We start from the raw sequence: 57,671 nt of genomic DNA on the forward strand, positions 1-57,671 counted from the left end.
ATATAGGCCGAGCGGCAGATTCTGGAAAGTGAGCTGACCAGCTACGTTAGTGGTGCCGGAATGCTGGTACAGCTTGTTTTTCGCCGCGTGCGTAGCGAGCTTCTTGGCAGCATCGTGATATTCACTTGATGTCAGGCGTTCCCAATCGGCAGTGAGCCCGGAAAAATCGCCGACGGTTTTATATGAGGAGACGCTACCATCATTGTTCGTTGTGACGGTGGCGACGCGCACGATGGAATAGGTATCGCCGACAAGCAATTTAGGCGAAGCCGTGTCTCGGTCCCATACGGCATTGATGGTGAGAGCGCCGAAAGAATTAGCTTGCGCATACGGCACCATAGAGCCGAAGGCTGCAAGAACAGTGAGGACGATAGTAACGGCGGCGGCAATCATGTCAGCAATGCGCGCCGCACCATATTCGCTTCCGCTATGCAGGTCTAACATGTCTGCCCGGTCCTTTCCGCCGTGATGAATGTGATTGGTTATTTGTACTGTCTGGCTGAGGAGGCAAGTCACCGTCCGGCTCGATATCCGCAGAGTCAGAATCACCAGATGCGACCTTGGCGCTCCCACTCTGCCGGCGTCGCCGCTCATGACGCTGCCATAAATGCCATGCGATGAGCAAGGCAATCAGTGCAAGAGACGGCAACAAGTACTGCAGCGGAACGTCCACGTGGAACGTGGATTTGGCGTCATCCTGCTGCTGCGGCGCGTATGGGATGCGATGGCCGCGCACCAGCAGCCGATGCGTATTGACCGCATACGGCGTACAAGTGATGAGCGTGACCAAATCCTTGCCGGGCTCAATTGCCAGTTGTTTGGTATTGGTCGGCAGAACGGTAGTGATCTTATCGACCTGATACGCATACGTGTCTTTAAGTATTGTGATGTAGAACTTGTCGCCTTTTTTCATAAGGTTCAAGTCCGTGAACAGTTTTGCCGTGGGCAAGCCCCGGTGGCCAGACAGCGCCGCATGCGTGGACGCGCCACCAACTGGCAGTGAGGTCTGTTTGAGATGTCCGATGCCGGATTGCAACACTTTCTCGGAAGTGCCGTGATAAATCGGCAAGGTCTCCTCGAGCTTAGGCACAGTGATGTATCCCATCATGCCGTCACCGTCAATATTGAGCAGACTGTTGTATTCCTCGTCCGTGGATGCGGAATTGACGGCACTGGCAAGAGCGTCGGTCTCTCCTGCATCGTTCTGGGCGAGCTTTTCGTTATAGGCGTGCGCAGCATCCAGCACCTTCTGGTACTGTTCCTGGCTCAATGCTTCAACGCTGGCGTCGTAGTTATTTACGGCGCGGCTGGCGTTGCGCATAATGAGGAAGTTGCTGATCGTCGGATAGAACAGAATGAGCATTCCACCGAGAATGACTAGTAAGGGTAGGATGTTGCGCAGTCGTTTCATCGAGCGTTCTTTTCGCGAGGAAACCGTGTTGTGGGCGTAGCGGGTGTGTGCCCTTCACGCCCAAAACACGGCCATGCTCGTCAGGCGTTCTTGCGCTTGAGAGTCCAGGCAACGCCGAGCGCGATGACCAGCACACCAATCACCGTGAAGGCGATGGTACCCATGCCACCAGTGCCAGGCAGGATAGCACCGGACTTGTTCTGGACCGGGATGACACCGTTCGATGCGGTCTGGTCGTAGTTGCTGCCATTGTTGTTGTTGTAGGTGATGGTGACGGTGGCATTCGTGGTGTCAGTGCCGTTGTTCTGGCCATTAACCTTCACGCCGATGGCGCTGGCGAGCTTGTTGTAGCCGGCCGGTGCTTTGGTCTCGGTGAGCGTGTACTCGCCGTTCTTCAGTCCCTGGAAGACAACCTTACCGCTTGCAGGAGTGATGATAGTCGTCGTCGCACCTTCCTCACCAGTCTTAGCTACACGGTATACAGCGTTCGTGGTACCGTCACCGGCACTGACTTGCACGAAGCTAATAGCGGTGCTGTCGGTGTCGTTCTTAGGTGCGAGTGTGAACTCAGCACCAGCAAGTCGGCGGGCTTTATCAGTATATTCGTCACCAGTGTACTTATCGACGGTGAAGCCATAAGTGAAGACGCGAACCTTGCTGGGTTCAGACTCACCGGTTTCATTGGTGCTCGGGTTGTTGGAGTACTGAATCTTTGCGGAGTTGGTGTTACCAGCACCGCCCACAACAGCATTCTCGTTCAGCGTGGCCGTGTAGGTGACGGTGATCTTCTTGCCGGCATTGGCCTGCTGCTTGGCCTTGAAGTCCTTCATGGCGACAGTAAGCGTATTGTCGGAGACCGTAGGAGTGGTGACGGTGTAGTCAGTGTTCACGGTCAGTGGATTAGTCACACCTTCGACCGTAACGGAAGTGACTTGTCCAAAGGTGAGGCCCTGAGACAACGTATCCTTGAAGTTGAAGGTGTAGGTGTCATAGGCGGACATGTCTGGAATGGTGGAGGTCAGGGTGAAGGTCAGGGTATCACCGATCTTCGCGTCAGTGGCGTCCTTACCAGTGCCGTCTACCTGTACCTTCTTGTCGACGGTAGGCAGGTCGCCCTTAATGTCGGTATTCACATTGGTGCTATCAACGGAAACTAGCGTGGCGTATTGACCACTGGCGTTGGCCAAGGTCGCACCCGGCACAGCGACCACGTAGTAGCCGTAGTCGAGATCAGTGAACGTCGCAGTGTAACTACCGTTCGTGGCATCGGCAGATACCATAGCGGTCGCGTCAGCCGTGATGCTGTTGGTCTTGGTCTGCGCCCAGTTCGATGCCTTGGTAGCGAAAGCAACCAAGTCTTCATCCTTCAGCTTGGATACGTAGTCGTTTGCTTTATCGTTGACGTTCTCGTCGGTAGCACCAGTTAGTCCGGAAGCAGTGGAGTTCTTGAAGAACGGCTTCCACTCGTCAGTCAACGTGTAGGAGACAGCCTTGCTGCCACCGTCACCGCTCACGGTGGCGGAGAACATCTTGTAGGCGTTCACGGTCTTACCGGCGAACTTCGCGTCAGTAGTGCTGACCGTCAGCGTGGCATTATCCGCTGCGTTGGCCGTGGCGACTGTCGTCGCAGCCAATCCAAATACGGTGGCAATCGCCGCGGCGGCAGCGAAAACCTTTTTCATCAGTGATTTCATTACTGTTCCTTTCTCTAAATGGAAATCTTTTCTGTTTGGCAGGTACGGTTTGTCTATGTGATCGTCATGCGGCATGGGCACCTCGCTTTCGTATACGGCTGGAGCCCGAGCGGACTGTGCCGGATTGAACGCGTTGATTACGCACGTACCAGACCACGCCAGCTCCCATAAGCAGCAAGCCGAACATCAGGAACCACATCGTGCCCGCGCCTCCCGTATCCGGAAGCAACGCCGCATTGGTAACAATGGCCACGCGTTCCTTGGTGTTGTAGGAGACCGATACTTGGTATCCGGCCTCCGCGGGCTTGATGGTCTTGGTGGTATCGCCGTCCTTATAGGTCACGGCGGTTTCTTCCACGGTGTACGTGTAGTAACGCACGATGTCCTTGCCGTTGGCATCCTGTCCATCCACGAATGCGACCGGCAGTCCTTGAATCACCTTGCGCCAGGTGTTGCTCCAGGAAGAGGCATCGGAGGAGTCCAACGTCACCGTCCATGGATTCTTCTGCGTCACGGTTGTGCAATCCGCGCCGAAGCATTGAATCGTCTGCGGCGTCACCGTATTGCCACTGCCATCGGTATAGTGCTCGGCGATCTTCAGCTCGACCGACTGCGGCCGTTCGAGGTTGCCGTCCTTCCATACCTTCTGGACAGTCAGGTCAATGGTTCGGCAACCGTCCTTGCCGCATGGGTCCTGGCCGTCGTCCGGTTCGGGGGTGAGTCCGCCGTTGTTGTCGGATACAGGCACGTCAAGCATGAGCACGGCCTTGGCCGGGGACTGGTAGGCATCGAGCTTCGTCTTAGTGCTGCCGTCCGTGGAGTCGACCACGGCGTCCTTAATGCCGACCCAAGTGGTGCCGGCGTCGCCGGATGCGGAGCTGTGCACAGCGCTGCTGTCGTATGTGTTGACCACGTCGAACAGCTTCACTTCCCAACGATCGAGTCCGGTGTTCAGCGCATCGTCTGCCGTGTTCTTCTGCGAGAAGATCTTGTTGCCGTCCTGTGCGGAGGTGCGGGCCTCACCGGCGTTCGCGACCGCCTTGCGGTAGATGCGATAGGTGTTGTATGCCTTGCCGCCGTTGCCGTCATCGACCGGTCCGAGGATGTCGCTCATGGTGTTGAAGTCCCATACGGACTTGAGTTTGGTGTTCGAGAACGGGTCGACCAGTCCGCTGGTGCCGCGGATCGTGTCGGCGTAGACCATGTGGTCGTCCGCCAGCACGCCCTCGTCGTTCAGTCCGGCGAAACCGCCCGCGTAGCCGGTGGTGAGATCCTTCACGCCGTCGGTGTCCTGAGTCGCCCCACCACCGAACACGTCATAGCCGCTGGCGATGCCCGTCACGGTGGACTGTTCCACGCGGGTGCGGTTGCCCTTGATGAGTTGGACGGTCAGGTTGCTGCCCGACCCATCCATATCAATGCCGTCTTTGCTGCAAGGCAGTTTGATGACGCTGTCGCCGATGGTGACAATCGCCACGTCGGTCTGCTGCTGGTTTTCATCATCAGCCTTGGACAGGGCGACGCTCACCTTCAGTCCGAACAGGTTCACGTACAGCACGTTGCCTTCCGAAAGCACCTTGAGATCGAATACCTTGCCGAAGATGGCCGGGAACCACTTGCCTAAATCGATGACGCCGACCTGTTCCGCCTTGTCGAGGTACAGGAGCTTGACCAGCGCGTTCACCACTTGCAGCAGCAGTTCCACAAGTACAGAGTTGACCTTCGCGTCAACCAAATAGGCACGGCTGGTTTCACCGACGAATCCGCCGGCAATCTCACCGCTAGTGACCTTCTTGAGATTGTCAGACGTGCAGCCCTTCACCCTGGCCAAATCCACGTATCCAACAAAACCGCCTGCGACCTCACGTCCGGTAGCCTTGTCGGTGGCTTTGCCGTAATTGTCGCCATGGTGTGTGGCGGTGACGGTATAACCGTCCGGGATGCCGGTGACGCGCGAATCACCGACATGCGAGCCCCAGATGTCAAGTACGCCGGCCGTGGCACCAAGCAGGTTGAGCGCACTCGTGCCGAGTTGTGCGTTGTCGGCGGCGACCGTGCCGGATTTGCCGAGGTGCCCGATGAAGCCGCCCACGTAGTTCACGCCGGTCACACTATTGAGGTTGGTGACCGCAGACTGCTTGACGGAGCCATTGATCAGTCCACCGCCGAAGCCACCGGCCGCACCGGTGTAACGCTTCGAGTCGAGCATGCCCTTCGTGGTGGAATCATGGGCGACGACTTGGATGCCGTCGTTCACGCCGTTGACCTGACCGTCGTAGATGAAGGTGCGGAACGCTTCGAGCACGCCCACGTTGCCGACCTTGAGCAGTTTGAGCAGCAGGTTGGTATCCTGCTTATCGCCGGCCTCGCCGCCGCCGACGGAAGCGACGCTGGACACATCAGCAAGACCAAAGAAGCCACCGGCGTATTGCCCGCCTTCAACAGCGCGCAGCCCGTTAACAGTAAGAGAAGCCGGGTCATTGTTCGGATCCGCTTCACTGCCGGTGCCTTTGGCGGAATCCTTGTCACCGAGGATCGCGGCCTGCAACGAACCAGCGAAACCGCCGGCGTTCAGGGCATACTTGGTTGTGGTGTTACCCTTATCGTCCTTGGTCTCATATGCGCCGTCGACCGTGTATCCCCATGCCGGGTCATCCGAGCTCACATGCGCACCGCGAATCGTCGTAACCGTGGCCTGCAATACGCTGACCAGACTTGCCGGGGTCGAGACCAGCGAGTCGAGGATTCCTTGCAGGAATCCCTCGGATGCGTTGGTGTCCACATCCGCGGCCGCGCCGGCAGTGGCCACGCCGATGAATCCGCCGACATTGTTGCGCCCTTCCACCTTGCGCAGGTTAGAAACGTTGGCACCGGCAGCGGTGACACCCTCGACAAGCTTCTGGCCGTTCTGGTCGAGATCGCCCCAGATCTGGCCACCGACCGCGAGACCGGCATAGCCTCCGGCATTACCGGTACCGTGCGTGATGTCTTCACCGGTGGCCACGACCTTCATACCCTTGCGGTAGCCGGCCACGCTCGAAGATTTGGCGACGGGCACAAATACCTGTGCCACGTCGAGCATCTGTCCCAAATCAAGTTTGATGCCTTTGTCGCCGAATAGTTGGATAGAGCCGAACGAGGATGCCGAGCCGGATTCCATCGTGCCCGCATAACCGCCTGCCGCACGCATGGCAGAGACGTTCTTGACATCCATCGACTGGCCATCGGTGATCGTGCCGGTGCGCATCAGGCCGACGTGTCCGCCGGCTACGCCGGAATCATGCAGGTTCGCGCCGGTCCGATACTCCGCACGTCCTGCGACGACGTTGAATCCGAAGATGTAGGATTCGAGGAACTTGTCCAGGGAATCCTGGTCGGTAACAGAGCCCGCACCATCAGCCGTGGTCACATCGGTGAATTCCTTGCCATACGCACCGTACTTGCCGATGTTGTCGACCCACGTCTTCCACTGGTCGTAGCTCATATTGCGCAGCGGACCGGTGACCTTCGTGTGCTCCTCGGTCGGGTAGACCACGGACAGCACGCCGGCGAGGTTGCCGGCCTTGATGAGACCGCCGAGCAAGGAGAGCGAACCGCCTTCAGCGGTATCGGCCGCTTCCATGAAGCCGGTGTAGCCGCCGGCGATTTCGGCACCGTATACGCTGCGGATGCGCGCGGCATAGGCTACGCGTTGCGGCCCGTTGTATTTGCCGTCGGTGTTCTCCTGCTTCCATGCTGCGGTGTTGTTGCCCCAGATATGGCCGCCGCGGTTACGTCCCGCATAGCCGCCGGCCATGCCGCGGCGTGTGGTCGTATCCGATGCCGCCTGTGCGCGCACCGCGCCGCCGCACACTGTGGCATCGGTCGAGCTGTTGCGAATCGTCGGCACGAAGTCCTGCACGAGCGAGAGCAGGTTGTCGAGGTTGACGAGCTTCTTGAGCACGCTGCCGTCGCCGAGTACGTTTGCCACGGCTCCCGGCTGCATGGTGCCCACGTAGCCGCCGGCCGAAACCTGGCCGATGATATATACGAACTCATGCGAGCTCGAGTCCTGAATATGGCCGCCTTCGATGTCTCCAGCGAAGCCGCCGGCCATACCCAGTGGATCGGGCTTGTTGTTGGCGTTCCTACGGTCTGCCGTGCCGGCCAGCACGGAGTATCCGCCGATGCCGCCGGTCACATCGGAATGTTCAATCGTCGAGACGACGACATCCAGCACACTGAGTACATCGTTGAGATTGACGTTCTGGCCGAGCAGGCTCAAGCCGCCGCCCACGGCCGCCGCCGAGCCGATGTCCATTTTGCCGATGTAGCCGCCGGCATACCGAGCGGCGGTGACTGCATACGAGCTGTCTTTGCTCAGATAGGTGTCGTCGATGGATCCGGTGGTTTCCAGATTCTTCGGTGCCTTGACGTCGGTGTGGCGCAGTTGGGTCACGCTGGAATGGGATACCTGCACGCCGGAACCGTAGCCGATGTAGCCGCCGGCGGAACCGGATTGCGTATCGGATTGGTCAAGTCGGGTGGCGGAGACGGTGAAGCCGGGATCGTCCGGGTCGGAAATCTTGTTGCCGCTGGTGGTCTCCACGGTGGTGGCATCGGAATGCACGCCCGCGTAGGAGATGAACGGCACATAGCCCTGCACCACCTGCAGCAGGTTGGCGAGATCCACCGTACCGAATTTGCCGAGCAGGCTCAGGCCGCCGTTGCCAGCCGAAGCGAGTGCGCCGGAAACGACCTTGCCGCCGAAACCGCCTGCGTATGCGCCGCCGGTCACATGGTCGAGGTTGACAACGGCCACGGGGTTGGCTTGAACGCGGGACTGCACGTCTGCCAGCGTTGAGTCGTTCTCGAGATCGGTTTCGGAGAACTGATTGACTTTGCCGCTTTGGAAGTTTCCCGCATAGCCTCCCGCGATATCACCTTCGACGTAACCGCCGTTGACGTACGTCACGGTGGTATACGTATAGCTTGGAATCAGATACGGCATGGCACCGAGCAGGTCGTTCACGGACAGCAGTCCGCCCTTGATGAGGTTGTCCAACACGCTGGAATCATCGGCGTTGCTAAGTGCGTCAGCGAGGCCACCGGTGGTGGAGAAGCCCACGAAGCCACCCGCGATGCCATCGGATGTGCTGGTATCGGCCGTGACCGACTTGAGGTTCGTCACATGGCTTTCGCGGGTCTTGGTGCTGTTGGCCTGGCCGTAGAAGCCGCCCGCAGCGTAATCGGTGGTCTCGTTGTTCTCGTTCTTGCCGGTCGCCTTGACCGTGAATCCGTTGGCGATGCCGTTCACATTCGATGCAGTGACTGCAACCGAAGAATATTGGGCAACCGATAGCAGACCGGATAGCTTGATAAGCCCAAGCACATTAAGGCCGCCGGCGCCAACGGCGTCGCCCGGTCCGGAGAAGCCGATGAAACCGCCGGCTTCTCCCTTGGCCGTAACCGTGGCCAGATTAGTGAGGTTGGTGTTGGTCACGTCACCACCGGTGGCGCATCCGATGGCACCGCCCGCATAGTATGAGCCAGCCGTCACTGTCAAGCCGGATGCCGGGGCAGCAACAGTCACGTTCTCCACGGTGAACGGGGCAAACTGGTCGAACTTCTTGAGCGTGGCGATATCGCCAATTTTCACCACACTGTTGAGCAACCCAGCCACTGTGGTCGGTTGCAGATTGCCGGCGATGCCGCCCGCGTAGGAGCCCGTGGCCGTGACCGATTCAAGGCCTTCTATGGTGGTGGAACGCTGCTGTGGGAAGTCACGATGATTGTTGTACTTCCAGAATGTGAGTTTTTGAAGGCGGTTCTGCGAGGAATCACCGATCACCGTACCCGAACCTTCGCCCACAAGGCCGCCCGCGTAATCACCGCCGGCAGCAACTGTGAGGGAACCCTTCATCTGTGTACCGAGAATCGCAGAAGGATTCACACCGACGATGGATAGCAGTTCTCCCGCACCACTACCGCTGCCGCTCAGCAGCTTGGCCACAGCCTTGGTGAGTTGTTTCAGCAGCGATGCGTTCGTGGCATCATCCGTGCCGAGTTCTAGGCCCCATCCCACGGAGGCAAATCCGGTGAATCCTCCGGCGTGGGATTTGTCAGTAGACACGGCAGCCGTGGCTGAAATCGTATTATTGACCGCGTAGGCATTGGCCATCGCGCCGCTAAATCCACCGGCATAGTCCGTGGCAGATACAGTGACCTTGCCATCGCCGTCGACGGTCAGGTTGCTGTTCTCGATGAGGCTCTGCGGACGCAGTGCAGACAGCAAATCAATACCAAGCGAGTTGAGCAGACCACCTACATTACCATTGCGGCTTATTCCGGCGAAGCCACCGGCGTATTGCGTTGCCCGCACGGTGAAACCGTTCGTGCTCGTCACCGAGGAGTTCTCGATGATTGCGCCAATCTGTGCACCGACGAAGCCGCCGGCTTGCGGATTATTCTTGTTGCCGATCACCACGTTCTTTTTGAACCCGTTCACCGAACTGTTCGAGATGACCGGGTTGTAGTAGCCGACCGGAATCAAGGCATTCAGTCCGAGCGTGCCGGACAGCAACCAGTTCACCAAATCGCCCAGCCCGAGGAATGGGATGACACCCAAGATCTTCGAGAGTACATTGGTGAGCGTTCCCACGATGCCGGAGACCGCATCGTATCGGGTTGCGCCCTCAACATATCCCACGAAACCACCGGTCATACGGCTTACGCTGGATACCGAAACATCCGCCACTTCACAATCCGTGACCTTGGCATCGCCGTAAATACGGCCGGCGAACGCACCCGTGGCGAGATTGGAAGGATTGTCTTTGTGCAGGGTGAGCAGACCTTGAAGATTGAGGTCAAGATTTACTTGTCCGAATGTCAGCAGTTTCAACGCCTTAAGCAGAAGATCCAAAAGTCCACCCACTGCCGAAGTGAGTGTGCCGAGCAGTGTCGGCGGAATATATGACTTGCTTGCCTGATTCGTCACAGACACGTCCTGCAGCTTGAGGTTCGACACCACGGCCGTACCGGCGCTGCCCAGACTGGTGTTGTTCATCACGGTCTTGTTCGTGATCGAGGCGAAGAAGCCGATGCCCTGCTGCTTGCGGACGTCCAGCTGCTTGCCCTGTTGATTGACGACCACATGGCTGATGACCGGCCGAGCTGCTGTGGTATGCTCCACGCTTGCGCCATCCGCGCCGACAGCCTTCCACAGGCTAGCCACAGCGTCTGCGCTGTTGGAGACCGCGCCGAGCATGGTGCCGGAGAACATGAGCGGAGTCCACTCAGTACTGGCGGTATCCGCCGCGTTCTTGGACAAATCGATGTCACGGAAGATCAGATAATTCGCATCGGCCGAATATGTCAGACCAGTGTTGGCGGCAGAGTAGTCCGCTTGCGTACCATCAGCACCCACGCCGTAATACCTGATGCGGATCTTATCAGCGTCCACTTTCGTACGACATATCGCCAGCGAATTGTCATAGTCGGAGGCATCAGCATTGCGCAAGGTATCCGAATCGGCAAGATCGGCGTCACCGGCGTATTCAGTGGACGACGCGCCATCTACCCAGTGGTAGCCAGAGAGTCCTTGCCCGGTGCAGGTCTGCGTGACCTTGTTGATACGGCCAATAACCTTCTTGCCGGAACCAATCGCACGCAGCTGCTGCTCGTTGCCAATCAGAATGTAGGTCTTGCCGTTGATTTCCTTGGTGACCTGGCCTTCAAAGTCACGGCCGCCAAGCGCCGTCGCGGCGACCTGCACATTGGCCTTCGCCGGCGATTGATCCGCCTCAGTCGAAGAATCGTTCTTGGCATTTTGAGAAGGTGCCTTAGACGTATCAGTCGGAGCCTGCGTTTGGGCTCCGTCATTAGCGGGATTGCCGACAGTAGCCCCTGCTGCGGCATCCGCCTTGTTGCCTGCCTCACCATTTGAGGATTCGGAAGAACCACCAGTAGTAGAAGATGAAGAAGATGAATCTTGCTGCGCGCCCTGATTCGTTTCAGAAGGTGCTGGCGCACCGTTTGATGTATTGCCCTCTTCTGACGTCTTATCGTCAACATTGACATTGCGAGCAGAAGGAGCAGCTACGACAGTATTACCCCCCCCTCAGAAATTACGGCATTAGGAGAGCTACTCACATCGTCTATATTCTGAGCATATGCTGCAGGCACCATGCACACGATGGACAAGGAAACAGCAATAACCGAAGCAAGGCAACGCTTCAAGGCATGGCTCTGCCGTCCAGATTCCTGTTCTGTTCCTCCGTTAAACCCGCAACGGACGAACTTCAATTTCGAGCTCACTGTTTCCCCTCATAGATTCGCAATCCCCTTTTCGGGAGGTTACTGCATATAATCGTACCATCTTTCTAGGAAGAAGTTGACAAAAGAACAAAAAACGTTCATTTGCGGGGCCGGTTAGCGTATGTCTTTCTAGGCAAAAAAGAAAAGCCCCGCAACTATGCAAGGCTTTTCCAACGAGGTCATAAGATAGGAAGAGAACGACCCCCGTTTAATGGTTGACGAAGCTTTAGGACCTCGCCAAATCACTCATCATTCCACACTTTCGAGTTTACGCCAATCTTGTTTTCGATTTTACGCCGGCAACACTGCTGACGATTACATTTCGATATTGAGAAATCACAAGAAACTGCAGGAAAGCAGCAAAAGGGCATAAGAAAGCCCGCCCGGGAAAAGGGGGAAGACCGGGCGGGTTGAGGAAGGGAAGAAAAGGAAGTCAGCTATGAAGGGTTACTTGGTGGCCTTCTTGGAGCCCTTGCTCTTCGGCATAACCCAGAACTTGAGCAGCGGATAACTCACGATCACGGCGAGCAGGGTGTTGACCACGGAAGCGATGGTGCCGGCGATGCCAGCGCCCATGCCCCAACCCTGACACAGACCGGTCACATAGCCTGGCAGCACGAGGTTCACAACCACGATGATCACGGCGAGAATCACATACTTCCAAGCGGCGTCCTTGAAGCTGGAGTCAGACTTGAACACCCACTTCATCTGCACGAAGAAATTCACCACCTGAGCGAGCACCTCGGCAAGCAGGAAGGTGAGAAAGCCGCCCAGACCGTTTCCCTGGGTGTCGTAGTTGAAAATCAGGAAGTGGAACGGCTGAGTCAGGCCCATGCCGCTGATGAAGATGGCAGTGCCGATCCACGTCACCACAAAACGGGTGATGGTGGAGATGTTCGACAGCAGGTTGAACAGGATGAATTCCCAGATATTCGGGTGATCCTTGATCCACTGGCGGATCGGACCGACCTTCCTGGTCGGCTGCGTTGCATTGTTATCAGTCATTGTTCAGCTCCCTTGCAGTGCGCCTGTTTGCGGATTGGTTGCGGAAGAAGCCGGCGATAACGCCGCCCAATCCGCGGAAGGTGTGGCCGTTGGCGATTTTGACGATGGCGTCGACCATCGCGGAATCGACCATGCCTTGGGTCATCTTGCTCATAGCTCGCGGAGGCATGTTCAAGATGAACAGGGTATTAAGGTCCGGAGCACCGGTCTTCTGACGGATCTTGGCTTCCTGCTTGGTGAGCATCTTGGCGACGGTACGCGCCACGAAGCCCTTTGAATCCACCCAAGACATAATCGGATCGTTCACATCGAACGTCACCGGCTTGCCCGGAGCCACAACCTCATGACCAAACAGAGTGGCCATTTCAGCATCGGTCACTTCCTTGACGTGACCGATGAGGTAATGTCCGAGCGCAACATCTGCGGCAACGGGCTCGATATCACCGGCAACAGTGAGTGGAATCGAAAGCGGCAGATGCTCGGCGTTGTCGCCCACCATCAGCGTCCACTCGCCGGATTCCGTCTTCCATTCGTTGCAAGCAACGTCGAAGTGACGGAAGGTGTAACGGTCGAAATCAATGTGCACGCTCTTGCTTTCATGTGCGGCAAGCGAAACCTTGGCGAAGCCCTTGAGTTCGCGATCGGGGCGCAGTACGCCACCCTGCGGACCGCGCACATACAGCTGCACAACGGCCGAACCGGCAACGTCGGAATCGTTGCCGACCATCACATCAACGCCCTTTTCACCGGCAGTTGCGGCGCTGTAGGTGAACTTGGAATAGCTCAGGCCATAGCCGAACGGGAAGCGCACCGGCACACCGGCGGTTTCGTAATAGCGGTAGCCAACGAATGGACCTTCGCGGTAGATCGCATCGCGGCCGATTGCCGGATACCAACCAGAGCTCGGGCAATCTTCGTAACGCACCGGCCAGGTTTCAGCCAAGTGGCCGGACGGATTGACTTCGCCGGTCAGTGCACGTACGGTTGCGGAAGCACCGGCCTGACCGGACAGGCCCACGTAAAGTACTGCGGCAACATCATCGATCCACGGCAGTTCCACCGGAGAACCGGCAACAAGCACGATCACGATCGGCTTGCCAATACCCTTCAGCGCCTCAACCAGATCGTTCTGCACCTGCGGAATCGCCATGCTGGAACGGTCAAGACCTTCGGATTCGCTACGCTCATCAAGACCGACGACCGCAAGCACCACATCCACATCATCCTTACCGGCCAGTGCGACGGCGTCTTCCACAAGCACGCGATCAGCCTTGCCTTGACGGTCGTAGCCTTGCTCGTAACCGGCAAGCACCAGGCCTTCAGCGTTCTTGACTTCCTCAAGAATGTTCTCTTCCCTGGTGGCGTTCACCTTGGAGGAGCCGGATCCCTGGTAACGTGCGGTTGCCGCCATATCGCCAACCACGGCCACGCGAGTACCAGCCTTGAACGGCAAAGTTGCGTCATCGTTCTTCAACAGCACACTGGAGCCTTCAGCCACCTTGCGCGCCACCTCATGATGAGCCGCTGCGACTTCGTCCTTGAGCAGGTCGTTGCGTCCGACGCCGACCAGCTTGGTCGCTGCGGCGATCTTTGCGACTTCTGCGGCACGAGCGTTGATGTCGGCTTCAGACAAAGTCCCAGCCTTGACCGCACCTTCCAGCTCACGTACGGAAGTAAAGCCCGGAGACGGCATTTCCAGAGAACCGCCGGCCTTGACTGCTGCGACCGCGGAGTTGGATCCGCCCCAATCGGAGACGACCATGCCGTCAAAGCCCCATTCGTCGCGCAGAATCTCCTGCAGCAAATGCTTGTTTTCGTGCGCGTAGACGCCGTTGATCTCGTTGTAGGAGGTCATGATGGTCAGCGGCTTGGCTTCGCGCACTGCGATTTCGAAACCGGTCAAATACAGTTCGCGCATGGTGCGTTCGTCGACCACGGAGTTGCTCGCCTGACGGCGCAGCTCCTGGCTGTTGACTGCGAAATGCTTCGGGCATGCGGAGATGCCGTTGCTCTGAATGCCGCGAATCAGGCCCGCTGCCATACGCCCGGCGACAATCGGATCTTCGGAGTAGTACTCGAAGTTACGTCCGCACAGCGGGTTGCGCTTGATGTTCAAGCCCGGGCCGAGCAGCACGTTCACGTCAAGATCGTGCGCTTCGTTGCCAAGGGCCTCGCCCATTTCTTCGGCGAGCGCCGGATCCCAAGAATTAGCCACGGTTCCTGCGGTCGGGAAGCAGGTGGCCGGCTTGGATGCGCCAATGCCGAGATGGTCACCTTCGCCGAGCTGGCGGCGCACACCGTGAGGGCCGTCACTCATCACGAAGCTGGGGATGTCTGCGCGGTCGTTGCCCCGCGAATCCCATTCGGATCCACCGGAAAGCATTGCGGCCTTTTCAACGACCGAAAGTTCTTCGAGTTCCATTGGTTCTCCCTTGCACTAAGCACGTCGCAAACCCGCTTCGCCAAGTCTGTATTGCTTGGCTCCACTGTGGTTTTTCTTGCGATTTTCCCGCTGCCGCACCGCGCCGCATCGTGCCGTACCGCATGCAGGTTTTCGCCGCTAGTTTGATTGAACCAGCTTTCGCCACACCACCACCGCGGTATTACACAACCTGTCGTTTTGCCCGCACAATCGGATATTTCTAAACTGATTTCGGAATCAAAGGAACTCACATGGCAGATACGTTTTTACCGCTCCCCCGCGCTTTCGTATGCGTTCCATACACACCATACGGCGTAGGAAATGAACGGACAGATGGTGGCGGAAATAATCACGTCGGTCGGATAGTGTAAGCCGAGCAGCAATCGCGAACAGGCGACCGCCACGACAAGCGCGACAGCACCGATGATCGTCCTGCGGAGAAACACCCGTCTTCTGTTTGCACGCCCGTCATCTTCTCCGTCGGGGAAGCATTTGCGCGCGAAATTACGCACGGTAAGAATCATCATGACCGATACGATCACCGCGGCTGCCGTGTGACCACTCGGAAAACTTGGATCGCCCGGCAACAGACCATTGCCGACAGACGTGATCGGACGGGGGCGTTCGACCAGCCATTTGACGCCGGTCACGTACAGTATCGGCGCCGCCGACACGACGACATCGCGGATGACGACGCGCCTGCTGCCGGTAATACGCAAATCGACAGCGGCGAGCGCGGCGACGATTGCGATGCAGCCTACCGTTGAAAACAAGTACGCAAGTATCGTGGAGCAGTCGCGCAACCCTTCTGGCAGCGCCGCTAAAGCCTGCAAAATATTGGTTTCACGCATTGTTGCGATTGCAGAATCGCGCAGCGCGACGCCAATCATAGGCACAATGCCGCACAATATGGCGGTTGCGATTACCACAGCCGCCGTCCTCGCGATACTTCCGTTCTTCATATGCATAATTCCAGTTAAGCACAGTTCACTGTGCCGTCGCCATGTGTTCACATCCGGGATATCCCCGAAAATCGGCGGATTATCCTTCAGGATGCTTCCACGGCTTCCCTGACACGCGCGCTGCAAACGGCCGTGCAACGCAAATATGGCATACCCGCACAGAAAATACCGTGAACGATGCGAGAATCGGAGTTGACGTTCAAGAAAAAAGAAGGAAATATGACCGAACCGATAGCAATGACCATACGCCATATGAAAATCGAGGATTATCCGCTGGTATACGAACTGTGGATACGATGCACAGGTTTCACTATGAGAGATATAGACGATTGCAAGGATGCGATAAAGACATTTCTCGAACGCAATCCCAACACCTGTTTCGTAGCCGAGGACGATGGCGGAAAGATCATTGGCGCGATTCTTGCCGGCCACGACGGAAGACGGTCGCGCATCTACCACACGGCAGTCGACCCCGACGCGCGCGGTAGAGGCATTGGCTCGATTTTGGTGGGCCGCGTGGTTGAAACGCTTCGTGCGATCGGCCTGCCGAAAGTCGCTGTCGGAGTGCCCGCAGACAACGATGCCGGCAACGATTTCTGGGAACGTCAAGGCTTTGCAGTCCGTGATGATTTGGTTTATCGAGAACTGCCGTTGTAATAACGAACCATCCACGATGCCGCGGCCCAACGCGTTCATTGCGTGGCGCAACAGCCACGCGTCAAGAGGGCCGCCGCGATGGAAGTCCGAGAGGCCATCGATGGTGAATGCTATTCGGACGGAAGACACGGTCTATGCGAGCGAGCTATGCCTTGGCTAGCTTCTTATGTCTGAGAGTGTAAACGGCATCGGCGGAATCGGCGACGCGCTTGGAATGCGTCACCACAATGACACATTTACCGAGTTGATGAGCGGCCTGCCGCAAAAGATCAATCACCTCATCAGTCATTTCTGGATCCAGGCTGCCAGTCGGCTCATCCGCCAGAATCGCACGGCCGGGCGCCACTAGGGCGCGGCCGACCGCCACCCGCTGGCGTTGGCCGCCCGACAAGTGCATGATGTTGCGCTTCGATTCCTCACGGCTCAGCCCCAGATCCTCGAGGATCTTCATATCGGCCTTGGGATTGACCAAGCGAAGATTCTCTTCGGGGGTGAGATAGTCGATCAGATTATGGTCCTGGAACACCAAGGACACGTGCTCGCGACGGTGCTTTGAGTAACCCGTCGTAGCTATATCCTTGCCCTCAAAACGAACCACTCCATCAGAGGGGGCATCCAGACCGGCCAACAGAGACAACAAAGTGCTCTTCCCCGCTCCCGATGGGCCGGTTATCGCATACATCTTTCCGGATTCGAAATCTGCGTTCACGTCCGAAAGAACGCGAATCTTCGCCGCGCCGTATGAGTAATTGACATGGTCCAATTGCAGACAGATAGTCATGATTAATATCTCCTAACGCATAGAGGAAAGAATGGATTTCGGGGATTTGGCCAGCACTGCGGCGCACGACACGGCAAGCGCGATTGCGATGACCGCGCATCCGAGCAGCAGAATGAGTAGCGTCTGTTCTGGCGGCAGAGTCTCCACCTGCAATGATTCAAGAGGCGCGACTCCCGAATCGTGCAGTAGGAGTGAGGACACGTATCCAGACAATAGAGAGCCTGTGCCCAGCGAGCACAGGGCGGCAACCACAGCCATGAGACCGGTTTCGATTGCGAACTGGGCGATAATCTGCATCTTACCAATGCCGAGAGCCAGAAGGGTGCCTATTTCATGGATACGTGAGCGGATCCAGAAGACAAGCGCCATGCCCAGTACCAACACATCAGCCAGGCAAACGGACAACAGCACCATGCGGACCAGATCGCGCACCGTTTCCACTGACTGCAGCACGCCGGAAAGCCGCGCCGAGTCATCGGTGACGCCATACTTGCTTCCAGCGATTTTTTTCGCTTGGGCCATTGCGGCGGAAAGAGTCTGCGGATTATCTGAAAGGCACCGGATCGTGCCGACCCGTTCCTCTCCAGTCAGCGCGGAAACCACTTGAACGCCCGAATAGATAAGATTCTCCGACGCGTCCGATGGCATAGGGCTCTGTGCCTGCACATTGCCAGAGAAGATTCCGGCCACGCGAACGGTGGAATCGCGGTCTTCCTGACTGAGCTGGAATGTTGATCCCACCGATAATCCATTCTCACGTGCAAAATCCCGGTGAATCAGTACGTTCCGGCCATTACCTGAAATGTGGTGTCCTTGTTCCAACCGGTACAGACCGCTTTGGAACTCTTCGGACAACGAGGAGTCAGTGGTGCCCAGCACGCTGACCTGCGTGGATAGACCGGAATCCAGTCGAGGACCATGTTCGGGGACAACCGGATGCGCGCCATCCACCCCTGCCAGGGTCTTACGCTCGTAAACGGTTTTTCTTACGCCGGGGATGCGCGAGAACCGGCTCGCTTCCTTTAGACTTGCAGGATTCTCGCCTGTGTCGACGGTAAAACCTATTCCCATGCTTCTGCCGATATCGTCGGACATTCCCTGAAGCGCCGTTGACACTCCGACCTGAGCCACAAGACTGGTGAAAACCATCAGCATCAACAGTCCGATGATTCCGCTGCGTACCGGTTTACGTACGATTGCCAGCGTGGCACGCTTCCACACGTTCATGCCCATCATCGGAGCTCCGACAGGCTTCGTGGCGACTTGCGCAGCATCGGTATGCACGATATGGCAACGCATACCAGCATCACCGCCAGCAGGCCGAGCGATACATACAGTACGGCGGTTGTGTCGATTGATACCGTGAGCGAATCCAAGGTGCGAACCGACATATTGGACTCAAGATCGCCGCCGACCTGTCCCATGCTGCTCAGCTCCTTCGCCGCGGAGGCGTTCACGGAACGGAGGGCCGAAGTGCCAAGCCATTGGGCCATTCCTCGTGCGCACAACCATCCGAAGACCAGGGACGGCAGGCCGATCAGAATCATCTCGGTTAGATATTGGGCGATCAGGGATGGCTTGCCGATGCCGAGGGACACCAATACGCCCATCTCCTGACGTCGGTCGTTCATCCACAGTAAGAGCATGAGACTGAGAACTATCACGGCCGAAATAGTCACGCCGATCAAAGCGCTGCGCATCATGGAACGCACACCTCGGGCGGCATTCAGCATGCTCGACGTATATTGGTCATTGCGCGTGATCTGGTAGTTATTCCAATCCACTGGAAGCTTCTTCGCCTCTTCCATGGTTTTCTCCACGTCGACGCCCTTGTCCAGAACGAAAGTGGCATCCTGGTATATTTCCTTACCGGCCTTGTACTGGTACAGAGTACTTGTAGTGTCCAAATCGGTGTACACAGTGTTAGAGGTGAGTTCCGCGCGGCTGGATACCTTTCTGTCGCTGTCTCCTTTGAATATTCCAACGATGGTGGTTTTGACAGTTGCCGTCGAATGCGACTCATTGTCGGCATCATATGGATTGGCCTTGAGCGTGAGGGTATCGCCGACTTTAAGCCCATTGGTTTTGGCGAGATCCTCATGGACCATCGACATATGCTTATCGGATGCCTTGAGATGACGTCCTTCGACCATGCCGAGCGTGTGAGACGTGAACACATTGAGTTTTGCCGAATCGTTTGTGCCTATGACGTTGGCCGTATTGCCGAACTGCTGTTCTTTCTCCGCATCGTAATCATCGCCGCCGGGGACCTTCACCACGCTGGCTCCCACGAGATCGGCGGTGGCGTTCTGCCTGACCATGTACGAGTCAACCCCGGACATCTTCGAGATTCGTTGCACATCAGCGGGACGAACCATTCCGCCTCCGCGAGGTGTCAGCATGCTGCCTTGCAGGTTACTGGCCAGCACGAATCCGCCAACCGCCTGTTTCTCAATCTGTCCAGCCTCATGTTGAGCTGCCTGAGAAACTGCGGTCGCGGACAGCATACTCGCCGTTATGATGGTCAGGACAATGAACAGCACCGCGGTGCGCACTCGTTTTCTGAGCACATAGCGCGCCGCCCGTGAGATGAATGTCATTAATACCCCCTGTAAAGCTGGGACCTTCTCATCCGAAACAATGAAATCTAATTCGATTCTTCGATTGGCCATTCACGAAAATACATGGTGCACCTCAGAACATGGCAAGATATGCCTTGAGCGAAAAAGCGAAACAACATTGGTTGCATTATGCTCCGGGGCATCTGTCGTTTTGTTCATTTGACAAACTTTGAGCGGTTATAAAACAGTGCATATACCAATGGAGGCCCCAACCGAAATTGGGGCCTCCATCAGAGAGAAAGGAAGGAGTGGCAAGTATTGGTTATTACTCAGTCAGAGTCTTAGCCTTCTCGTTGACGGCTTCAACCGTCTCGACCGTCTTGGCTTCCTCATCGGAGACCTCACCGGCCGTGAGCTTGGCTTCGAGCTGCTCGACGATTTCGGCGTGCATCTTCTCGCTGATCTTCACCTTGAAGGTGAACACCAGCAGGCTGAGCACAATCAGAACGAGCGGCACATAGAAGGCGCAGACTTCGAAGGTGTGGATGTTCGCAGGGGTCATATCGGCTGCAGTGGCGCTGCCGGTCATACCTGCCGCGACGGCGATGAAGCCGGTGATGCCGTTCGACAGAGCGCCACCGATCTTGTCGAGCATCGGGCGGACGGACAGAGTGACGGCCTCGTTACGCTTACCGTTCTTCAGCTGGCCGTATTCGATGGAGTCGGTCAGGGAGAGGATGGCGGTCATCTGGATGAGCGTGCCCGGCACGTAGAAGAGCACCAGTGCGATGAACACCACGACGATGTTGGTGGAGAAAAGACCCAGCAGAACGTAAGCGACAATCATGGAGATCATGCCACTGATGTACAGGTAGCGGCGTGGGATGCGCTTGTTCAGAATCGGGTACAGCGGAGCCATGATGAGGCCGGCCACCAGTGCGATGACGCCGGTCGCAGAGAAGGCAGCCTGGTTGTCGAGCACGAACTTGAACAGGAAGAGGAGCACGCCGGTGGTGGCCACGTTGGCGATGGCGTACAGCAGGTAGGACAGGGCGACCCACAGCAGCTGGTCGTTCTGGAACAGTGCCTTGAACGCCTCGAGCGGGTTGCCGTTCTTCTGGGCCTTGGCGCGCAGGGCGCTGGTGCTTTCCTTGGTGCCGAAGGCAACGGTCCAAGCAGTGAGGATGCCGAGCAGCATAACGATGATGCCGAATGCGGTCCAGCCGCTCTGGCTTTCGGCATGCTTGCCGGTGAACATGTAGCTGAAGTAGGTGACAATCGGGATAACGACGATAGTGATGCCGTTGTAGCCGATGGAACCGGTGAAAGATCCCAGAGAGGTGTAGGCGGAACGCTCATGAGAGTCGGAGGACAGCGCCGGAATCATGCCCCAGTAGGAGATGTCACGCAGGGAGTAGAACACGTCGAGCACGACGAAGGTGATGACGAACAGCACGATGAACAGCGTGGTGTTGACATTCACCAGACCGAACATGCCGCTGAAGACGATGGCGAGCAGCACGGCCGAGACAGCACCGCCGATGAACTGCCAGGGACGGAAGCGTCCCCACTTGGTGGTGGTGTTGTCGACGATGTTGCCCAGCAATGGGTCGATGAAGATCTCTGCAATACGGATAATCACCACAAGGCTGGTGATGACGCCGATGAGCTTGGCCGCCAGCGCCTTGTCGACGCCAGAGAACAGGCAGCTGGTCACGTACACAACGAAGTACGTACTCATAGCGTTGTAGAAGGCAGACTGACCCAAGTTACCGCATGCGTAGGCGATGCGCTGGCCGAGCTTCCCCTTGCGGGCTCCACCGTCCGCGGCTGTTGCGTTGCTCATTTTTCTTCTCCTCTAAGATAGTTGGAGCTTAGATCACCCATTGATCTTGTATTGCAACTATACGCCGTTTTATAAACGGAAGTAAAAAACATTAGTAATCAAGGCTTTTACCGGCGTGTTGCAGCAGTTTTCATAACGCAAAACCTATCCGTCACCGGCTTAAACATATTTGTGAGAGTGCTTGAAAAACAGAGGAAACCGTGGCGGTAAATACGATTTGCTTTTTCAGTAAAAAACATTTATCATTACCAGTAAAGGAAGTTTAGCTTCCACATCATTCACAACGAAGTAATGAAAGAAAGCAGGAAACATGGCAAACAGCAATCGTGTTGAGCACGCATCCGAGACGTGGCTGACCGACGCGACTGTGTTCGAAGTCAACCGCACTCCGGCACATTCCAACCACAAGTGCTTCACGCATGATCCGCAGAGTGACGAGCACTCCGATCTCACGCAAAGCCTTGACGGAGAATGGCGCGTCGAAATCGTACAGGCTTCCGACATCGACTTCAACGAAGAGCCATTCGTTGCTGAGAACTTCGATGATTCCTCTTTCTGCCGCACCCAGGTTCCGGGCCATCTGCAGATGGCAGGCCTGCTGAAGAACAAGTACGTGAATATCCAGTATCCGTGGGACGGCCACGAGAATCCGCTGGAGCCGAATGTTCCGGAAAACAATCACGTGGCGCTCTACCGCAGGAAGTTCGTTGTGTCCAAGCGTCTTGCGGACACCAAGGAGTCCGGAGGAAGCGTCTCCATCGTCTTCCATGGAATGGCAACCGCAATCTACGTATGGGTCAACGGCCTGTTCGCAGGTTACGGCGAAGACGGATTCACTCCCAACGAGTTTGATATCACCGACCTGCTGCATGACGGAGAGAACGTCGTAGCGGTCGCCTGCTACGAGTATTCCAGCGCCTCCTGGCTTGAAGACCAGGACTTCTGGCGTCTGCACGGTCTGTTCCGCTCCGTCGAACTGACGGCGCAGCCCCACGTCCATGTCGAGAACATGCAACTCGAAGCCGATTGGGACGCCGAGTCCGGCACCGCCTCTCTTGATGCCGCATTGTCCGTGCGCAACGCCTCCGATGCCGCTACCATCTCGGCCACGTTGAAGGATTCCGAAGGCAACGTGGTATGGGAGGCCTCGACCAACGCCGACGCCAATACCACGTTCGCAAGCGGTTCCTTGCAGGGCCTCGAGCCGTGGAGCGCCGAAAACCCATCTCTGTACGAACTTGAAGTCAACGTCATCGACCAGGCCGGCAACATCGTCGAAACCGCCGTTCAGAAGGTCGGCTTCCGTCGCTTCCGCATCGAAAACGGCATCATGACCCTTAACGGCAAGCGCATCGTGTTCAAGGGCGCGGACCGTCACGAGTTCGACGCCAAGCGCGGCCGTTCCATCACCGAGCAGGACATGATCGATGATGTGATTTTCTGCAAGCGTCACAACATCAACGCCATCCGCACCTCGCACTATCCGAACCAGGAACGTTGGTACGATCTGTGCGACGAGTACGGCATCTACCTGATCGATGAGACCAATCTCGAAACCCATGGCAGCTGGTGCCTGCCCGGCGACGTGGTCACCGCCGAAACCGCGGTTCCAGGAAGCAAGGCACATTGGGAAGGCGCCTGCGTCGACCGTGTCAACAGCATGGTGCGCCGCGACTACAACCACCCGAGCGTGGTCATTTGGTCTCTCGGCAACGAGTCCTACACCGGCGATGTGTTCCGTGCCATGTACAAGCACGTGCACGACATCGATCCGAACCGCCCCGTGCACTACGAGGGCGTGACGAAGAACCGCGACTACGACGACGTTACCGACATCGAAACCCGCATGTACGAGCATGCCGATGTGGTTGAGGAATATCTCAAGAACGATCCGCAGAAGCCGTACATCTCCTGCGAGTACATGCACGCAATGGGCAACTCGGTCGGCAATCTGGACGAATACACGGCACTGGAGCGCTACCCGCACTATCAGGGCGGCTTCATCTGGGACTTCATCGACCAGGCAATCTATGCCACCCAGCCGGACGGCTCCACCCGTCTGTGCTATGGCGGAGACTTCGGCGACCGTCCGAGCGATTACGAGTTCTCCGGCAACGGACTGGTCTTCGCCGACCGCACTCCCACGCCGAAGGCCCAGGAGGTCAAGCAGCTGTACTCCAACGTCCATATCGACGTGACCGATCGCTCGGTGTCCATCAAGAACGACAATCTGTTCATCTCGACCGGCGGATACCAGTTCGTGCTGCGCATCCTCGCTGACGGAGAGCCGGTGTGGCAGTCCGAGCGCCGCTTCGACGTGCCCGCCGATTCAGCATGCACGTTCGATGTCGAATGGCCGGTGGATCTCTACCGCGCCAATGCCGATGAGCTGGTGCTTGAAGTGTCCCAGCGCCTCGCCGAGGCGACCGATTGGGCTCCTGCCGGGTACGAACTCGCCTTCGGCCAGACTATTGTGGCCGGAACGAAGGCAGCCGAAGACGCGGCCCTGCCTGCGGACGGCATCGTCACTGTTGGCCGTTGGAATGCGGGTGTTCAGGGTTCCGGACGAGAGATTCTTCTTTCTCGCACCCAGGGCGGCTTGGTCTCCTACACGTTCGACGGTCACGAATTCGTGCTGCGTCGCCCGGCGATCACCACATTCCGCGCGCTGACGGACAACGATCGTGGCGCCGGCCATGGATTCGAGCGAGCCCAGTGGATGGTGGCCGGCCGTTACGCCCGTTGCGTGGACAATGTCATCGAACAGGTCGATGAAGACACGCTCAAGGCCGTATACACGTATGAGCTTGCCACGCCGCAGTGCACCAAGGTCACCGTCGGATACACCGCCGATACCACTGGCCGTCTGAACCTGCATGTGAAATATCCGGGCGAGTCCGGCGAACTGCCCACCATTCCTGCGTTTGGCATCGAATGGACTCTGCCGGTCCAGTATTCGAACCTGAGGTTCTTCGGCGCTGGTCCCGAGGAAACGTACCAGGATCGCAAGCACGCCAAGCTGGGCGTGTGGAGCACCGATGCGTTCAAGGATCATGCTCCGTATCTCATGCCGCAGGAGACAGGCAACCACGAGGAGGTCCGTTGGGCGGAGATCACCGATGAAAATGGACACGGTCTGCGAGTCAGCCGCGCGAACGGTGCCGCACCGTTCGCTGTGAGCCTGCAGCCGTATTCCAGCTTCATGATCGAAGAAGCCCAGCACCAAGACGAGTTGCCGGCTCCGAAGCACATATTCCTCCGTGTGCTCGCCGCGCAGATGGGTGTCGGAGGCGACGATTCCTGGATGTCGCCGGTCCACTCCCAGTATCACATCCCCGCCGATCAGCCGATCAGCCTCGATGTCAATCTCGAACTGATCTGACGATCGGATAGCGTGTCCCTCCTCTACTCCTTCCTGTGGAGGAGGGACGACATTGTCTTGCAAGTTCTTGTCCGGAACAGCATTGTCCAACAAGGCGATGTCCTGAGGAATGATGACACGCTGGTATCGCGGCACATTCTCATATCCCAATTCAAAACTGGCGTTCAGAACTTTTTGACGGGTAGCCTCCTCGACCGACAGCGAGGGATCGTCATTGAGCGATACGGTTGCAAGGGAGAATCCAGCCATCGTGGCTTTGGACAAGCATCTTCTACAGGGCCGCCGGAAATCCAAGGTTCCCGCGAACTGGTCGTCAGCGAAATGACCAACAACGGATCCATGGAGATGGTCAAGGAGACAACTTCATACGCCAGAGAGTTTGGCATCGGCATCACCGTAAGCTGCGCCGGACCGGATTCCGAAGAATACTCAACAAGAAACGAGGCCAGCAGCTGTCTCCGTAACGTCATCGAACGCAACCCACTAGGCGGCATGCGATCTCTTGGAAATGAGGGAGCAGGACCGACCGACCGCCATCTTCGCGTTCAACGATCTCGGCGCGATCAACGTCTATCGCGCCGCCCGACAGCACAGCATCAGCCTGCCCGAACAGTTATCGATCATCGGTTTCGACGATGTCTATCCTGCGGCAAGCATGTGTCCATCCCTGACGACCATCAGGCAGCCATTCGATCTCATCGCCAGACAATGCATCGATCTGATTCTCGAAGCGTGGGAAGGAAAGGTGGACCAGAATTACTTCATTCTTCCCACACAGCTTGTCGAACGCGACAGCTGCGCATCGCCATCACTGCTGTAACAGGCAACGGCACTCAGAATCAGCTTCCACGAAGCACCCATGCATATGCAATCCGCCTCTGTCACAAGCATTTACTTCTGTTTACCAGATGAAAATACAAAAGAAGCGACGAAACCGGCGAGACCCCGCACCAGAGGAATGCTTACAATGAAGCCACAACAGAACAAACGGCTCCACACGAAGCATGAACCAACAAACGAAACGACGAGCCGCGTGAAAGGAAGAAAAAATGCAGAGCAACACCTTCGACCAGATCGCCAACGCCAACACCGTTTCCATGGATGCCGGTCTCAGCCAGTTTGCCTTCGCCAAGGCCTCCTCCACCTTGTTTAAGAAGGCTTTCAGCAAGTAAGATTCCATAAAAGTCTTTATCAAACGCCTCGGCTGCTGTGATGAACCGGTCCAGCAGCCGAGGCGTTCCCATATACCTTGGACCGTCCGGCGACAAATCGAAACAAATCGTATTTACGCGCCGACCAATTCAAGCATCTGCGGAATGCTCTTCTTGCCGAACTCAACCTGCTGTGTGCCGTCAGCCCGTGTGATGACGATGCAGGGCACGCTCATCGCACCATAATGGTCCCTAAGCTCGGGGAAGTGCGCAACATCGTAGGCCTCGGCGCGCACGGCCGGGTTCAGCGAGGCGATACGCTGGGAAGCGAGCACGGTCTCCGGGCACATCGTGCAGGTGAGCGAGACGAGAACCATAATGTCCAACGGGTCCGTGATGGACCGCGACCGATCGATCAGATCATCGCCCAACGGCTGACCAGGACCGGCCACGTTGTACAGACCCAGCACAAACGAATTGAATTCATGGCCGGAAGGCACACCATGGAAGGCGAGGCCGGTCGGCTCGCCGTCCACCACCATGCGCACACATGGGCGCGCGGCGGGCAGCACGCTGTCAACGTCGAACACCGCACGGCCCGTATCGTCCTTCTTGTACTCGCCATCAACCACCGTCGATTTCAGCTTGCCGCCGGACAACGCGACCAACGCATCAATGAATCCCCGCAGTTCCGTGGACAGCGGCGTATCGTCCAGTTCTAGAGCAAGCGTGACCGGCCGAGACATGCGGCCAAATACCACGTTGAGCTGCTGTCTGGTGGCGTCGGAGAACAATTCGCTGGACTTCCTGACGGCGTTCGCCGCGGCAGCGGCATCGGCGCTACGTTTGGCGGATGCCGGCGCGGGCGCTGTGGCGTCCAACGAGGCGGCATTTGTCTTCGCTGTGGACTGCTCATAGACGTAAGAGGCCGGACGCTGTGGCATCAAGCCGGTCTTCTCGCTCATCCGCTTGGCGTACCGTTCCAACTCCACCGCGGCAATAGCGCCATCAGCGGTGGCAGTAACCACTTGCCGCAGGTTTTTGGCCCGCAGATCACCGGCCGCATACACGCCCGGCACCGAGGTTTCAAGATAGCCATGCGTGACCACGTAACCATAATCGTCCAGCTCCACCACGCCGCGCACCAAATCCGTGGCGGGCACGTATCCTGCGAACACGAACACGCCGAACGTACCACCGTCAGCAGGCCTCCACGTTTCGGTCTGGCCGGTGGCCCGGTTCAGGATCGCAGCTTCACGTAAACCGCCTTGCCCAGCAGTGACGCCTTGCAGCTCGACTTGGTAACGCACCTCGATTTTCGGATTGTTTTTGGCTGCGGCGGCTACCGTGGCGTCGCAAGTGAAGTCCTGTTCCCGCACGAGAACGGTGACTTTGGAGGCGTATGTGGTCAGGAACACGGATTCCTCGGCTGCGGCGAACCCTCCGCCGACCACCAGCACTTCCTTGCCGGTGAAGAATTCGCCATCGCAGGTGGCGCAGTAGGCCACACCGCGACCAGCGTATTCAGACTCCCCTTCGAACCCTAGTTTACGTGGGCTGGCACCGGTGGCAAGGAGAATGCCAAAAGCCTTCAAGTCGCCGCGCGAGGTATGCACGGTTTTGACGTCGCCATGCACATCGAGGCCGATGGCTTCGGCGGAAAGGAATTCAGCACCGAAGTCCTGCGCCTGTTGACGCATGGTCTGGGTAAGCGCACGGCCAGTGGTGCGACCGACGCCCGGATAGTTGACCACCTCATTGGTGATGGTGATCTGTCCGCCGAAATCGTCTTTCTCGAGAATCAACACGCGATATCGGGCGCGGGCCAGATACAATCCCGCCGTCAGACCAGCGGGACCGCCGCCGACAACTATGACATCGTACAAATCATCTCGAGACATAACGACTCCCTTCGTGCCTTGATCTGGCTGTTCATGGGGTTGCCCGGAGGTTCTCCGGACAACCTTGTCGGATTAGATTGACAATCCGTCCATCAAGCGACGATCACAGTTGGCCAACAAGATCGAGGCTAGGTTCGATAGTGTCCTCGCCCGGAGTCCAGTTAGCTGGGCAGACCTGATCGCCATGTTCGTGGACGAACTGAGAGGCTTGCACACGGCGTAGTAGTTCTTCGGCATTGCGTCCTACGTTAGAGGAGATGACCTCATAGGCCACGACCTTGCCTTCGGGGCTCACGATGAAGTCACCGCGTTCGGCCATGCCATCAACTTCGTTGTAGGTGTCGAGATCTTTGGCCAATAGAGCGGTCGGGTCGGCAAGCATCGGATATTGAATCGTAGCAATCTTTTCATTGGCGTCATGCCATGCCTTATGCACGAAATGGGTGTCGCAGGAGACGGAGTAGACCTCGCATCCAATTTCCTTGAACTTGGCGTAGTTGCGGGCCAGATCCTCAAGCTCAGTAGGGCACACAAAGGTGAAATCAGCGGGGTAGAAGAAGAACAGGGACCAGTGGCCGAGTACATCAGCCTTGGTCACCTCATGGAACTCGTTGTTCTGGAACGCGTTCACCTTAAAATCGGTCAGTTCATGCTGCAGAAGAGTCATCATCGGTCCTTTCGCTGATTGTCAATCATCGGGCTTATGCCTTTTTCCATCGTAACGTGATTCTCTGGAACCCGCGCGGACGTAACGCGTGAGCCTCATCACATCATTAATAACAGTCACGCTGACAGACCATGTGATGCGGGGGTGTCATGGAATGGGAGCCTCCCGCACGCCACGGGAAGCGAACACCGGAAGAAAAACAAAAAAAGGGGGTTCCCGGAGCGTTACGCCCGACGGGAACCCCCAAGGGAAATACGAAAAGGGACCTTCCGGGAATCCCGCAGGGGACTCGACCAGAAGGTCCAGACAGTTGGATGCGGCGGCGTGCTACTCTCCCACACCCTCTCGAGTGCAGTACCATCGCCGTGCCAGGCCTTAGCTTCCGGGTTCGGAAAGGGACCGGGCGTCTCACCTGGGCCATGACCACCGCAAAACCACTCTAAACGGCCAACCCCCAACCGGGATCGGCCGGCAACGGAACCAGCCACACGACCGATTCCGGTCGTGGCGGTCCGGGAACCGGACAACGGACGCAAGCAAATCAAACGCCTTACCAGTATCGTCGTCGTGACCACAAGAAACAGCGTTCCTTGCCATCCAACGAGAAAACCACCACAGGACGAGACCCAATCCCCAACCAGGGGATCGGAAAGAGTGTGCCGCGTTCGCCCGTTAGTACCGGTCGGCTCCATCCCTCGCGGGACTTCCACCTCCGGCCTATCGAACACGTGTTCAACATGCGGGCTACAGACACCGAAGTGCCAAGGAATCCTAATCTTGGAGCAGGCTTCCCGCTTAGATGCTTTCAGCGGTTATCCCTCCCGAACGTAGCCAACCGGCCATGCCGCTGGCGCGACAACCGGCATACCAGAGGTCCGTCCACCCAGGTCCTCTCGTACTATGGGCAGGCCTCCTCAGGATTCCAACGAGCGCAGAGGATAGAGACCAAACTGTCTCACGACGTTCTGAACCCAGCTCGCGTGCCGCTTTAATCGGCGAACAGCCGAACCCTTGGGACCTGCTCCAGCCCCAGGATGCGACGAGCCGACATCGAGGTGCCAAACCATCCCGTCGATATGGACTCTTGGGAATGATCAGCCTGTTATCCCCGGGGTACCTTTTATCCGTTGAGCGATGCCGCGCCCGTGCGCCGGCACCGGATCACTATCTCCGACTTTCGTCCCTGCCCGAACCGTCGTTCTCGCAGTCAAGCCCGCTTGTGCGATTACACTCGAAACCCGATTGCCAACCGGGCTGAGCGGACCTTTGAGCGCCTCCGTTACTCTTTGGGAGGCAACCGCCCCAGTTAAACTACCCGCCAGGCACTGTCCCTGAACAGGATGACTGTTCGAGGTGAGACGTCAAACGAGAACAGAGCGGTATTTCACCTTGCGGCTCCACACGGGCTGGCGCCCGCGCTTCGAAGCCTCCCGCCTATGCTACACAATCCGCGCCTAACGCCAATACCAAGGTATAGTAAAGGTCCCGGGGTCTTTTCGTCCTTCTGCGCTTAACGAGCATCTTTACTCGTACTGCAATTTCGCCGAGCTCCTGGTCGAGACAGTGGGGAAGTCGTTACGCCATTCGTGCAGGTCGGAACTTACCCGACAAGGAATTTCGCTACCTTAGGATGGTTATAGTTACCACCGCCGTTTACCGGGGCTTGAATTCACCGCTTCACCCGAGGGCTGACGGATCCTCTTAACCTTCCGGCACCGGGCAGGCGTCAGTGCATATACAGCGGCTTGCGCCTTCGCATGCACCTGTGTTTTTGGTAAACAGTCGCTACCCCCTGGTCTGTGCCACCCCCGAAAGCTCCGGAAGCAAGTTCCATCACCATCAGGGGTCTCCCTTATACCGAAGGCACGGGAGTGATTTGCCGAGTTCCTTGACCAGGATTCGCTCGATCGCCTTGGTATTCTCTACCTGACCACCAGTGTCGGTTTGGGGTACGGGCGGCAACGCCCCTCGCGCCGAGGCTTTTCTCGACGGCCTGGACCACCGGATATCGCGCCTGAAAGGCGCCCATCATCGCACCTCACCCTGCATGTCCCACGGATTTGCCTATGGGACGGGCTGCGTGCTTGACCACGGAAAACCACCTCCGCGGCCGGCTCCCATTCCGTGTCACCCCTGTGCGCTAACCTACCAGGACTACATTCCCAACAATCGCGCGCCCCGAACCCCGAAGGGAACGACGCCACGCGACCGGAGGTTAGTACTCATCCGTTCGGCTCTTGCGGTTCGCTGCCGGTACGGGAATATCCACCCGTTCATCCATTCGACTACGCCTGTCGGCCTCGCCTTAGGACCCGACTCACCCGGGGACGACGAACGTGGCCCCGGAACCCTTGGTCATCCAGCGGACGGGATCCTCACCCGTCTCTCGCTACTCATGTCTGCATTCTCACTCCCCCGAAGTCCACGGCGCGCTTGCGCGGCCGCTTCGCCCCTCGGGGGACGCTCTCCTACCCAACAGCAAAAAACTGTTGCCGCGTCTTCGGTGGTGTGCTTGAGCCCCGCTACATTGTCGGCGCGGAACCACTAGACCAGTGAGCTGTTACGCACTCTTTCAAGGATGGCTGCTTCTGAGCCAACCTCCTGGCTGTCTATGCGACTCCACATCCTTTCCCACTTAGCACACGCTTCGGGACCTTAGACGACGATCTGGGCTGTCTCCCTCTCGACGACGGAGCTTATCCCCCGCCGACTCACTGCCGGAATACACATCAACGGTATTCGGAGTTTGGCTGCTGTTGGTACCCCATACGGGCCCGCAAGCATCCAGTAGCTCTACCCCCGCGATGCAATCAACCGACGCTGCACCTAAATGCATTTCGGAGAGAACCAGCTATCACGGAATTTGATTGGCCTTTCACCCCTAGCCCCAGGTCATCCCCCCGGTTTTCAACCCAGGTGGGTTCGGTCCTCCACGCGGTCTTACCCGCGCTTCAACCTGCCCAGGGCTAGATCATCCCGCTTCGGGTCCAGGGCACGCGACTCAAAACGCCTTTTGAGACTCGCCTTCGCTACGGCTCCCCCACGACGGGTTAGCCTCGCCACGCACCACTGACTCGCAGACTCATTTTTCGATAGGCACGCCGTCACCCCACTTGAGGAGGCTCCGACGGATTGTAGGCGCACGGTTTCAGGAACTCTTTCACTCCCCTCCCGGGGTGCTTTTCACCTTTCCCTCACGGTACTGGTACGCTATCGGTCAGACAGGTATGCTTAGACTTACCCCACGGTCGGGGCCGATTCACACGGGATTCCACGAGGCCCGCGCTACTTGGGACACATGATCGGAAGACGGCAAGCTTCCAGGTACGGGGCTGGCACCCTCTGCGGCCAGGCCTTCAAGCCTGTTCCCCTGGCAAGCCGTTTTATGACTCCCGCCCGGTCCGTCGGAACCGGGACACACGCTCCCGCAACACCACGGACGCAACCCCCGACGGGTATCACGCGCCCATGGTTTGGTCTGATCCGCTTTCGCTCGCCACTACTCACGGAGTATCCCTTCCTGCAGGTACTGAGATGTTTCACTTCCCTGCGTACCCCCGGAACAACAAGGTTCCGTGCCGGCCCATGACGGCCGGCGGGTTGCCCCATTCGGAAATCCTCGGATCGAAGCCATGTTGGAGGCTCCCCGAGGCTTATCGCATCCTCAAACGTCCTTCATCGGTACTGTCTGCCAAGGCATCCACCATACGCCCTTCAGGGCGGCACACGCCCCGAAAAAACCTAATGATAGCTTTTCTACGCCAGACGACAAATCATCACACTGTAAAAAATGATCACAAAACGATCGATCTCGAAACCAGACTCCAAAAAATAGAGCCTGGCGAAATCGCGATAAAGCAAACGATGACATCAAAATCATCGCATTGCTCGCGTCCACTATCCAGTTCTCAAACCACCACGCACCCAAGAAACGATCCGGACACGGCACACCGGCCGGCCGACCGCCCCAAGGGGACATCCGGAAAACCGCACGCGACCAAGTCGCGGGTGGCGGTCCGGGAACCCAAAAGCATACCCATACCACTGCCCGCAGGCCCCCAAAAGAACCCGCGAAGCCAACGATCTCTTCCACACCAGCACGCCCACACCACTCCGGGAACCGTTCCCGGCATGTGGGCCACACGACGGACGCCAGACCGGCGTCCTGAAAACTCCGTAGAAAGGAGGTGATCCAGCCGCACCTTCCGGTACGGCTACCTTGTTACGACTTAGTCCCAATCACGAGTCTCACCTTAGACGGCTCCATCCCACAAGGGGTTAGGCCACCGGCTTCGGGTGCTACCCACTTTCATGACTTGACGGGCGGTGTGTACAAGGCCCGGGAACGCATTCACCGCGGCGTTGCTGATCCGCGATTACTAGCGACTCCGCCTTCATGGAGTCGGGTTGCAGACTCCAATCCGAACTGAGACCGGTTTTCAGGGATCCGCTCCATGTCGCCATGTCGCATCCCGTTGTACCGGCCATTGTAGCATGCGTGAAGCCCTGGACGTAAGGGGCATGATGATCTGACGTCATCCCCACCTTCCTCCGAGTTGACCCCGGCGGTCCCCCGTGAGTTCCCACCATGACGTGCTGGCAACACAGGGCGAGGGTTGCGCTCGTTGCGGGACTTAACCCAACATCTCACGACACGAGCTGACGACGACCATGCACCACCTGTGAACCCGCCCCGAAGGGAGACCGTATCTCTACGGCTGTCGGGAACATGTCAAGCCCAGGTAAGGTTCTTCGCGTTGCATCGAATTAATCCGCATGCTCCGCCGCTTGTGCGGGCCCCCGTCAATTTCTTTGAGTTTTAGCCTTGCGGCCGTACTCCCCAGGCGGGATGCTTAACGCGTTAGCTCCGACACGGAACCCGTGGAACGGGCCCCACATCCAGCATCCACCGTTTACGGCGTGGACTACCAGGGTATCTAATCCTGTTCGCTCCCCACGCTTTCGCTCCTCAGCGTCAGTAACGGCCCAGAGACCTGCCTTCGCCATTGGTGTTCTTCCCGATATCTACACATTCCACCGTTACACCGGGAATTCCAGTCTCCCCTACCGCACTCCAGCCCGCCCGTACCCGGCGCAGATCCACCGTTAAGCGATGGACTTTCACACCGGACGCGACGAACCGCCTACGAGCCCTTTACGCCCAATAATTCCGGATAACGCTTGCACCCTACGTATTACCGCGGCTGCTGGCACGTAGTTAGCCGGTGCTTATTCGAAAGGTACACTCACCCGAAGGCTTGCTCCCGATCAAAAGCGGTTTACAACCCGAAGGCCGTCATCCCGCACGCGGCGTCGCTGCATCAGGCTTGCGCCCATTGTGCAATATTCCCCACTGCTGCCTCCCGTAGGAGTCTGGGCCGTATCTCAGTCCCAATGTGGCCGGTCGCCCTCTCAGGCCGGCTACCCGTCGTAGGCTCGGTGGGCCGTTACCCCGCCGACTACCTGATAGGACGCGACCCCATCCCATACCGATGAAATCTTTCCCGACACCCCATGCGAGGAGTCGGAGCATCCGGCATTACCACCCGTTTCCAGGAGCTATTCCGGTGTATGGGGCAGGTCGGTCACGCATTACTCACCCGTTCGCCACTCTCACCAGGCAGCAAGCTGCCTGGATCCCGTTCGACTTGCATGTGTTAAGCACGCCGCCAGCGTTCATCCTGAGCCAGAATCGAACCCTCCACAAAAAAATTTCATGAAGAGAACCAACATGTGACTCTCAAAAAATAAGAAAATTGACGATCGCCTTATAAGGAAAGGCGCATCGCACGAAAACCCCACCGTCCTTCAAAGGCCTCCCGGCCACTCCCCCACACGGGAGAAGCGGACGATGGACTGGCAATCATTGACTATAAAGAAGTAGTACAAATACGCTCTTGAGTTCTCAAACCACCACCACTCACCCACCTTACGGAACCCCAGCCGGGGAACCACTCGCTGAGCGGCAGCAAAAGACAAACTTACAGCACAAACCGGTTCCACGCAACCCGGCACCCCGCAAACACCGCCAAAACCATTGCAAAACAACGCATCCACCGGCGTGTCGCAGACACCTCCGAACGGCCGTAAGACCGGTCCGGAACCCGAAGACAACGACCACACGAACCAAAAACAAACACCACACGGCGTGTCACCGCCGCATAAGGAACACATGAAGAATCCAACACCGCTTTACGAAGGCAGAAATAGACCTGGCCGCACTGGAGGTGACATACACAATGAAATACACGTCGAAATACAACGAGGGCCGCCGACTGGGGGAAGTCGGCAGCCCTCGCTGTATTTCAGTTGTTATTCAGTTATTGATGTTGACCCACTAGAAGAAAGCGAAATCAGGCGGAGATTTCAGCCTTGGCCTTCTTGCGATCCATGTAGCGCTTGATAGCCAGAGCCTCAAGTGCAATCACCAGAACAGCGGTCACGCCCCAAGCCACGTACATGGCAGTCTTCCAGATCGGGGTATCGACCTTCGGCTCACCATCTGCATACTGCCAGCTGTTGGCGGCGGTGTACAGAATGTTGTGAGCAGCGGTACGCATGGCCTTCACGGAAGTTGCGGACTTGTCGGTAATGTGGTTGGTGATCTTGGTGGTGGCCAGCATGGAATCGTTGCCGTTACGGATCTCCTGATCACCATTCTGGTAGCCGTAGCCGCCGAAGTAATCGGTCAGAACGAAGCCCTTGAAGCCCCACTCGTCACGGAGCACGGTGTTCAGCAGGTTGTTGGAGGCACCGGCATAGGTATATAACCGATGTAGTTGAAGGAGCTCATCACGGCCTGTGCGCCGCCTTCCTTCACGCTCATCTCGAACGGCTTGAGGTAGATCTCGCGGATGGCCTGCTCGTCCGCCCAGGTGCACACCATGTTGGTACGGTTGGTTTCCTGATCGTTCAGAGCGAAGTGCTTCATGAAGGAATACACGCCCTTCTCCTTAGCGCCGGCGATCTCGTGGGAAGCCATAACACCAGAGAGCAGGGAGTCCTCGGAGAAGTACTCGAAGGTACGGCCGGAGAAAGCGCCACGGTGGATGTTCATAGCCGGAGCGTACCAACCAGCAACGTGCATGTCATGAGCCATGTCGCCGATCATCTCGCCGAACTGCTTGGCCAGATCCTTGTTCCAAGTGCAGGCGAATGCGGTGGAAGCCGGGAAGCCGATGGAGCCAACGCCGGTGAAGTTGTTGTTCAGCGAGGCCGGACCGTCAGCATCGGTGAGCTGGATCTTGCCAACGGAGGAGACAGCCGGGGTGCCGTAGCCACCGTTGGCGATGAGGTTGTCCATATCATCGAAGGTCAGCTGGTCAAGCAGCTTCTCCCAATCAGCATCGTCGTAATCCTTGCCGTACATGTCAGCCAAGCGGAGACCATTCTTGGCACCGGTGGTCGGCATTTCGTCGGAATCATCGTCATACTTGGTCGGATCATAGTTGCCGTTGTTGGTGAAAGCAGCCTTGACTTCGTCGCTCATGGAGAAGTTGGTCGGGGCTGCGGTGGCTTCAGCGTAGTTCGCGAAGTGATTGGCGCGGGACAGATAGGTCACATCGCCAGCGGCATAGTCGAACTGGTTGGTAGCCACGGTCTGATCATCGTTGTGGGTGTTCGACTCGGAGTCGTAGGTGATGGTGTCAGCAACGTTGATCCTCTTGGAATCGATCACATGGTGAGAATCGGACTGGATAGAGATGGCGTAATCACCCTTCTCCAGCACCCAAGCCTTGGCATCCTTGTTGTCATAGGAAGCCATATCGTCATCATCGAACTCGATCTTCACAGTCTCAGAGGCGCCCGGCTCAAGCTTCCCGGTCTTCTCGAAAGCGACGAGGTTCTTGGAGGCCTTCTCGATACCGCCATCGGTGTACGGCGGGTTGTAGTAGACCTCAACAACGTCCTTGCCGGCGGTGTCGCCAGTGTTGGTGACGGTCACATCAAACGTGACCTTGCCATCCTTGTGGAAAACGTCACCCATCTTCTGCTCAAAGCTGGTGTAAGACAAGCCGTAACCGAACGGATAGATGACCGTGTCATCGTAGTTGATCAGACCTTCATCGGCTGCAGTCTCATAGAACTTGTAGCCCACATAAATACCTTCGACATAGTTAACGAAGGACGGAAGCACGGTAGTTTCCTGACCGGTGAAGCCGGTGTACTTAGCAGCCAGATCGTCGACGTTATCGTAGATGAATGCACCATCGGCACCAACGGAAGACGAGCTGGCAGCAGCAGCGCCATCAGTGTTGTTGAACACTGGGGTCTTGGTCAGATCCTTAACGAACGCGTCGGAAGTCTTGCCGGACGGGTTGGTTTCGCCAGCGAGCACGTCACCGAGTACGGAGAAGCCGGTCTGGCCTGCAGACGGGCACCACAACACGGACTTGATCTGCGGGTAGTTGCTCAGGAAGTCGAACTGGAAAGCATTTGCACCGTTATAGACGAGCGTGACCTTGTCGAAGTTCTTGGTGACCAAGTCAATCATGTCGCGCTCAGTCTTGCTCAGCTGCAGGAAGTGCTCACCATCCTGGAAGTCATCATAATCCTTGGAGTTGTTCTTGTAGGTAATGGTTTCGGCCTTCATGTTGGTCGGCAGATCAGCACCTTCGCCACCGACACGGGTGATCACCACAACAGCCTCATCGGAGAAGCTCTTGGCGTCAGAAATCAGCGAATCGGAATATTGGCCGGCCGGAACCTCAGGCAGGGTCCAATCCTGGGACCACATAGCAACAACCGGACGGTCCGCACGATAGTCGGTGTACAGCTTGCTCAGATCGGCGTTGGTTTCAAGACCAGCTTCCTTCATGCCATCAAGCAGGGAAACGGTGTCGTACTGGTCAGACATGGAGCCGGAGCCGGTGCCTCCATAGACCGGGTTGGTGGAGCCCCCAACCGAACACGTTGACCTTCTTGTTGCTCAGCGGCAGGTTGGAATCATCATTCTTCAGCATGGTGATAGCTTCCGACTGCACTTCCTTGGCCAGCTCATTAGCCTTGGAAACAGTAGCGTCAGACAGCATGTACTTCGTGAGGGTCGCGTTGTTGAGCAGCGTCGCCATCGGACCGGACAGCATCATGGAAGCCGCGACGACAATACCGACCAGCGCCACAAGCCAAGACTCGGAGTGGATGATCTTACGGGTCGCGACTTCCTTCACCGTCTTCTTATTGACGGCGAAAGTGACAATCAGCGCGAGCACAAATAGCACGCCAATCGCAATCAGGTACGGCGTCAACGAACCGATAACGTTCATGACGTCAGCCATGTTGATTTGCAGCATGGTCTGCCTCCTCCTTGATTCTCATAACCGAACGACATGCAGGCTCCGATTCCCTCATCGAAACCAGAAATCGCGTAACGCTGCCCCGCGTCGCATGATTTCCAGAAGTGAAGACACTTCTTCATGTCGATATCTCGATTTCACCAAAATCCGCGGAAAAGTGCGCTGATTTTTTCCCAGCCTGTCGTTTCGCGTGCATAATCTGCATACCACTTGCGCATGCAAAACTACCGTTCGTGCACATATAGTTCTGTTGCATGATTGCGTATGCAACAATATGCATTCCTCCGCAGATTGTTGCAAATCCTTGCTTGTTTTACTGAATATCGTTGCTCTATTGCGCAAATCTCAGTTCTTAATCGAACTTTGGATACACGATCGCGGTTTTTATGATGATTTCGGCACGCTGCGGCGAACTGTTCCAACGGCAACTCACGCAAGGCAAGTACCATGGATGCCATGAGCGACTTAAGCGCATTGAATCTGGAGGCGGGCAGCCTCGTTGGCGGATATACGTTGATTTCACGGCTTGGATCGGGGGCAATGGGATCGGTCTGGCGTGTGCGCGATGACGGCGGACACCAGTATGCGATGAAGATCTTGCGCGATTCCCTTGCCGAGGAAGATGCATCCGGCGAACGTTCCCGCGATCAGCTGACCGCACGCGAGCGCCTGCGCAGGGAGGCGATGGCGCTGCAGAAAGTGCGTCACCCCGGCGTGTGCGGCATTGTGGACATGGAATTGGATGATGCGCTGGCTTTTATCGTAACCGAGCTGATCGATGGCAAGAATCTGCGTGAGGATGTGCGAGCCAACGGCCGGTATGTGGGCGACGATCTGGAACGGTTGGGACGCAAGCTGATCGAGGCGGTGAAGGCCGTGCATGCGGCCGGTATTGTGCACCGCGATATCAAACCGACGAATGTGATGGTGTCGAATACCGGACCGGTGTTGGTGGATTTCGGTATTGCCATGGGCGAGGGCGAAAGCCATGTGACGCGCACGGGTTTGGTTATGGGCACTCCGGGATTCATCGCACCGGAAATCATTGATGGCGCGGAATCCGATGAGATGAGTGACTGGTGGTCGGTAGCGAGCGTGCTGGCGTTTGCCGCTACCGGCGAACCGGTGTTCGGCACGAAGCCGATGATGGCCGTGTTGGAGCGTGCCGCTGCGGGAAGCGCGAATTTGGTCGGGCTTCCGGCGGGAACCATGGCCGCGTTCCGTTCAGCGTTGAATCCGGATCGTACGAAACGTTGCACGCCCGACGAATTGTTGCAGGCGATTGCGTTGGATGCGTTGAATCCGCAAGCTTGGGATGCTGCGGATACCGCTTCGGATTCGGGTTCCACTGCCGGCATATCGGAGGCGATGCCCCCTTTTGCTGAATCGCCTGACAATCCACGAGAACTTTGGCGGGCACTGGATCATATAACGGGCGAAGACGCCATCGGGACGCGCACATTGCCGCAATTCGTTGAGGCCACACAGACCATCGGCACAACCGGTATTGCTGACATAACCGATACTGTTATTGCCGATGCGTCCGATGCCGGCACCTCGGTCATGGATATCAACGCACATACCACGACGATTCCTCTTGGCACCGGCACGCGCGTGCTGCCTGTCATGCTGCCTGTCGATAGCGGAGATACCAGCGTGCTGCCACAAGATGCACCACAGGACGCACCGCAATCCACGCGGGTGATGCCGGTGCAGGATGCGTGGAATCCCACTCAAGAAGCCACACAAATCGATCCGGCCATCAAACCGGCGTTGCAACGCATTGCCAACCAGCGACCACCGGCGGTGATACCGAATGCGTCGGTTGAAAAGGCGCAAAACGTGCAGGCGCAAGACATACCAACGTCCACTATGCCAGTTATGCCGGCCACTCCGATTACGCAGGCATCCCCAGCGGCCCCGCTCAACCTGAATGCGCCGCAACCGCCGAATCCGGCCGACGTGCTTCGTGGCGAACTGTTGAGCCGAGGCACGCTCCTCTGCGCGCTTCTGGCCATTCCTGTGGCGCTGTTCGGCTTGTTCTCGCCTTGGCTGGCCTGGGCTGCGGGTGCACTACTGGCTTGGCTGCTCGCCACCATCGGATTCAATATGGAAGCGCAGCTGGAGCGTGAAGGCCGCCGTGGAGGCAACCGAAAAGCCTCCGACTGGCTCGCACGCGCGGCCACGCTGCCTTGGCATGTGCTCAAAGGGTTGGGCTATGCGGTGCCACGCGCATTGATCATGGCTGCGATCGCCACATTGGGATTGGCGATCGCCACAGTCGCGCTGCAATTACCGTTCGCCATGGTGGATACCTCGATATTCGGATTCACGATTCCACTGCCGACTTGGATTGAAGGACCGGTTTCGCAAAGCGGCGTCGTCCAAGCCGGCTGTTGCGCCATCGGTTGGCTGATATGCGCCCTCACTCCGGGGGCTCTGGCGCTGCGATTGGGAGCTGGAACGCTACGTGGCCGCCCGAAATCCAGCACTCCCGCGGAATCGTATGAAATGTAGCGAAAACCAAGAATCGGCAAACGTTTGCAATCCTCAGAAAAACATCAGACAATCGCACGTAGTATGACAACGTAAGCTTTTACGACATACTTCATTCAGCGATAGCACGCCCACACTACTATGGTGCGCAACAAACGATGAGACATCGAAAGGAATGTGGATGGCCCAGAACAGTAAGGATGCGCAGAAGCGCGCCAGCCGCGCCGAGCGTAGGGCCGCTGAGGCCGCGGCCATGAAGGCCCGCGCCGAACAGATGGAAAAGGAACGTAAGCAGCAGACCATCATCGGCGCCATTGTGGTGGCCGTGCTGGTGATCCTGGTGGCGATCGGCGCGTTCACCGTGTATCACAACATGCACAAGAATGCCGAAACCCAGGCTTCCACCCAAACCGTGGAAGAGGCATACGACAAGCTGCAGAAGGTCAAAAACACGCCAAAGCTCGTCGACGACAAGGGCGGATTGCTGATTTCGAAGAATGGTTACGGCAAGTCCGTCGACGGCGCTCCGACGGTCGCGATCTACATGGACTTCCTGTGCCCGGGTTGTGGCAATCTGCATCGTCAGCTTGATGCGGATCTGCAGAAGATGGTCGATGCGGGGCAGATCAATCTTGATTTGCATTTCATGGCGTTCATGGACAAATGGTCCACCGACGAATATTCAAGCCGTGCCGCGAATGCCGCAATCTACCTGGCCGAGCATGACAGCAATCCGACGCATCTGATCACGTTCATGGAAAAAATGTACGCCGAGGATTTCCAGCCTGAGGAAAGCTCGAACTACAAGTCAGTCAGCGATGATCAGATCAGGGAACAGATGATCGCCTCGGGAGTGTCTGAGGATGTTGCGGACAAGGCGTTCGGCCGCGACTACCAGGATTGGCTTGACGCCGTCGACACCTATACGCCGAAGCGTTCCGAACTGTGGAACACGTCCGGAACCTACAAAGACAGCATGACCACTCCAACGGTGACCATAAACGGCAAGTTCTGGAATATGAACCAGCTGAGCACCGCGCAGGAGACCATCGAGGAAGGCCTGCTGGAGGCCATCGGAATCAAGTCAGACGATATTGGAAAGGAAGGCGTAATGCCCTCCATCGGCTCCGACAAGGATCCGATCTCCAACACCACTGGCGAGTGATTAGCCCCACTCAATCCTGACAATCGAAAAATAATGCCCCCTACTCGCCAGCGTGCCAGCCAAAGCGCAGTTCTAAGTTGACGGCATCGGGCACGCTGGTTATGCTATTCAATCGTTGCCATTTTTATGCATTATGCTAGAAAGCGGCACAAGCCTCCTTAGCTCAGATGGCCAGAGCGGCCGCCTTGTAAGCGGCAGGTCGTCGGTTCGATCCCGACAGGAGGCTCGAAACCCGTTTCAACGGGCTTTGACCTCTTACCATGGGTAAGTGATCCAGAAGCCTTCCCCCAACTTATGGCTTCTGGCGACCGGACGAGGCTTCCCCCAACCTGCCTTGTCCGGACAGGGGGTAGGACATCCCCTTCTCTCCTGCCCCCTTTTTCTTTATTCCTTTTCCTCGAAAATGTGGCGGTATAGATAAAACCAGCGGATCCCATGCCATTCGTCCCGATCTGACCGTTACAATGACGGCGATGTAGACAGTCGCTGGAAAGAGGACGTATGACGAGAAGGTGGACCCCCCGGAGATTTGTGACGCTTCGGCGTGTTCGTGTGACGGCATGCGTGGTCTCATTGACGCTCGCCTCGACGCTCGCATTCGGCGTAAGCGCGCGCAAAACCGTAGCTCTGACCATCGATGGCGAAACCACCACCGTAACCACATACGCAATGAGCGTCGACCGTCTGCTGCAGGAACGCGGCGTGAAGGTCAAAACGCATGATCTTGTGGAATCCACCAGCCCCACCAGCATGCTGAGCAACCATGACGTGGTTACGGTACGAAGCGCCTACCAGACCACCATCACCATCAACGGGCAGGAAGTGCCCTTCTGGACAGTGGCGACCAGCGCCGAACAGCTAATCGGCTTTTTCGAACAAAACGAAGCAGACGCGGCAAAAGTCACCGTCAATATCGACAACGTGTACAACAAACTCACCGGCGGACTGATCATCAACCAAAACGGGCCGGTCACTGTCATCGCAGACGGACAAAGCTCCGAAGCACCAAATGGTAAACTGCCGGCGGCCTCCATTCTTGACTCCAAAGGCATCACACTGAACAAGGAGGATCGCGTCAGCGTCGAAAAAGACAACGGCGAGACGATCCTGCGCGTCCGCCGCGTGACGCACGGCGAGGAGACACGCACGAAAGCGGTGCCATTCGGCACGCAAACCATCATCGACCCCAGCCTGCAGCCTGGCGAAGTCGTAGTCAGGCAGGAAGGTGAGGAAGGTGAAATCCAGCAAACGTATGACGTTACGTATGTGGATGGCGAGAAGGAACGCGAGACGCTGACCAACGAAACGACCACGAAAATCGCCCTTGACCGGATCATCGCAGTAGGACCGGCAGCATCTTCCGACGATTCGGGGTCAGATGGCGGATCCGGCAATTCCGGAGATACTGGCAATTCCGACAATACCGGGAAAAACGATAATTCGGATAAGAACAGCAATTCCGATAATTCCGACAAGAAAAACGATTCGAACAATAATTCCGATAATACGGACAATTCGAGCGACAACAAAAAAGACGACAGCAAGAAGGACGATTCCGAATCAAAAACGGACCCGGATCCGACACCAACTCCAGACCCGACCCCCACGCCGAATCCGACACCTACGCCGAATCCGACACCGACGCCCACCCCGACACCGCAACCTTCCGATCCTTCAGCAGGATGCCGCCTCTACCACCCCTCCCCCGCGCAGGCACAGGTCTACGCGGCCGGAGCCGCGGCGCAATATGGCTGGACCGGACAAAACTGGACCGATCTGGTGAAACTGTGGACCCGCGAATCGAGCTGGCTGTGGTATGCGGAAAACGCATCTTCCGGAGCTTACGGCATCCCGCAATCGCTTCCAGGCAGCAAAATGGCGGCATTCGGCGCAAACTGGCGTGACGATGCGGCCGTACAGATCGACTGGGGCCTAAGCTACATCGCGCAACGCTACGGCAGCCCATCGAAAGCATGGGAACATTCCGAACAAGTTGGATGGTATTAAACAACGCCGATCGCAACAATACGCAAACGTAACAACACACACTTTTTCATACCAGTTGAACGGATAATGAGGTAATGACAGAAAACGCGAACGAAACCAACGAAACCGACGAAACTATGCAAGGCCGCCTGTTGGGGGCTGCTGACATTCGCCGTATCGCAGCCGAGGCCGGTATCAGCCCGACAAAAAAATTCGGGCAGAATTTCGTAATCGACCCGGGCACGGTTCGTCGTATCGTGCGCGAGGCGGGTGTGACCGCCGACGATCATGTGCTGGAAGTCGGACCTGGATTGGGTTCGCTGACATTGGCGATTTTGGAAACTGGGGCGACGATGACCGCCGTGGAGATCGACCCGCCCGTTGCGGAACGACTGCCCGGCACCATCGCCGAATTCATGCCGGACGCGGTGGATCGTTTCCGCGTAGTCAACCGTGATGCACTGACCGTAACGCCGGAAAATCTGCCTGATTTCAATAATGACGATTCGTTCACTCTCGTCGCAAATCTGCCATACAACGTGGCCACGCCGATTCTGCTGACGCTGCTGGAACGTTTCGACAATCTCGGAACTTTTCTGGTGATGGTGCAGAAGGAAGTCGCGGACCGACTGAGCGAAAAGCCCGGTTCAAAGATCTACGGCACTCCAAGCGTGAAGCTCGCATGGTACGGCACCGCGGAACGCGTGGGCATTATCGGGCGCAATGTGTTCTGGCCGGCGCCGAATGTGGATTCCGCGCTGGTGCTGTTCAAACGATACGAGGGCGGGCACACGTCTTCCGCCAACAATCCCGACGGTTCCGTGGTGGACCGCGAAACCGTGTTCCGTCTCATCGACGCCGCATTTGGGCAGCGACGCAAAACCCTGCATGCTGCGTTGAAGAAAGTCGTACCTTCCGAAGCGTTTGAGCGGGCAGGCATCGATCCGACGCGACGTGGCGAGACGCTTACCATCGACGAATTCGTGGCACTGGCACGCGCCATGGGCGAGGTGCCGGAAGCATGAGTGGCAACGGCAACGGCAACGCAATCAATGAAGTCAGTGTGGACTGCCCTGCGAAAACGAATCTGACCTTGCACGTGGGGGCGCCACGCAGCGAATGGGGTGGCCGGCACGAGCTGGACACCATTTACTGCGCCGTCGGCGTATACGACACCGTCACCGCCAGCCGTAAAAAGCCCGGAGCCGGTTTCTCCTTGAATCTTGATGGCGCATATCTTGGCGATCTGGCCTCATCCGGCAGCGACATGCGACGCAACCACGCAGTGCTCGCCCTGTTCGCCATGGCCGAAGCGAGCAGCCATGAACCGGACGTGGCGTTGAACATCGAAAAACGCATTCCCGTCGGCGCAGGCATGGCGGGAGGTTCCGCCGATGCGGCCGCCACGATTCTGGCGTTGAACACGCTATGGAATCTTGATTGGCCCATCGAACGGTTGCAACAGGTCGCCGCTACATTGGGCGCGGATATGCCGTTCTGCCTGACCGGAGGCTACGCGCGAGGCACAGGCTTCGGCGAGCAGATCGAACAGCTCAGCAAGCACAGCAACGACGTGCGCGAATTGACGAAACAGGGCTTTGCGGGCCGTCTGCTGGTCGGCGCGTATCAGGCGGAACTGCGCACGCCGGAAGTGTATGCCATGTTCGACCAAATCGGCGCCGGCGCAGGGGACAACAATCATCTGCAACAAGCGGCGATCTCGCTGCACCCACGCAGCGGGCAGGCAATCGACGAAGCGTTGCTGGCAGGCGCAAAGCAAGCGTTCATCTCCGGATCCGGCCCTTCCGTAATCGCATTCGTACCAACCGACGATGCCGCACGCGCCGTGCAGTCGGCATGGCAGCAAAGCCGTTGCGTCGACCGTATCATCGCCTCCAAGGCGCCGGCCCATCCGATTGTGCATATCATCGCGTAACAGTAAGGTTGAAATCAACCGTTTTTTGGAGAAGGACTCGTACATGACTCAGGCTAACGACGAGCGCGCCGCGCGCAAACAGTACATTCGCAGCCGTCAGAAGGTGGTGTTCGCCATCATCGGCACCATTTTGGCGGTCGCATTGGTAATTTCCTTGCTGTTCTTCTTCCATGTTGGAGGATTGGGCAAAGTCAAATCGGCTGCGGTACAACCGAATTACGGCCAGCAGGCTCCTTGTGCCGCTCAGGAACAGGACGGCAGCAAAGGCAAGTACGTGGAGAACCGCAACATCACCGTGCGCGTGCTCAACGGCACTGAATTCTCCGGCTTCGCACAAGCCGTCAGCAGCGCGCTGCAGAATCGCGAGTTCAACACCCAGGCCGCCGGCAACTACACCAGTTCCAAGGTGGAGCGCACGATGATTATCTTCGGCAAGAACGCCATTAATCAGGCGTACACGGTGAACAGCAACTTCACCGACGCGAAAATGGTGATGGACGATCGTGAGGATATGCTAATCGACGTTGTGGTCGGCGCGACCTTCGACAATCTGCAGAATCAGAAGCAAGTGCCGACCGCCGGCAAGAAGATCGAAAGCTTCGAAGGATGCGTTACCGTCGACAAGATGACCGACGTACAGAAGGCTCCCGAACACGACGCAGTTTGATTTGTGAGTCTGTGGATTTGCAGATTTGCAGACTGACCGCACGATTCTGTTTTTCATTCGAAAATGCGAATCGTGCGGTCAAAATATTGAAATCGTACGATCAGAAGGCAGATTATTCGGACTGCTGCTCCTCGTACCAGCGATTCAACTCGGCAACAGCGACATCACGCTCGACCGGGCCGTTATCGAGACGATATTCCAACATGTGCTTGTACGCCTTGCCAACCAGCGGCCCCGGTTCAATGCCGAGTAGCTGCATGATTTCGTCACCGTTCAGATCAGGGCGGATCGCGTCGAAATCCTCCTTCTCCTTCAGATCGCGCACGCGCTGTTCCATCTCGTCCATCGCCGACGAAAACACCATGGCCTTGCGCTTGTTCTGCGTGGTCGCATCGGCACGCGTAAGGCGGTTCAGACGCTCGTACAGCGGGCCCGCGTCCTTGACGTAACGACGGACCGCGGAATCCGTCCACGGCTCCTCCACGTAGCCATGGAAGCGCAAGTGCAGATTGACCAGCTCGCTGACATCCTCGACCATATGATGGTCAAAATGCAGCGCTTTCAAACGCTTGCGGGTCATTTTCGCACCGACCGCATCATGATGATGGAAACTCACCTTGCCGCCCGCCTCGAAACGACGGGTTTTCGGCTTGCCGATATCATGCATGAGCGCAGCCAAACGCAACGTCAGATCCGGAGCTGGCACAGGGCCGTCCGGGCCGGTTTCAAGAGCGACAGCACGATCAATGACGATCATGGTGTGCTCGAACACGTCCTTATGACGATGATGTTCGTCAATTTCGAGCTGCAATGCCGGAATTTCCGGGAAGACGATATCCGCAAGACCGGAATCAACCAACGCTTCGATACCTGCGCGCGGGCGATCGGACAGCAGCATTTTGACCAGTTCGTCGCGTACGCGCTCGGCGGAAACGATTTCAATGCGATCGACCATGTCAGTCAACGCTTCGGCGGTTTCCGGTTCGATGCGGAAGCCCAGTTGCGCTACGAAACGCACGGCACGCATCATACGCAGCGGATCGTCGTCGAATGACTGGCGAGGATCGACCGGCGTACGCAACACGCCCTTGACCAAATCGTTCGCACCGCCGAACGGGTCGACGAATTCCAATTCGGGCACGCGCAACGCCATGGCGTTCACCGTGAAATCACGGCGGGAAAGATCGCCTTCCAGCGTGTCGCCATAATTGACTTCCGGCTTGCGCGAGTCGGGGTCATACGTGTCGGAACGGTAGGTCGTTACCTCAACCTGCACTTCCGTGCCATCCTCACGACGGCGCATCGCACCCAACGTGCCGAATTTGCGCCCCATATCCCAAAAGCCATCACGCCCGAAACGGCGCAAAATATGTTCAAACTGCTCGGGACGCGCCGATGTGCAAAAATCCAAATCATGCGATTTGCGATGCAACAGCAGGTCCCGAACGGGACCTCCCACCAACGCCAATTCATAGCCTTCTTCGGCGAACATACGCCCTAATTCAATGGCCTCTGGCCACACTTCGAAGTTCACGCCATCCCTTTCCGGCACCACAAGTTTTCTGCCCTACCAGCATACCGTTACCCCACCTGCACACAGAATTGAGTATGGTTGGAATCATGATTACGCCCGCAGACCTTGCACGCATGCTTGCCCATGCTGCGGACGACCATACCCAAAATCCGATGGCACCGGACAAACTGCTATACACATCGCAGTCCGTTTCCTTGCGTCAAGAGACCATCATCACGCCCAGCGCACCCACCCCAGCAATGATGCCGCAGCGGCGCGCCACAGACGGTCCGACCACATTCGCCTCGCTCGACGCGCAGGAACTGCCGGTAGTACGCGAATATTCGGCAGGCGGTCTCGTATTCGACGACAAGGGCCGTGTGGCGATCATCGCACGTCATTCACGCAGCGGGCATTTGGAATGGTGCCTGCCGAAAGGCCATATCGAAAAAGGTGAGACACCGCAGCAAACCGCCGTTCGCGAAGTACATGAGGAAACCGGCATTTTGGGTGAAGTGGTCGATTCCATCGCCACCATCGACTACTGGTTCACGGGAACCAGCCAGCGCGTGCACAAGCTGGTGCATCATTTCGCATTGCGCCAGATCGGCGGCGAGCTGACGGTGGAAGGCGATCCGGACCATGAGGCGGAAGACGCGATTTGGGTGGATTTTGCTGATTTGGACGACGTTCTCAGCTACCCGAACGAACGAAAGATAGCATGGTTGTACGCAAGGAAACTCAACAGACAGGCGTGAAGGTGAATCAACCCGCACAACGGAACGTTCCGCACGGCATACGTGCTCTTTCGGCAATCCTCGCCATGGTCATGACCATGGCGTTGATGTTGTTATACGCGCCTATGCCACATGCCAAAGCCGAAGAAACGCCGGAAACACAATCGGGAGCCATGCTGTCGATCGACTCTTCCACAGCCGTGCTGACAGACACTTCCGGCTATCATCTGAGCGCAACGGTGACTAACACCACCGATCAGGAAATCCCATCGGGCACGCTGACCCTCGCCATGAACGCCTTCTACACGTTCGTGTCGCGCAACGATATCCAGGAATGGTCGGAAGGCATCGGGCAGATCCCAACGCCCGATATCGTGGGCCAAAGCGAGGTTCCCGCGCTTCAGCCGGGAGCTTCAGCAAACGTGCGCATCGACGCAGAATCAAGCCAAGAAGCACTGGCATCCATCCACTCCTGGGGTCCCAAGCCCGTCACGCTCAACTATGAGGCCGACGGCGTCCAGCAAGACGAAGCACACACTTTCGCAACACGAACCGGAGCCGGACTCAATACCCCCGACACGCCCGCGATGAATATCACCATCGTGCAGCCGCTCGAAGCGCAAGGATGGACCACCGACAACACCATGCTGGAACAACTCGTCAACAAAGGTGGCGTCACCTCCGCGGAACTTTCGAAAATCGCCGTCCCCGGCAAAGAAGACGAGGCACGACTCAAGTCGCTGGAAGAGACGTTCACCAAGCATGACAAACTGCAGGTGGTGGCCGATCCGACCTATCTGAAGGCGATGTCGATGCCGACGCAAGTCGACGGCATCACGCAACCGTCCCTGTTCGACATCACCGCCTATTCCGCGCTGAACGACAGTAAAACCTATGATTCGTCAGGCGTCGGTACCTCGCAATGGAGTGCCGAACAGGCCTTGAAAAACTATCAATCGGCGTTGGGTGACCCGAACGCGAGTATGACCACGTATGCATGGCAGGGCACTGGCAATTGGACGATCGAGGCGCTTACGAAAGCCAAACAGCAGGGGTACGACACCGTCATCGCCACGCATGATTTCGAAGCGGACGATGCGGCCACTGCGGAAACAGGCAAGGCCATAGTGTCCACCGACACGGGTGACGTCACCGTACTGACCGCGCAAAGCGTGCTTTCCAACCTTGCACAGGGCAAGGCGACCAGTTCCGACGCCGAAGCGGATGGCGAGGGAACAACGGCCGGGCGTCTCGCACGATTCGTCGCGCAAAGCGCGTTCTACCAGATGGAACAGCCGTATGCGGAACGCAACCTGCTGGTCTGCCTGAACGACAATTCCGACCCAGCCGTCGTGGACGCGCTGATGACGGACGTCGAACAATCGCCATGGCTGAACATCACCGATCTGAACACATTAAGCAACGCCGACCCCACTTTGAGCGGCGACGATGCGGCCACGATCGTGCCGCAATCCGACGGAATCAATGATGCGACGCGAGCCAATCTCAGGCAGACGCTCAGTACGCTGGCAGCCTCAGCAAGCGACATCAAACGATTTAACGCGTCCATCCTCACCGACGACGCCAAGCAGGCCCCCGCAGGCCTCAAAGCGTGGCGCAGACAGCTCGTCAACGCGCACGGCATCATGGCATTGCACGCGCTAGGCGGCGAAAATCCAGCCGGAAGCACCATGGTGGAAGGAGCCGGGCAACTGGCGTCCCTGCTCATCAACGGCGTGGCCATCACACCGACGGAAAACGTCAACGTGGTCAGCGAAACCGCGCAAATGCCCGTTACCATCAGCAACAGCCACCCCTATCCGGTCACGGTAAAAGTCTCATCGTTGACCAACTCCATGCAGATCGTCACTTCGCGTTTCGACACCGTGGAAGTGCCCGCGCACGGCGAAGCCCAAGTGGCATTCACCATCCGCGTGGCCACCTCAGGCACCGCGGACGCCACACTCAGCCTGCAGGACAGGCAGGGCATCACATTCGGAGCGACACAAACCACCCACATCACCAGCGCATTGCAGATCAGCGACAAAAGCGGCTTCATCATCATCGGCATCGCCGTGCTGCTTGGAGCTTTGGGACTGTGGCGCCAATTCCACCGTAAGAAGGATCCCGACGAATGAGTTCTTCCGTTGGCCGTAATTCACTGATCATGGCCTCCGGCACTGCGGCCTCGCGCGTGACCGGGCAAATCCGCACCATTCTGCTCGCCTGGGCTTTAGGCACCACCGGCTATGCGGCAAACGCCTACCAGGCCGGATCCATGATTCCGCAGGTCATCTACACTCTGGTTTCCGGCGGTATCTTCAACGCCGTGCTCGTACCGCAGATCGTGCGCACGTTGAAGGCGAAAGACGCCGAAACCAGGCTCAACAAGCTCATCACGCTCGCCATCACCATGTTGTTGGCGGTGGCGATTCTGATGGCGCTGTGCACGCCGCTGCTCACTAGACTGTATGTGAACGGCAGCCCGGAAACCATGGCGTTGGCAACCTCTTTCACCCTGTGGTGCATGCCCCAGATTTTCTTCTATGGCCTGTATACGGTGGTCGGCCAGATTCTTGCGGCCAAAGACCATTTCACCGCGTATGCGTGGAGTTCGGTGGGCGCGAACATCATCAGCTGCATCGGTTTCGGCACGTTCATCGCATTGTTCGGCCGCGCCACGGAACATCCGCTTGATTTTTGGACCGCCGACAAAATCGCTTTGACGGCCGGAACATGGACGTTGGGCGTGGCATTCCAAGCGTTGGTATTATTCATTCCGCTGACCAAAATCGGATTGAAATACCGTCCGCAATTCGGACTTCGCGGCATCGGCTTGCGTTCCATGGGTCCGGTCGCGGCTTGGAGTGTCGGCATTGTCGTAATCGACCAGCTCGCCAATATCGTAATCACGCGCACGTCCACCAACGCGCCGATGCTCGCGCAGCAGCAGTTCGGCATCAATCCGCTCGACGTGGCCGGCAATGCCTCGTACCAGAACGCGTACACGATTTACATGCTGCCATATTCGCTGATTGCCGTTTCGCTTGCAACCGCGATTTTCCCGAAAATATCCCGTGCGGTCGCCGACCATAATATCGCCGAAGCGCGTGCCGATCTAAGTCAGGCACTGCGCAATATGGGCGTGATCATGTGCTATTTCTCGGTCGCTTTCGTAGTGATGCCCGTTCCGATCATTCTCGCGTTGCTGCCGTCTGTGAACGTCAGAGAGGCGATTCTTATGGCGGGACCGTTAGTCACGCTTGGCGTGGGACTTCCGTTCGCCAGCGCGTATCTGATTATCCAGCGCACGTTCTATGCATTCGAAGACGGCAAATCGCCGTTCATTTTCATGCTGTTTGCCATGGGCATTCAAGCGGTAGGCGTGATCATCGGCGCGAGACTACTCCCCCCTACCGAATGGACGACAATGATCGGCATGCTAGGAGCCATAAGCTACATACTGCCGATCCCCATCCTGTATGCCATGCTGCGCAAACGATTCGAAAACAATATCGACGGTCCGCACATAGCCATCTCATATCTGAAATCGATTGGCGCGGCAGCAGCTACCATGTTCATCGGCATGACGGTACGTGACAGCATCTACCAGCTTGTCGGCGCCCAAATCGGAGCGGTGGACGGTCATATGAACTGGATTCAGGCAGTGACGTGCGCCTCACTGTTGGCCATAGTGACCTTCATCGTTTACGTGGGCACGTTGCGGCTGCTGCGTTCCGAGGAATTCAACGAGACGATCGCGCTGATTTCCTCACGTATTCCCGGACTTCGCAAGCCGACCAGCCCCAACGATAGACTGGAACAGGGCGACGCCGAAAACGGCGAGTGACCATAGGCAGAACAAACGTTTACAAAAAGTTGAAGGAACCCATGAAACCTCAGCTGGGAGATACCATCAGCAATCGCTACGTGCTCGTTTCGCCATTGCGCGAAGAAACCGGACTGCAGGTCTGGAAGGCCAGCGACCATGTGCTCGCACGGGATTGCCAGCTGTTTATCGTCAGCAACAGCAAGGCATTGCAGGAAGTCAACGCAACCGCTTCCATGCTGGCAATTTCACATGATTCCCACTTCACGAAAGTGCTGCAGCTCCAGCATGTCGGCCAGGTCGCGCTGGTGGTGACGCAGCTTGACGAAGGCATGACCCTCAGCGAATATCTTGCGCTGAACGCCAACCAGCCGTTGAGCTATACAGCCATGCGCTCCATCATTGGCGAAGTCATCGAAGCGTTGCATGCACTGCAAAAAGACAATCTCACGCATTTCTCCATCAGCACCGACACGGTACGACTGACCCGTTCCGGCATTCAGATCGCAGACGCTCCGGTAAGCATCATGCTTGCTGACACTTCCTGCGCTCAAGCTTTGGAAAATCGGGAACAGCTTGCGATTCGGCAGATTGCGGCATTGCTGTATGCGATGTTGACCCGACGCCCGTCCACATTGTCGACTGATTTCCGTCTGGAAGCGCTTGCGCCGACCACACCGATGGAATTCCGCGTGATCTGCAAGCGCGGTCTTGAACTTGCGGAGGATGACGGCTTCCCCACCGTTCCGATGGCGACCATTGCGGAATTGGAGGCGCTGCTTGGCGAATACCAGCCGCTATCATCGTTGGGGGGCATGGATGTCACGTTGCCTTCCATGGATTCGGAATGCTCGATCGCCAATGTTCCGTTGCTGCAGATTCTTGAGAAGGATGCGCTCCCACTGCCGGATACGCTGGCGGCGGCTGGAAGCATTCCGGAAATGACGTTCACGGCCCCCGAACCGCATAACGATTTTTCCGATGGCAAGGAGGCTTTGGCGAAAAGCGTCGCGGCCACCAGTGGAGCGGTGAAATCGTTGTGGAGCAGCGGCCGTGAGCTGTTGAGCGAAGAAGACATCGACGGCGTGACCGACACCAGCGATTCCCCCTTCTCTTTCCCCATCAGGGTTTCCGTACCGGCCGATGGCATGTCATCCGACGATTCCCAGTTGGAAAAAACAGGCCGCATTCCAGTGATCGGCGCGGATGGTCAGGTCATTCAGCCCGGCGAGGAGTCCGCTCGCGCGTTGAAAGCAGAGCAGGAGGCGATCGACGCCGCGTATGCAGCCGGTCGAGCCGCGGTTCCGCCAAGCTTCACACCGAAAAATCCTTCTCCCGCTTCGGCGAATACTGACGTTGCCGACGCGAAACTGTTTGGCAAGCTGAAAACTAAGGTCGTTGCGATTATCGTTGCGGTCATCGTGGTTGCGGTTGCGCTTGGTTTTGCAGTTCATGGTTTGATGCAGCCCTCAGATTCGGTTACGACTGATTCAAAAGGACCATGGCCGGAAATAAATCTTGACGAAGTGCCGTTCGGCGAGGGAGATCAATCGGATGAGAATTCCGCAGATTCCTCCAATGCCGACTCGTCCGGCAATGCCGATTCATCCAATTCCAAGGATTCTTCCGATACTTCCGCCAATGCGCCGGCATCCGGCGATTCGACGGCATCCAAGAAACTCAAGAAAACCGAAGACAAGGTCGTGACCGCCGACAAGCAGTCGAAAAAGGTGCCGGATCCGAAGCAGCCGGAAAACACGACCGCATACGAAATCGACAATCGTAAGTTCCTGTCGAATCCTGACGGACAGCAGGGCTACGGATATTACGTGCACCTGAGCCAGCCGCAGAAGGCGTATCGCATGGTCATCAAGATTCGTTCTTCGGGCGGTCAGGGATACATTCGTGTGAACGCGACGGACAGCCCATCCCAGGGCAAGCAGGTGGCGCAGTTCGAATTCGACGATTCCGGCACTACCGAAGTGAAGTTCGACAAGTCCGTGGAAACGCAGGACATCATGCTATGGGTGCCGCTTGATAGTCTGCCGGGCAACCAGCTGTATATCGAAAGCATTCAAGTGTTCTGATCATTGTCACCGTCTTTCTAACGTTTTCCAGAGAGGACGCGCATGGAGGGCACGTGTAATACGCACGTGCCCTCCTTTGTATCCACCACTCGATTGTCTGTCTGCCGAAATCGTGCGGCTAAACCAGCAAGCCATGCAGCCAATCGCATAATCCGTCTGCACAAGTCGTATTTCCTGTCTGCACAACCCCCGAATTGGTGGTCAAATCCGACTTGTGCAGACATAAAACCGGGGTTATACAAACACAGAACGCAAGTTGTGCAGACAATCCGCCGCGCAGACCACTTACTCGGGCCAGTGCTCGAAGAGAGTGAGAAGTTTGTTGACGTTTACGTCGCTCCAGCTGTTGATTCGAGGGCCATCGTACGCGCTGTTGTACGGCTGATCGAATACGACCACATGCTGCCCCGCCTCGCGCAGGGTTTCGATGTTCGCCGGCGAATCGTCAATATGAATTGTGGCCTGCATGCTGTCTTTCAGCCCGGTAAAGCACAGGCTCATGTATGGAATATGGTTGCTGTCCAACCATTGCGCGGTGTCGGAAACAACCATCTGATGCTGGCCGGACACGAACAGCCGGTGCGTGACGATGCGAATGTACACGTGCTCGCCCGCCAATCGTTGCAACGCCTGCGCGACTCCCGGAAGCGGCTGCATCGTTGCATACAGATGCTCACGTTCCGCGGCTTTATGCGTTTCGATGTAATCATCGAGCGTATCGAACGGCCATCCATCCTCGCGAATGAGATTGTAATGCGCGGTCTGCAACGCACGTTCCGGCACGTCAATGCCCTGCCGCTGCAGGTAATCGCGGATCGCACCCTTGTAATCCGCGCAGACGCCGTCCAAATCGAGATTGAGCACGCGATATCCCTGCACGCCCACGCGCTGGCTCTCGTATTGTTCAGGAATAGTCGCCATATATCACGTTCCTTTCTTACGCCCGACGCCAATCAGCCCGTCGAACAGCCACACTAATCAACTCGCTATCAATCAATGTAACCTGACATTCGCCGACAACAAGCGCAAATACTCCCGCAAGTAAGGAAGATCGAAAAGATAGAAAATGTCTAGAAAAAATGATGACCTTGCAAAAAGTCTTACAGGAGAACGTTTTTTGAGACTTTCATAGAAAAGATCGAAATCTGAAGATCGCGCCGATTCTTTTTGCGACGGCGACACCACCTTGCAATCGACGATCGACTTTTCATCACAGCATCATTACGTTTATTTCAAGATTAGCCGATGAAAATACAAAAGAATCAACGATCATTGCATGACATCGACGGTTGCGTCTGCCTATAATGAAGGCACAACAGAACAAAGAGACATGATGCGGCAGGAGCCGGAGAGAAAACCGGAGCCGCACCCCACACGCGGGGAAACGGCAACGCCACCCGCGCTGAAATAACGGAAAAACAAACAAGACTTACGGCAGCGGCCAGAGGAAAGAACAGAAAACAAGAACGCCGCCAAGCCAAACGAAAGGAAACATCATGAAGAACAGCACTTTCAACCAGATTGTCAACGCCAACCTCGCTTCCATCGATCCGGGCTTCGGCCAGTTCGCACTCGCCAAGGCCAGCGCCGATCTGTTCAAGAAGATCATCACTAAGTGATCCAAGGCCTGCGCAGGCAGGCGTCACGTTTATACAACCAAAGGGCTTGCGTTCCACATGGAGCGCAAGCCCTTTTTCTCGTATTCCACTCAAGCGCTGCCAGGAATCCAGCACCACCAGCAACTGCACGCACAGCCCCACACACAACAGCTCATGTTTCACGTGAAACTTTGTAGATGATCCAGCTTGGAAAGTACTCGATAATACGCCATAGGAAAAAAGAATACGTGAAATCGTGCGATGCGCGGCTGTTCGCTTCGGCGGTTCGCTACAGTGGGAATATGAGTGATTTGCGAGATGTGATTATTGTCGGATCCGGCCCTGCAGGATATACCGCGGCCATATATTTAGGCCGGGCTGGATTCAAACCACTGGTCATTGCGGGCGCGCTGACCCCAGGCGGACAGCTCGTCAACACCACCGAAGTGGAGAATTTCCCGGGCTTCCCCGATGGTATTATGGGGCCGGAACTCATGGATAATATGCAACGCCAGGCAGAGAAGTTCGGCGCAGAAATCGTTTGGGATGATGTTGTTTCCGTGAGCAACGATGACGCCACCGGTGTGAAAACCGTGCGCATCGATCAGGGGGACGTTTTTGAAACCCGTGCTTTGATCATCGCAACCGGATCGGAATACCGCAAGCTCGGCATCCCTGGAGAGGTGGAATATTCCGGCAAGGGAGTGTCATATTGCGCGACTTGCGACGGCTTCTTCTTCCGTGATAAGCCGATTATTGTGGTCGGCGGCGGCGATAGCGCATTCACTGAGGCTGATTTTCTTTCCCGATTTGGATCGTCGGTGACGTTGATTCATCGTCGTTCCGAATTCCGCGCATCGCAGATTCTCGTGGAACGCGCTCAACAGAATCCGAAAATCACTATCGTCACGGATTCCGTGGTGGAGGAAATCTTGGGTGACGGCAACGGAGCCCAATCCGTGAACATTCGCAACGTTATCACCGGAGAGATGAGCACGATTGCCGCAAATGGTATTTTCGTAGCGATTGGCCACTCCCCAGCCACAGCTTTTATTGACGGCATTGTGCAGCGAGATGCGGCTGGATATATTCAGGTAGACGGCGCCAGCACACGCACCAGCACTGCCGGCATTTTTGCAGCAGGCGACTGTGTTGACAGTATTTACCGTCAGGCGATCAGCGCCGCCGGCATGGGCTGCCGAGCCGCCCTTGACACCCAAGCCTACCTCCAGCAGTAACACTCCCCATAACGGTCATTCACACAGCCATTCACACAGTCACATCACAATCATGACCGTGTGAATGACCGTCATGTGACCGTGATACAAAGTCACACCCTACAAGAAACTTGAAAAACGAACGGAAGGGCAGCATATTCTATGCTTGACCGTAGGCTTTGATCACTGAGCAATAAAAAAGGAAAAGCCCGATGGGCTTTACTCAAGCAAAGTGAACGGCTTGCCACGAAGACCGCACAGCGGTATCTTACGCGTGTCGAGCGTAGAGTACGCCGCCCTTCCGTGGACATCGCAGTCATCACAGTCACTCACACAGTCATATCACAGTCATGACTGTGATAAAATCAAAATGACCGTGTGAATGACTGTGATATGGAGGAAGCTATGT

Annotated in this window: 32 protein-coding genes, 1 tRNA gene, 3 rRNA genes and 1 pseudogene (2 of these 37 only partly in view); 18 read left to right on the top strand and 19 right to left on the bottom strand. The window is 57.0% G+C overall.

Going from position 1 to position 57,671, the window contains the following annotated elements; genetic code table 11:
• The 7 genes from BBCT_RS08375 to BBCT_RS09710 all read right to left on the bottom strand — a co-directional run.
• Nucleotides 1-444, bottom strand: the 5' portion of a protein-coding gene (locus tag BBCT_RS08375; RefSeq protein ID WP_003835811.1) for an isopeptide-forming domain-containing protein. Its footprint begins 345 nt before the window's first position; the window shows 444 of its 789 coding nt (coding positions 1-444); the start codon lies at nucleotides 442-444; its stop codon lies off the left edge, out of view.
• The gene (locus tag BBCT_RS08380; RefSeq protein WP_003835808.1) at nucleotides 428-1,411 is read right to left on the bottom strand and encodes a class C sortase; all 984 of its coding nucleotides are present in this window, start codon (nucleotides 1,409-1,411) and stop codon (nucleotides 428-430) included. The genes BBCT_RS08375 and BBCT_RS08380 overlap by 17 nt, the downstream gene beginning before the upstream one ends.
• 80 nt (nucleotides 1,412-1,491) lie before the next feature.
• Nucleotides 1,492-3,105 carry a SpaH/EbpB family LPXTG-anchored major pilin gene (locus BBCT_RS08385; protein WP_033513041.1) on the bottom strand — a complete coding sequence of 538 codons (1,614 nt, stop codon included), beginning with the start codon at nucleotides 3,103-3,105 and terminating at the stop codon, nucleotides 1,492-1,494.
• Nucleotides 3,106-3,169: 64 nt separating this feature from the next.
• Nucleotides 3,170-10,858 carry an LPXTG cell wall anchor domain-containing protein gene (locus BBCT_RS08390; protein WP_003835805.1) on the bottom strand — a complete coding sequence of 2,563 codons (7,689 nt, stop codon included), beginning with the start codon at nucleotides 10,856-10,858 and terminating at the stop codon, nucleotides 3,170-3,172.
• A gap of 989 nt (nucleotides 10,859-11,847) precedes the next feature.
• Nucleotides 11,848-12,405 carry a GtrA family protein gene (locus BBCT_RS08395; RefSeq protein ID WP_003835802.1) on the bottom strand — a complete coding sequence of 186 codons (558 nt, stop codon included), beginning with the start codon at nucleotides 12,403-12,405 and terminating at the stop codon, nucleotides 11,848-11,850.
• Nucleotides 12,398-14,827 (bottom strand): beta-glucosidase GluB, encoded by a 2,430-nt coding sequence (gluB, locus tag BBCT_RS08400; RefSeq protein WP_003835800.1) that lies wholly within the window; start codon nucleotides 14,825-14,827, stop codon nucleotides 12,398-12,400. Before gluB ends, BBCT_RS08395 begins: the two co-directional genes overlap by 8 nt.
• 266 nt (nucleotides 14,828-15,093) lie before the next feature.
• Complete coding sequence (locus BBCT_RS09710) at nucleotides 15,094-15,795, bottom strand: phosphatase PAP2 family protein (RefSeq protein ID WP_003835798.1); 702 nt, start codon at nucleotides 15,793-15,795, stop codon at nucleotides 15,094-15,096.
• Nucleotides 15,796-16,008: 213 nt separating this feature from the next.
• Between BBCT_RS09710 and BBCT_RS08410 the strand changes: the two genes are divergently transcribed.
• Nucleotides 16,009-16,446, top strand: coding sequence for a GNAT family N-acetyltransferase (locus BBCT_RS08410; protein ID WP_081450286.1), 438 nt, complete (start codon nucleotides 16,009-16,011; stop codon nucleotides 16,444-16,446).
• Between the two features lie 145 nt (nucleotides 16,447-16,591).
• Here the strand turns inward: BBCT_RS08410 and BBCT_RS08415 are convergent, their stop codons facing one another.
• From BBCT_RS08415 to BBCT_RS08430, 4 genes are all read right to left on the bottom strand, one after another.
• Nucleotides 16,592-17,227: an ABC transporter ATP-binding protein gene (locus BBCT_RS08415; protein ID WP_003835794.1), complete on the bottom strand. Its 636-nt coding sequence runs from the start codon at nucleotides 17,225-17,227 to the stop codon at nucleotides 16,592-16,594.
• A 12-nt stretch (nucleotides 17,228-17,239) separates the two neighbouring features.
• Nucleotides 17,240-18,463 (bottom strand): ABC transporter permease, encoded by a 1,224-nt coding sequence (locus BBCT_RS08420; RefSeq protein ID WP_003835792.1) that lies wholly within the window; start codon nucleotides 18,461-18,463, stop codon nucleotides 17,240-17,242.
• Entirely contained in the window at nucleotides 18,460-19,827 is a 1,368-nt protein-coding gene (locus BBCT_RS08425) for an ABC transporter permease (protein WP_022244572.1), read from the bottom strand. Before BBCT_RS08425 ends, BBCT_RS08420 begins: the two co-directional genes overlap by 4 nt.
• A gap of 286 nt (nucleotides 19,828-20,113) precedes the next feature.
• Nucleotides 20,114-21,634, bottom strand: coding sequence for a glycoside-pentoside-hexuronide (GPH):cation symporter (locus BBCT_RS08430; protein ID WP_003835789.1), 1,521 nt, complete (start codon nucleotides 21,632-21,634; stop codon nucleotides 20,114-20,116).
• Nucleotides 21,635-21,944: 310 nt separating this feature from the next.
• On the opposite strand from BBCT_RS08430, the gene BBCT_RS08435 reads away from it, so the two are divergent.
• From BBCT_RS08435 to BBCT_RS09655, 3 genes are all read left to right on the top strand, one after another.
• Nucleotides 21,945-25,016, top strand: coding sequence for a glycoside hydrolase family 2 TIM barrel-domain containing protein (locus tag BBCT_RS08435; protein ID WP_003835787.1), 3,072 nt, complete (start codon nucleotides 21,945-21,947; stop codon nucleotides 25,014-25,016).
• A 508-nt stretch (nucleotides 25,017-25,524) separates the two neighbouring features.
• Nucleotides 25,525-25,836 (top strand): substrate-binding domain-containing protein, encoded by a 312-nt coding sequence (locus BBCT_RS09580; RefSeq protein WP_003835786.1) that lies wholly within the window; start codon nucleotides 25,525-25,527, stop codon nucleotides 25,834-25,836.
• A gap of 229 nt (nucleotides 25,837-26,065) precedes the next feature.
• Nucleotides 26,066-26,188 (top strand): hypothetical protein, encoded by a 123-nt coding sequence (locus BBCT_RS09655; RefSeq protein ID WP_003835784.1) that lies wholly within the window; start codon nucleotides 26,066-26,068, stop codon nucleotides 26,186-26,188.
• A 113-nt stretch (nucleotides 26,189-26,301) separates the two neighbouring features.
• On the opposite strand, the gene BBCT_RS08445 is transcribed toward BBCT_RS09655, so the two are convergent.
• The 6 genes and pseudogenes from BBCT_RS08445 to BBCT_RS08470 form a co-directional block, all read right to left on the bottom strand.
• Nucleotides 26,302-28,068, bottom strand: coding sequence for an FAD-dependent oxidoreductase (locus BBCT_RS08445; RefSeq protein WP_003835782.1), 1,767 nt, complete (start codon nucleotides 28,066-28,068; stop codon nucleotides 26,302-26,304).
• Between the two features lie 103 nt (nucleotides 28,069-28,171).
• Nucleotides 28,172-28,735 (bottom strand): redoxin domain-containing protein, encoded by a 564-nt coding sequence (locus tag BBCT_RS08450; protein ID WP_033513047.1) that lies wholly within the window; start codon nucleotides 28,733-28,735, stop codon nucleotides 28,172-28,174.
• A gap of 314 nt (nucleotides 28,736-29,049) precedes the next feature.
• Nucleotides 29,050-29,166: ribosomal RNA gene (gene rrf / locus BBCT_RS08455) — 5S ribosomal RNA — on the bottom strand.
• A 222-nt stretch (nucleotides 29,167-29,388) separates the two neighbouring features.
• Nucleotides 29,389-32,462 (bottom strand): 23S ribosomal RNA (locus BBCT_RS08460).
• 453 nt (nucleotides 32,463-32,915) lie between these two features.
• Nucleotides 32,916-34,443: ribosomal RNA gene (locus tag BBCT_RS08465) — 16S ribosomal RNA — on the bottom strand.
• The 16S, 23S and 5S rRNA genes sit together here, the layout of an rRNA operon.
• 645 nt (nucleotides 34,444-35,088) lie before the next feature.
• Nucleotides 35,089-38,028: pseudogene (locus tag BBCT_RS08470) on the bottom strand (glycoside hydrolase family 3 N-terminal domain-containing protein).
• A 450-nt stretch (nucleotides 38,029-38,478) separates the two neighbouring features.
• On the opposite strand from BBCT_RS08470, the gene BBCT_RS08475 reads away from it, so the two are divergent.
• The 7 genes from BBCT_RS08475 to BBCT_RS08505 all read left to right on the top strand — a co-directional run bounded on the left by BBCT_RS08475 (nucleotide 38,479) and on the right by BBCT_RS08505 (nucleotide 46,281).
• The gene (locus BBCT_RS08475; protein WP_003833483.1) at nucleotides 38,479-40,548 is read left to right on the top strand and encodes a serine/threonine-protein kinase; all 2,070 of its coding nucleotides are present in this window, start codon (nucleotides 38,479-38,481) and stop codon (nucleotides 40,546-40,548) included.
• Between the two features lie 160 nt (nucleotides 40,549-40,708).
• Entirely contained in the window at nucleotides 40,709-41,692 is a 984-nt protein-coding gene (locus BBCT_RS08480) for a DsbA family protein (protein WP_033513141.1), read from the top strand.
• A gap of 152 nt (nucleotides 41,693-41,844) precedes the next feature.
• Nucleotides 41,845-41,918 (top strand) — tRNA-Thr (locus BBCT_RS08485).
• Between the two features lie 275 nt (nucleotides 41,919-42,193).
• Nucleotides 42,194-43,699: an aggregation-promoting factor C-terminal-like domain-containing protein gene (locus BBCT_RS08490; protein WP_033513140.1), complete on the top strand. Its 1,506-nt coding sequence runs from the start codon at nucleotides 42,194-42,196 to the stop codon at nucleotides 43,697-43,699.
• Nucleotides 43,700-43,773: 74 nt separating this feature from the next.
• Entirely contained in the window at nucleotides 43,774-44,703 is a 930-nt protein-coding gene (gene rsmA / locus BBCT_RS08495) for a 16S rRNA (adenine(1518)-N(6)/adenine(1519)-N(6))-dimethyltransferase RsmA (protein WP_003833489.1), read from the top strand.
• A complete protein-coding gene (locus BBCT_RS08500) occupies nucleotides 44,700-45,614 on the top strand; it encodes a 4-(cytidine 5'-diphospho)-2-C-methyl-D-erythritol kinase (RefSeq protein ID WP_003833491.1) in 915 nt (304 codons plus the stop codon). The genes rsmA and BBCT_RS08500 overlap by 4 nt, the downstream gene beginning before the upstream one ends.
• A 43-nt stretch (nucleotides 45,615-45,657) precedes the next feature.
• Complete coding sequence (locus BBCT_RS08505) at nucleotides 45,658-46,281, top strand: LytR C-terminal domain-containing protein (RefSeq protein WP_003833492.1); 624 nt, start codon at nucleotides 45,658-45,660, stop codon at nucleotides 46,279-46,281.
• Between the two features lie 112 nt (nucleotides 46,282-46,393).
• Here the strand turns inward: BBCT_RS08505 and BBCT_RS08510 are convergent, their stop codons facing one another.
• Entirely contained in the window at nucleotides 46,394-47,815 is a 1,422-nt protein-coding gene (locus tag BBCT_RS08510) for a CCA tRNA nucleotidyltransferase (protein ID WP_033513152.1), read from the bottom strand.
• Between the two features lie 86 nt (nucleotides 47,816-47,901).
• Between BBCT_RS08510 and BBCT_RS08515 the strand changes: the two genes are divergently transcribed.
• The 4 genes from BBCT_RS08515 to BBCT_RS08530 are packed head-to-tail and all read left to right on the top strand — an operon-like array spanning nucleotide 47,902 to nucleotide 54,447.
• Nucleotides 47,902-48,552: an NUDIX hydrolase gene (locus tag BBCT_RS08515; RefSeq protein ID WP_229027112.1), complete on the top strand. Its 651-nt coding sequence runs from the start codon at nucleotides 47,902-47,904 to the stop codon at nucleotides 48,550-48,552.
• Nucleotides 48,516-50,669: a DUF6049 family protein gene (locus BBCT_RS08520; RefSeq protein ID WP_003833497.1), complete on the top strand. Its 2,154-nt coding sequence runs from the start codon at nucleotides 48,516-48,518 to the stop codon at nucleotides 50,667-50,669. Before BBCT_RS08515 ends, BBCT_RS08520 begins: the two co-directional genes overlap by 37 nt.
• Nucleotides 50,666-52,381, top strand: coding sequence for a murein biosynthesis integral membrane protein MurJ (murJ, locus tag BBCT_RS08525; protein ID WP_047750698.1), 1,716 nt, complete (start codon nucleotides 50,666-50,668; stop codon nucleotides 52,379-52,381). The genes BBCT_RS08520 and murJ overlap by 4 nt, the downstream gene beginning before the upstream one ends.
• Nucleotides 52,382-52,422: 41 nt before the next feature.
• The gene (locus BBCT_RS08530; protein WP_033513139.1) at nucleotides 52,423-54,447 is read left to right on the top strand and encodes a hypothetical protein; all 2,025 of its coding nucleotides are present in this window, start codon (nucleotides 52,423-52,425) and stop codon (nucleotides 54,445-54,447) included.
• A 285-nt stretch (nucleotides 54,448-54,732) separates the two neighbouring features.
• Here BBCT_RS08530 and BBCT_RS08535 read toward each other — a convergent pair whose 3' ends face one another.
• Nucleotides 54,733-55,368 (bottom strand): 5' nucleotidase, NT5C type, encoded by a 636-nt coding sequence (locus BBCT_RS08535; RefSeq protein WP_003833505.1) that lies wholly within the window; start codon nucleotides 55,366-55,368, stop codon nucleotides 54,733-54,735.
• Nucleotides 55,369-55,943: 575 nt separating this feature from the next.
• On the opposite strand from BBCT_RS08535, the gene BBCT_RS09660 reads away from it, so the two are divergent.
• The 3 genes from BBCT_RS09660 to BBCT_RS08545 all read left to right on the top strand — a co-directional run.
• Nucleotides 55,944-56,066: a hypothetical protein gene (locus BBCT_RS09660; RefSeq protein ID WP_003833512.1), complete on the top strand. Its 123-nt coding sequence runs from the start codon at nucleotides 55,944-55,946 to the stop codon at nucleotides 56,064-56,066.
• Nucleotides 56,067-56,347: 281 nt separating this feature from the next.
• Nucleotides 56,348-57,283 carry a thioredoxin-disulfide reductase gene (trxB, locus tag BBCT_RS08540; RefSeq protein WP_033513147.1) on the top strand — a complete coding sequence of 312 codons (936 nt, stop codon included), beginning with the start codon at nucleotides 56,348-56,350 and terminating at the stop codon, nucleotides 57,281-57,283.
• A 372-nt stretch (nucleotides 57,284-57,655) separates the two neighbouring features.
• A protein-coding gene (locus BBCT_RS08545) for an ATP-binding protein (RefSeq protein ID WP_003833517.1) crosses the window boundary here: on the top strand, nucleotides 57,656-57,671 show its 5' portion. 1,541 nt of this gene lie beyond the right edge of the window; only the first 16 of its 1,557 coding nucleotides appear in the window; its start codon is at nucleotides 57,656-57,658; the stop codon falls past the right edge of the window.

Origin of the sequence: Bifidobacterium catenulatum DSM 16992 = JCM 1194 = LMG 11043, from assembly GCF_001025195.1 — a bacterium.
Classification (GTDB): domain Bacteria; phylum Actinomycetota; class Actinomycetes; order Actinomycetales; family Bifidobacteriaceae; genus Bifidobacterium; species Bifidobacterium catenulatum.

What these genes read in the sequence shown, in the direction of transcription:
- BBCT_RS08380 (WP_003835808.1), bottom strand. Translation starts at nt 1,411, where the DNA reads ATGAAACGACTGCGCAACATCCTACCCTTACTAGTCATTCTCGGTGGA.
- BBCT_RS08385 (WP_033513041.1), bottom strand. Translation starts at nt 3,105, where the DNA reads ATGAAATCACTGATGAAAAAGGTTTTCGCTGCCGCCGCGGCGATTGCC.
- BBCT_RS08395 (WP_003835802.1), bottom strand. Translation starts at nt 12,405, where the DNA reads ATGACTGATAACAATGCAACGCAGCCGACCAGGAAGGTCGGTCCGATC.
- gluB (WP_003835800.1), bottom strand. Translation starts at nt 14,827, where the DNA reads ATGGAACTCGAAGAACTTTCGGTCGTTGAAAAGGCCGCAATGCTTTCC.
- BBCT_RS09710 (WP_003835798.1), bottom strand. Translation starts at nt 15,795, where the DNA reads ATGCATATGAAGAACGGAAGTATCGCGAGGACGGCGGCTGTGGTAATC.
- BBCT_RS08410 (WP_081450286.1), top strand. Translation starts at nt 16,009, where the DNA reads ATGACCGAACCGATAGCAATGACCATACGCCATATGAAAATCGAGGAT.
- BBCT_RS08415 (WP_003835794.1), bottom strand. Translation starts at nt 17,227, where the DNA reads ATGACTATCTGTCTGCAATTGGACCATGTCAATTACTCATACGGCGCG.
- BBCT_RS08420 (WP_003835792.1), bottom strand. Translation starts at nt 18,463, where the DNA reads ATGATGGGCATGAACGTGTGGAAGCGTGCCACGCTGGCAATCGTACGT.
- BBCT_RS08425 (WP_022244572.1), bottom strand. Translation starts at nt 19,827, where the DNA reads ATGACATTCATCTCACGGGCGGCGCGCTATGTGCTCAGAAAACGAGTG.
- BBCT_RS08430 (WP_003835789.1), bottom strand. Translation starts at nt 21,634, where the DNA reads ATGAGCAACGCAACAGCCGCGGACGGTGGAGCCCGCAAGGGGAAGCTC.
- BBCT_RS08435 (WP_003835787.1), top strand. Translation starts at nt 21,945, where the DNA reads ATGGCAAACAGCAATCGTGTTGAGCACGCATCCGAGACGTGGCTGACC.
- BBCT_RS09580 (WP_003835786.1), top strand. Translation starts at nt 25,525, where the DNA reads ATGAGGGAGCAGGACCGACCGACCGCCATCTTCGCGTTCAACGATCTC.
- BBCT_RS09655 (WP_003835784.1), top strand. Translation starts at nt 26,066, where the DNA reads ATGCAGAGCAACACCTTCGACCAGATCGCCAACGCCAACACCGTTTCC.
- BBCT_RS08445 (WP_003835782.1), bottom strand. Translation starts at nt 28,068, where the DNA reads ATGTCTCGAGATGATTTGTACGATGTCATAGTTGTCGGCGGCGGTCCC.
- BBCT_RS08450 (WP_033513047.1), bottom strand. Translation starts at nt 28,735, where the DNA reads ATGACTCTTCTGCAGCATGAACTGACCGATTTTAAGGTGAACGCGTTC.
- BBCT_RS08475 (WP_003833483.1), top strand. Translation starts at nt 38,479, where the DNA reads ATGGATGCCATGAGCGACTTAAGCGCATTGAATCTGGAGGCGGGCAGC.
- BBCT_RS08480 (WP_033513141.1), top strand. Translation starts at nt 40,709, where the DNA reads ATGGCCCAGAACAGTAAGGATGCGCAGAAGCGCGCCAGCCGCGCCGAG.
- BBCT_RS08490 (WP_033513140.1), top strand. Translation starts at nt 42,194, where the DNA reads ATGACGAGAAGGTGGACCCCCCGGAGATTTGTGACGCTTCGGCGTGTT.
- rsmA (WP_003833489.1), top strand. Translation starts at nt 43,774, where the DNA reads ATGACAGAAAACGCGAACGAAACCAACGAAACCGACGAAACTATGCAA.
- BBCT_RS08500 (WP_003833491.1), top strand. Translation starts at nt 44,700, where the DNA reads ATGAGTGGCAACGGCAACGGCAACGCAATCAATGAAGTCAGTGTGGAC.
- BBCT_RS08505 (WP_003833492.1), top strand. Translation starts at nt 45,658, where the DNA reads ATGACTCAGGCTAACGACGAGCGCGCCGCGCGCAAACAGTACATTCGC.
- BBCT_RS08515 (WP_229027112.1), top strand. Translation starts at nt 47,902, where the DNA reads ATGATTACGCCCGCAGACCTTGCACGCATGCTTGCCCATGCTGCGGAC.
- BBCT_RS08520 (WP_003833497.1), top strand. Translation starts at nt 48,516, where the DNA reads ATGGTTGTACGCAAGGAAACTCAACAGACAGGCGTGAAGGTGAATCAA.
- murJ (WP_047750698.1), top strand. Translation starts at nt 50,666, where the DNA reads ATGAGTTCTTCCGTTGGCCGTAATTCACTGATCATGGCCTCCGGCACT.
- BBCT_RS08530 (WP_033513139.1), top strand. Translation starts at nt 52,423, where the DNA reads ATGAAACCTCAGCTGGGAGATACCATCAGCAATCGCTACGTGCTCGTT.
- BBCT_RS08535 (WP_003833505.1), bottom strand. Translation starts at nt 55,368, where the DNA reads ATGGCGACTATTCCTGAACAATACGAGAGCCAGCGCGTGGGCGTGCAG.
- BBCT_RS09660 (WP_003833512.1), top strand. Translation starts at nt 55,944, where the DNA reads ATGAAGAACAGCACTTTCAACCAGATTGTCAACGCCAACCTCGCTTCC.
- trxB (WP_033513147.1), top strand. Translation starts at nt 56,348, where the DNA reads ATGAGTGATTTGCGAGATGTGATTATTGTCGGATCCGGCCCTGCAGGA.